50 protein-coding genes and 1 pseudogene are annotated in these 55,398 nt (G+C 44.4%); 17 read left to right on the plus strand and 34 right to left on the minus strand.

Annotated elements, in window-relative coordinates:
• Positions 1–162: 162 nt before the first annotated feature.
• Positions 163–1,572, minus strand: a complete 1,410-nt coding sequence (locus FTU50_RS09895; RefSeq protein ID WP_045795292.1) for an FAD-binding oxidoreductase — start codon at positions 1,570–1,572, stop codon at positions 163–165.
• Between the two features lie 354 nt (positions 1,573–1,926).
• On the opposite strand from FTU50_RS09895, the gene serA reads away from it, so the two are divergent.
• From serA to FTU50_RS09910, 3 genes are all read left to right on the plus strand, one after another.
• Positions 1,927–3,159 carry a phosphoglycerate dehydrogenase gene (gene serA / locus FTU50_RS09900; protein ID WP_005180397.1) on the plus strand — a complete coding sequence of 411 codons (1,233 nt, stop codon included), beginning with the start codon at positions 1,927–1,929 and terminating at the stop codon, positions 3,157–3,159.
• 234 nt (positions 3,160–3,393) lie between these two features.
• Positions 3,394–4,269, plus strand: coding sequence for a DMT family transporter (locus FTU50_RS09905; protein ID WP_104488342.1), 876 nt, complete (start codon positions 3,394–3,396; stop codon positions 4,267–4,269).
• 146 nt (positions 4,270–4,415) lie between these two features.
• Entirely contained in the window at positions 4,416–5,288 is an 873-nt protein-coding gene (locus FTU50_RS09910; protein ID WP_104505691.1) for a DMT family transporter, read from the plus strand.
• A gap of 71 nt (positions 5,289–5,359) precedes the next feature.
• Here the strand turns inward: FTU50_RS09910 and FTU50_RS09915 are convergent, their stop codons facing one another.
• From FTU50_RS09915 to truB, 3 genes are all read right to left on the minus strand, one after another.
• Complete coding sequence (locus FTU50_RS09915) at positions 5,360–5,818, minus strand: hemerythrin domain-containing protein (RefSeq protein WP_075168265.1); 459 nt, start codon at positions 5,816–5,818, stop codon at positions 5,360–5,362.
• A gap of 159 nt (positions 5,819–5,977) precedes the next feature.
• Positions 5,978–6,745, minus strand: coding sequence for a TSUP family transporter (locus FTU50_RS09920; protein ID WP_180069709.1), 768 nt, complete (start codon positions 6,743–6,745; stop codon positions 5,978–5,980).
• Positions 6,746–6,781: 36 nt separating this feature from the next.
• Positions 6,782–7,687 (minus strand): tRNA pseudouridine(55) synthase TruB, encoded by a 906-nt coding sequence (gene truB / locus FTU50_RS09925; RefSeq protein WP_180069712.1) that lies wholly within the window; start codon positions 7,685–7,687, stop codon positions 6,782–6,784.
• Positions 7,688–7,977: 290 nt separating this feature from the next.
• Here truB and FTU50_RS09930 point away from each other — a divergent pair, with 290 nt between their 5' ends.
• The 5 genes and pseudogenes from FTU50_RS09930 to FTU50_RS15670 all read left to right on the plus strand — a co-directional run bounded on the left by FTU50_RS09930 (position 7,978) and on the right by FTU50_RS15670 (position 13,099).
• A complete protein-coding gene (locus FTU50_RS09930; protein ID WP_104505666.1) occupies positions 7,978–9,003 on the plus strand; it encodes a lipase secretion chaperone in 1,026 nt (341 codons plus the stop codon).
• A gap of 313 nt (positions 9,004–9,316) precedes the next feature.
• The gene (locus FTU50_RS09935) at positions 9,317–10,318 is read left to right on the plus strand and encodes a triacylglycerol lipase (protein WP_160240921.1); all 1,002 of its coding nucleotides are present in this window, start codon (positions 9,317–9,319) and stop codon (positions 10,316–10,318) included.
• A gap of 68 nt (positions 10,319–10,386) precedes the next feature.
• Positions 10,387–10,995 (plus strand): hypothetical protein, encoded by a 609-nt coding sequence (locus FTU50_RS09940; protein WP_228289523.1) that lies wholly within the window; start codon positions 10,387–10,389, stop codon positions 10,993–10,995.
• A gap of 137 nt (positions 10,996–11,132) precedes the next feature.
• Positions 11,133–12,059, plus strand: coding sequence for an esterase/lipase family protein (locus tag FTU50_RS09945; RefSeq protein WP_373685474.1), 927 nt, complete (start codon positions 11,133–11,135; stop codon positions 12,057–12,059).
• A 63-nt stretch (positions 12,060–12,122) separates the two neighbouring features.
• Positions 12,123–13,099 (plus strand): annotated as a pseudogene (locus FTU50_RS15670) (esterase/lipase family protein).
• A gap of 60 nt (positions 13,100–13,159) precedes the next feature.
• Here the strand turns inward: FTU50_RS15670 and rplS are convergent.
• From rplS to ispH, 12 genes are all read right to left on the minus strand, one after another.
• Entirely contained in the window at positions 13,160–13,528 is a 369-nt protein-coding gene (rplS, locus tag FTU50_RS09960; RefSeq protein WP_104500703.1) for a 50S ribosomal protein L19, read from the minus strand.
• Positions 13,529–13,701: 173 nt separating this feature from the next.
• Positions 13,702–14,451 (minus strand): tRNA (guanosine(37)-N1)-methyltransferase TrmD, encoded by a 750-nt coding sequence (gene trmD / locus FTU50_RS09965; RefSeq protein WP_180069718.1) that lies wholly within the window; start codon positions 14,449–14,451, stop codon positions 13,702–13,704.
• A gap of 26 nt (positions 14,452–14,477) precedes the next feature.
• On the minus strand, positions 14,478–15,026 hold the full coding sequence (rimM, locus tag FTU50_RS09970) for a ribosome maturation factor RimM (protein ID WP_180069721.1): 549 nt from the start codon (positions 15,024–15,026) through the stop codon (positions 14,478–14,480).
• Positions 15,027–15,054: 28 nt separating this feature from the next.
• Positions 15,055–15,312 carry a 30S ribosomal protein S16 gene (gene rpsP / locus FTU50_RS09975; RefSeq protein WP_004809941.1) on the minus strand — a complete coding sequence of 86 codons (258 nt, stop codon included), beginning with the start codon at positions 15,310–15,312 and terminating at the stop codon, positions 15,055–15,057.
• 138 nt (positions 15,313–15,450) lie between these two features.
• Entirely contained in the window at positions 15,451–15,870 is a 420-nt protein-coding gene (locus FTU50_RS09980) for a type IV pilin protein (RefSeq protein ID WP_104470240.1), read from the minus strand.
• A complete protein-coding gene (locus tag FTU50_RS09985) occupies positions 15,864–16,367 on the minus strand; it encodes a type IV pilin protein (RefSeq protein ID WP_168390241.1) in 504 nt (167 codons plus the stop codon). Before FTU50_RS09985 ends, FTU50_RS09980 begins: the two co-directional genes overlap by 7 nt.
• A complete protein-coding gene (locus FTU50_RS09990) occupies positions 16,367–20,038 on the minus strand; it encodes a hypothetical protein (RefSeq protein ID WP_104495063.1) in 3,672 nt (1,223 codons plus the stop codon). The genes FTU50_RS09985 and FTU50_RS09990 overlap by 1 nt, the downstream gene beginning before the upstream one ends.
• Positions 20,039–20,053: 15 nt before the next feature.
• Entirely contained in the window at positions 20,054–20,797 is a 744-nt protein-coding gene (locus FTU50_RS09995; RefSeq protein ID WP_180069724.1) for a hypothetical protein, read from the minus strand.
• 2 nt (positions 20,798–20,799) lie between these two features.
• Complete coding sequence (locus tag FTU50_RS10000) at positions 20,800–21,711, minus strand: PilW family protein (RefSeq protein WP_104509754.1); 912 nt, start codon at positions 21,709–21,711, stop codon at positions 20,800–20,802.
• Entirely contained in the window at positions 21,708–22,226 is a 519-nt protein-coding gene (gene pilV / locus FTU50_RS10005) for a type IV pilus modification protein PilV (protein WP_074383618.1), read from the minus strand. The genes FTU50_RS10000 and pilV overlap by 4 nt, the downstream gene beginning before the upstream one ends.
• Complete coding sequence (locus FTU50_RS10010) at positions 22,226–22,780, minus strand: Tfp pilus assembly protein FimT/FimU (RefSeq protein ID WP_104509755.1); 555 nt, start codon at positions 22,778–22,780, stop codon at positions 22,226–22,228. The genes pilV and FTU50_RS10010 overlap by 1 nt, the downstream gene beginning before the upstream one ends.
• A gap of 163 nt (positions 22,781–22,943) precedes the next feature.
• On the minus strand, positions 22,944–23,894 hold the full coding sequence (ispH, locus tag FTU50_RS10015) for a 4-hydroxy-3-methylbut-2-enyl diphosphate reductase (protein ID WP_045795274.1): 951 nt from the start codon (positions 23,892–23,894) through the stop codon (positions 22,944–22,946).
• A 135-nt stretch (positions 23,895–24,029) separates the two neighbouring features.
• Here ispH and gmk point away from each other — a divergent pair, with 135 nt between their 5' ends.
• The 6 genes from gmk (at position 24,030) to bfr (ending at position 28,829) form a co-directional block, all read left to right on the plus strand.
• Complete coding sequence (gmk, locus tag FTU50_RS10020; protein WP_045795273.1) at positions 24,030–24,653, plus strand: guanylate kinase; 624 nt, start codon at positions 24,030–24,032, stop codon at positions 24,651–24,653.
• A gap of 76 nt (positions 24,654–24,729) precedes the next feature.
• Entirely contained in the window at positions 24,730–25,011 is a 282-nt protein-coding gene (rpoZ, locus tag FTU50_RS10025; RefSeq protein ID WP_005013174.1) for a DNA-directed RNA polymerase subunit omega, read from the plus strand.
• A gap of 223 nt (positions 25,012–25,234) precedes the next feature.
• On the plus strand, positions 25,235–27,334 hold the full coding sequence (locus FTU50_RS10030) for a bifunctional (p)ppGpp synthetase/guanosine-3',5'-bis(diphosphate) 3'-pyrophosphohydrolase (RefSeq protein WP_168405015.1): 2,100 nt from the start codon (positions 25,235–25,237) through the stop codon (positions 27,332–27,334).
• A 71-nt stretch (positions 27,335–27,405) separates the two neighbouring features.
• Positions 27,406–27,789: a RidA family protein gene (locus FTU50_RS10035; protein ID WP_005180461.1), complete on the plus strand. Its 384-nt coding sequence runs from the start codon at positions 27,406–27,408 to the stop codon at positions 27,787–27,789.
• Between the two features lie 154 nt (positions 27,790–27,943).
• Positions 27,944–28,138, plus strand: a complete 195-nt coding sequence (locus FTU50_RS10040) for a bacterioferritin-associated ferredoxin (protein WP_034597991.1) — start codon at positions 27,944–27,946, stop codon at positions 28,136–28,138.
• A gap of 226 nt (positions 28,139–28,364) precedes the next feature.
• Positions 28,365–28,829, plus strand: coding sequence for a bacterioferritin (gene bfr / locus FTU50_RS10045; protein WP_005180468.1), 465 nt, complete (start codon positions 28,365–28,367; stop codon positions 28,827–28,829).
• 111 nt (positions 28,830–28,940) lie between these two features.
• Here the strand turns inward: bfr and FTU50_RS10050 are convergent, their stop codons facing one another.
• A complete protein-coding gene (locus FTU50_RS10050; protein WP_180069727.1) occupies positions 28,941–30,581 on the minus strand; it encodes a PglL family O-oligosaccharyltransferase in 1,641 nt (546 codons plus the stop codon).
• Between the two features lie 252 nt (positions 30,582–30,833).
• Between FTU50_RS10050 and FTU50_RS10055 the strand changes: the two genes are divergently transcribed.
• Positions 30,834–31,055, plus strand: coding sequence for a hypothetical protein (locus FTU50_RS10055; protein ID WP_004809980.1), 222 nt, complete (start codon positions 30,834–30,836; stop codon positions 31,053–31,055).
• The gene (locus FTU50_RS10060; RefSeq protein WP_180069729.1) at positions 31,052–31,555 is read left to right on the plus strand and encodes a DUF2335 domain-containing protein; all 504 of its coding nucleotides are present in this window, start codon (positions 31,052–31,054) and stop codon (positions 31,553–31,555) included. The genes FTU50_RS10055 and FTU50_RS10060 overlap by 4 nt, the downstream gene beginning before the upstream one ends.
• A gap of 172 nt (positions 31,556–31,727) precedes the next feature.
• Here FTU50_RS10060 and tfpZ read toward each other — a convergent pair whose 3' ends face one another.
• The 17 genes from tfpZ to FTU50_RS10145 form a co-directional block, all read right to left on the minus strand.
• The gene (gene tfpZ / locus FTU50_RS10065) at positions 31,728–32,456 is read right to left on the minus strand and encodes a TfpX/TfpZ family type IV pilin accessory protein (protein ID WP_180069732.1); all 729 of its coding nucleotides are present in this window, start codon (positions 32,454–32,456) and stop codon (positions 31,728–31,730) included.
• Positions 32,453–34,129: a PglL family O-oligosaccharyltransferase gene (locus FTU50_RS10070; RefSeq protein WP_180069734.1), complete on the minus strand. Its 1,677-nt coding sequence runs from the start codon at positions 34,127–34,129 to the stop codon at positions 32,453–32,455. Before FTU50_RS10070 ends, tfpZ begins: the two co-directional genes overlap by 4 nt.
• 54 nt (positions 34,130–34,183) lie before the next feature.
• Positions 34,184–34,669 carry a pilin gene (locus tag FTU50_RS10075; RefSeq protein WP_180069735.1) on the minus strand — a complete coding sequence of 162 codons (486 nt, stop codon included), beginning with the start codon at positions 34,667–34,669 and terminating at the stop codon, positions 34,184–34,186.
• A 196-nt stretch (positions 34,670–34,865) separates the two neighbouring features.
• Complete coding sequence (locus FTU50_RS10080; RefSeq protein ID WP_104498098.1) at positions 34,866–35,426, minus strand: TPM domain-containing protein; 561 nt, start codon at positions 35,424–35,426, stop codon at positions 34,866–34,868.
• Positions 35,420–36,484 (minus strand): YgcG family protein, encoded by a 1,065-nt coding sequence (locus FTU50_RS10085; protein ID WP_180069737.1) that lies wholly within the window; start codon positions 36,482–36,484, stop codon positions 35,420–35,422. Before FTU50_RS10085 ends, FTU50_RS10080 begins: the two co-directional genes overlap by 7 nt.
• 25 nt (positions 36,485–36,509) lie before the next feature.
• On the minus strand, positions 36,510–37,100 hold the full coding sequence (locus FTU50_RS10090; RefSeq protein ID WP_005180484.1) for a LemA family protein: 591 nt from the start codon (positions 37,098–37,100) through the stop codon (positions 36,510–36,512).
• A 164-nt stretch (positions 37,101–37,264) separates the two neighbouring features.
• Complete coding sequence (locus FTU50_RS10095; RefSeq protein ID WP_180069739.1) at positions 37,265–38,149, minus strand: metal-dependent hydrolase; 885 nt, start codon at positions 38,147–38,149, stop codon at positions 37,265–37,267.
• Positions 38,150–38,389: 240 nt separating this feature from the next.
• On the minus strand, positions 38,390–39,811 hold the full coding sequence (locus FTU50_RS10100; RefSeq protein WP_168390784.1) for an FAD-dependent oxidoreductase: 1,422 nt from the start codon (positions 39,809–39,811) through the stop codon (positions 38,390–38,392).
• Positions 39,812–39,884: 73 nt separating this feature from the next.
• Positions 39,885–44,360 carry a glutamate synthase large subunit gene (gltB, locus tag FTU50_RS10105; RefSeq protein WP_180069741.1) on the minus strand — a complete coding sequence of 1,492 codons (4,476 nt, stop codon included), beginning with the start codon at positions 44,358–44,360 and terminating at the stop codon, positions 39,885–39,887.
• 438 nt (positions 44,361–44,798) lie between these two features.
• Complete coding sequence (locus tag FTU50_RS10110; RefSeq protein ID WP_104472445.1) at positions 44,799–45,635, minus strand: hypothetical protein; 837 nt, start codon at positions 45,633–45,635, stop codon at positions 44,799–44,801.
• Between the two features lie 12 nt (positions 45,636–45,647).
• Positions 45,648–46,730, minus strand: a complete 1,083-nt coding sequence (gene aroB, locus FTU50_RS10115; RefSeq protein ID WP_180069742.1) for a 3-dehydroquinate synthase — start codon at positions 46,728–46,730, stop codon at positions 45,648–45,650.
• 22 nt (positions 46,731–46,752) lie between these two features.
• The gene (gene aroK / locus FTU50_RS10120) at positions 46,753–47,295 is read right to left on the minus strand and encodes a shikimate kinase AroK (RefSeq protein ID WP_016658449.1); all 543 of its coding nucleotides are present in this window, start codon (positions 47,293–47,295) and stop codon (positions 46,753–46,755) included.
• Positions 47,296–47,331: 36 nt separating this feature from the next.
• A complete protein-coding gene (locus tag FTU50_RS10125; RefSeq protein WP_180069746.1) occupies positions 47,332–49,470 on the minus strand; it encodes a type IV pilus secretin PilQ in 2,139 nt (712 codons plus the stop codon).
• 60 nt (positions 49,471–49,530) lie between these two features.
• Positions 49,531–50,058: a pilus assembly protein PilP gene (locus FTU50_RS10130; RefSeq protein WP_045795346.1), complete on the minus strand. Its 528-nt coding sequence runs from the start codon at positions 50,056–50,058 to the stop codon at positions 49,531–49,533.
• Positions 50,058–50,777 (minus strand): type 4a pilus biogenesis protein PilO, encoded by a 720-nt coding sequence (locus tag FTU50_RS10135; protein ID WP_005180513.1) that lies wholly within the window; start codon positions 50,775–50,777, stop codon positions 50,058–50,060. The genes FTU50_RS10130 and FTU50_RS10135 overlap by 1 nt, the downstream gene beginning before the upstream one ends.
• A complete protein-coding gene (locus FTU50_RS10140; protein ID WP_180069744.1) occupies positions 50,774–51,409 on the minus strand; it encodes a PilN domain-containing protein in 636 nt (211 codons plus the stop codon). Before FTU50_RS10140 ends, FTU50_RS10135 begins: the two co-directional genes overlap by 4 nt.
• Entirely contained in the window at positions 51,409–52,467 is a 1,059-nt protein-coding gene (locus FTU50_RS10145; RefSeq protein ID WP_005180518.1) for a pilus assembly protein PilM, read from the minus strand. The genes FTU50_RS10140 and FTU50_RS10145 overlap by 1 nt, the downstream gene beginning before the upstream one ends.
• Positions 52,468–52,638: 171 nt before the next feature.
• Here FTU50_RS10145 and ponA point away from each other — a divergent pair, with 171 nt between their 5' ends.
• Positions 52,639–55,215: a penicillin-binding protein PBP1a gene (gene ponA, locus FTU50_RS10150; RefSeq protein ID WP_180046957.1), complete on the plus strand. Its 2,577-nt coding sequence runs from the start codon at positions 52,639–52,641 to the stop codon at positions 55,213–55,215.
• Positions 55,216–55,398 lie beyond the last annotated feature (183 nt).

Below are 55,398 nucleotides of genomic sequence, written 5' to 3' on the forward strand. Positions count from 1 at the left end.
CTCATGAAATACGGTATTCTGATGTGACAAAACCTGAATCCTGGTCGTTAAAGTGTTTGTTTACACTCATATTTTAACTGTTAGGACTCAGGTTTTTTTATTTAAAGCAAACTATGGGACAGCAGTGATCCGGAGATGCGCTTTTTCATACTGTTGGCCTGATTACAGGTCGAATAATTTACCCGGGTTCATAATCCCGTTCGGGTCAAAAACCTGTTTCAAGGCTTTCATATATTCGATTTCTTCAGCAGAACGCGAGTATTCCAGATATGGCTTTTTGGTCATGCCAACACCGTGCTCTGCTGAAATTGAACCATCATATTTTTTCACGGTATCAAACACATACTTGTTCACCACCTGACATTTGGCAAAGAATTCATCTTTGCTTAAATCGGCAGGTTTCAGGATGTTCAGGTGCAGGTTACCGTCACCAATATGACCGAACCAGCAGATTTCAAAGTCCGGATAGTTCTCGGCCACAATCGCATCAATTTCTTTAATAAATGCCGGCACGTGGGTAATCAGCACTGAAATATCGTTTTTGTATGGAATAAACGGCGCAATCGATTCCGAAATATCTTCACGTAAACGCCATAAGCTTTCGACCTGATCCAGGCTTTGGCTGAGTACGCCGTCCAGCACCCAGCCCTGTTCCATACAGTGCTCAAAAATTTCCATCGCCTTGTCCATAATCGGTTCAAACGGCGCTTCAAATTCAAGCAATACATAGAATGGACATTCGGTTTCAAACGGACGCTGTACATGACCATTGGCCAGTACTTTTTGCATTGCCAGTTCACCAAAGAACTCAAATGCAGTTAAATCAATTTTGGCCTGGAAAGCGTGCAGTACAGGCATGACTGCATCAAAATCCGGTACACCCAGCACCATCACTTGCAGGTCTTGCGGTTGACGCTCAAGCTTGATTTCCGCTTCAGTGACGAGGCCTAAAGTCCCTTCACCGCCAATGAATAAGTGTTGCAGTGCATAACCGGTGGCGTTTTTGATCATACCTTTGTTTAAACGCAGCACATCCCCTTTACCGGTCACCACGGTTAAGCCCAGCACCCAGTTACGGGTCATGCCATATTTAATGACTTTAATGCCGCCGGCATTGGTACCGATGTTACCGCCAATTTGTGATGAACCGGCAGACGCGAAATCGACCGGGTAATACATGCCCTGCTCTTCGGCATAGTTTTGCAGCTGTTCAGTCACCACACCGGCCTGTACGCGCACCATGCGGTCTGCCGGGAAGAATTCCAGAATCTGGTTCATCTTGTCCATGCTGACCACGATTTCACCATTGGCCGCTACCGCACCCGCAGAAAGACCGGTACGACCGCCCGATGGCGTGACTGCCACATTGAACTGATTGGCAAGTTTCACAATCGCTTGCACCTGCTCAGTGCTCGATGGAAAAACGATGACGGATGGGTTTGGATCAAAGTGCTTGGTATGATCTCGACCCCAATTCTGGAGGCTGTCCGCATCAGTTTTAATACGGTTTTCACCTACAATTGCAGTCAATTGGGTCAATAACTCTGGGGTTAAAGCGACTGGAGCATTCATCGTTTGCAGACCTGGCAAGAATTAAACAAGAAGAGATTTATCCGGACTGGCGCTGTACATTTTAAAGTCATGCCAAAGCACAGTAAAAGATAAAAAACGGGCAAGAAACCAACAGCCTGAGGCTGGTTTTTGCCGTCTGGGGCTATTATAAGCGATTTTTCTGTAAAACCTGAGAAAAACCATCATTTTGATAATATAGCTTTGAAAATACAGAGTTAATTCAACCAAAAATGAATCCTGCGTTTATATTTTCTACAGAAATAGCAGACCGATCAGCCATAAATGGAATGTATCTCCTGCCCGCTCCTATGATATGATACTGCCACTAAATTTGGCCTTTGTAGCGGAGCCGTAATGAGCCAACATCTTTCACTACCTAAAGATAAAATTCGTTTCCTGTTGTTAGAGGGCGTTCACCAAAATGCCATCGACACGTTAAATGCTGCCGGATATACCAACATCGACTACCGTAAAACTGCACTTGAGGGTGAAGCGCTGAAAGAAGCGGTCAAAGATGCACACTTCATTGGTATTCGTTCACGTACGCAATTAACTGAAGAAATCTTTGAAGCTGCGAACAAGCTGATCGCGGTTGGCTGTTTCTGTATCGGAACCAACCAAGTCGATTTAAATGCAGCCATGGTACGTGGTATTCCAGTATTTAACGCACCATATTCAAATACCCGTTCTGTTGCGGAACTGGTCCTTGCTGAACTGATTCTGCTGCTTCGTGGCGTACCAGCCAAATCGGCATCATGTCACCGCGGTGGCTGGGAAAAATCTGCAGCGGGTTCTTTTGAAACACGCGGTAAGACTTTAGGTATTGTGGGTTACGGTTCAATTGGTTCGCAACTGTCTGTGCTTGCTGAAAGCCTGGGTATGCATGTGATCTATTATGATGCAGTGACCAAACTGCCAATGGGTAATGCACGCCAGGTCGGTTCTTTGGCTGAATTGCTGGCCAATGCAGACGTGGTATCGCTACACGTGCCAGACGTTCCATCGACCCGTAACTTTATGGGCAAAGAACAGTTTGCACAAATGAAAGAAGGCGCGATCTTCCTGAATGCGGCACGTGGTACCTGTGTCATTATTGAAGATCTGGCAGATGCAATTAAATCAGGTCATCTGGCTGGTGCTGCGGTTGACGTATTCCCGAAAGAGCCGAAAGCCAATGGTGAAGAGTTCGTTTCTCCACTGCGCGGTCTGGACAATGTGATCCTGACTCCACACGTGGGCGGTTCAACCATGGAAGCGCAAGCCAACATTGGTCTGGAAGTGGCTGAGAAATTTGTGGCTTATTCTGACAAGGGTATGACCCTGTCTGCAGTGAACTTCCCTGAAATTGCCTTGCCATTGACTGAAGGTAAACACCGTTTACTGCACATTCATAAAAACATTCCAGGCGTATTGTCTAAAATCAACAACCTGTTTGCTGAGCAAGGCATCAATATTTCGGGTCAATCCTTAATGACCAAAGGTGATGTCGGTTATCTGGTGATGGATGTGGATGCAACTGCATCTCAAGAAGCACTGGATATGCTGCATGATGTTGAAGGCACCATCCGTGTACGTGTTCTGTTCTAATTTCAATTAGACAGTAACACCCAAAACCACAGCCCTTGCGCTGTGGTTTTTTTATTTCCCGCTTTGAAAACAATACGCAATCCTTATTTCATGTTCTTTTGAAATCGTGCATGAGCCTTGTTTTACCTGCTGGCCACTTACGCAGTCACGACATGGAAGCGTCATCTGTTCATGCTATGCTAGCGGCTATTGATCTGATGATCGCCCTACTCTCCCAACCAGCCCATTTCAGTTATGTCGATACTTCAAAATGCGCCGCATCTCCGCGCTGTGCTGTTGTTGCTGATTGCCATGCTCAGCCTGCAAAGCAGTGGCTCCATGGCCAAGCTGCTATTTGATCAGTTTCCGATTCTGACCGTTTCAGCCATGCGGCTGCTGCTGAGCGCGCTGGTGCTGATGCTAATTTTTCAGCTCTGGAAAATTCAGCCCAAAGCCATTCGCTGGCCAGCGATTTTCAGTTACGGTGCCGCACTGGCCGGTATGAACATGCTGTTTTATCTGGCAATTGACCGTCTGCCACTGGGCATTGCGGTATCGTTTGAGTTTATCGGGCCGTTAAGCGTGGCGCTGTTTTATGCTCGGCGCAAATTCGATTTTATTTGGGTCGGCCTCGCCATTGTTGGGCTGGTGCTGTTGTTTCCTTTTGATCAGACCGCGCAGCCGCTCGATGGTCTGGGCGTGTTGTTTGCCTTAGGCGCCGGTGCCTGCTGGGCCTTATATATTGTGGCCGGACAGAAACCATCGGGTGTATCCGGGAATCATACGGTCTGTCTGGGTATGCTGGTCGGTACCCTGATTTTATTACCCATTGCCTTATGGGATGGTCTGCCTGTTAGCGTATTTGAACCAGGCAATTTCATCTATTTTATTGCCTTGGCAGTTCTGGCCAGCGCCTTGCCCTTTAGTCTGGAAATGATTGCACTTCGCAACCTGACTGCACTCAGTTTCGGTACACTGATGAGCATGGAACCGGCCATTGCCGCGCTCTCCGGTTTTGTCTTTTTGGGCGAACAGTTGCTCTGGAATCAATGGCTGGCCTTAAGCACCATTATTGCCGCCTCCATTGGTTGTACCTATACCGTGCAGCAGCGCAAACAGCAGTCCAGTTAAACGGTGTGGATCTGGCCAGACTGAGCTTCCTGCTGTGTAATGCTGGAATTTATTTTGACCGGCTACTCATCAAAATTTAAGCAAATTGCTATAATCAGCAGCATCTCCCCAATGTGCTGACACCCTCCGGTGTTGGTGGTGCGCTTATGCAAAATGCTCAACTGCTGTCGGTACTGTTCATGGTGCTGTCCATGACTTCGTACCAGATTAGTGCCTCCTTTGCCAAACAACTGTTTGAGGTGCTCGATCCGCTTACTGTGACCATTTTACGGTTGTGCTTTGCCGCCATTATTATCTGCCTGATGTTCCGTTCCTGGAAGATTATTTCCCGGCTGTCCTTTTTAAAATGGCGTGATCTGCTCTGCTATAGCGCCGCCCTGTGTCTGATGAATGTGCTGTTCTATATGTCGCTGGGCAAATTGCCGCAAGGGATTGCGGTTGGTCTGGAATTTATTGGCCCACTGGGACTGGCCCTGCTCTCGATTAAACAGCGTAGTGATTATATCTGGGTGCTTTTAGCCATTTTGGGAATTGCGCTGATGGTGCCCTGGGGACAGGCCAACAGTGACAATTTCTCAGTCTTTGGTGCCCTCTGTGCGCTGGGCGCCGGCTTTTGCTGGGCCCTCTATATTTATTTCGGGCAGCGCGTGGTACAGCAGAATATTGGCATGCATGCCCTCACCATTGCCATTAGTCTGGCTGCGCTGACCCTGTTACCCATTGGTCTGTATCACAATGCCGCGGCCCTGGTCGATACCCAATACTGGGGCAAAGCCATCGCCATTGCCATTTTGGCCACCGCCATTCCGTATGCACTGGACCTGAAAGCCTTGCAGCATTTAAGCAAGCTCAGCTATGGCACCCTGTCCAGTTTATCGCCGGCACTGGCCGCGCTAACCGGCCTGGTGTTACTCGGTGAACAGATCAGCCTGTTGCAATGGGTCGCGCTGTTCTGTGTGATGCTGGCCTCCGTGGGCGTGACTCTAAGAGCCAGCCGCAAAAAAACCATCAGCCCTTAAGCAAAAAGAAAGATCAAACAAGATGAATAAAAAAAGATGGCCAAGAGAGCCATCTTTTTTAAGTCCTGAATTTAGACCAGACTGTCTTTTTGAATGGCTTTATATTTGCCGTATTCATTTAAATACTGTTTGGCCAGCTCGGTTTTCTGGCGCTCTTCCAAAATTTTCCCGGCCTGCTGGAAAAAGCCATGTTCTTCTTCCTGCAAATGATGATGTACTTTTTCAGACAGCTGCTTGGCAATCGCCAGCCAGCCCGGATTGCTAAATTCGGTTTCGGTCAGTTTTTCCAGCAGCTCATCCATTTCATGATGTTCTGCCAGCGCATGCCGGGTAATGTTCAGCCCGGAATCAGTCATCATCAGCGGAATATAAAAATAACGGTCTTCGGCCACAGCATGGGCGAATAATTCATTTTTCAGTTGATCAAACAGCTCGCGGCGTTCTGGTGTATCCCCCGAGGTCTGGATTAAACGCTCGGCCAGATCACGCTGTATTTCATGGCTTTCACGCAGTGCTTCAAAAATATTCATGTTGTTATTACCCTTTCAAATGCCAAAATTTAAACACCCGACAACGGGTTGCATCATTATTGTTAAGCAGACAGGTCAGGCTAAGCATCCACTATACGCCAAGCCCGTGCGACGGTTCCTGCAGCAATTTGTATGGGAAATTTTAATAATGAGAATGATTTACAACCAGAACATCTGATAGGCCATGCGTACAATCAGCAAACTAACCAGGATCAGAAATACAATCCGGATAAAGCCGCTGCCATATTTAAAGGCCAGACGTACCCCGACCAGAGAACCGGTAATATTAGCCAGTGCCATCATCGCCCCGACCATAAACAGCACATGCCCCGTGGGAATAAAGAAACTCAGCGCTGCCAGATTGGTCATAAAATTGGCAATTTTCGACAAGGCCGAGGCATGTAAAAAATCGACACTTAAATAGCGAATAAAAAAGAAAATAAAGAAGCTGCCCGTACCTGGACCAAAAATTCCATCATAAAAACCAATCAGCACACTGCCCAACGCCGCCAGGAGCAACATTTTGCGGTTTAAAGTCTGCTGCACATGCAGCTGGCCAAACTGCTTTTTCATGAAGGTGTAGATGGCAATCACGATCAGCATCAGCAGCATAAAGGGCCGCAAAATATCGGTCGGAATCATTGACACGCAGGCTGCGCCAACGAAAGAGCTGAGAAAGGCACATAGTCCAATCACGCCCAGCAATTTCCAGGACAGCTGCACTTTGCGTAAAAAAGAAAAGGCCGCCGAAGCAGTGCCACAAATGGAAGCCAGTTTGTTGGTGCCAAACACCGTGGCCGGCGCCAGTTGCGGCATTGCGCCCATAATCGCCGGAATCTGGATCAGGCCGCCACCACCAACCGCGGCATCAATTGCACCGGCACAGAAGGCAAAAATCACGAGGCTGATGACGATTTCAATATCCATATCGGGGCAATCCTGTGGCCTCAGTGCAGATGAAAATTAGAGATTCAAGACCCGTTTTGGTACCAGACGTTTTTTATCGGTAATTTCCGCCAGCCCTAAACATTTCTCGCCCTCAAATACCAATACCTGAGTTGCCGCCGCATGGTCAATATTACTTTCCATGCCGCGACAAAAATATTCGGCCCGGCCTTCTGGCACCTGTACCTGTGGAAAATGCTCAATCGGGGCATAAACCGGCAGCAACAGCGCTTCACGCTCGGCTTCGCTCAGGCTTTCCAGATAGTCCAGGGTGTAGCTTGGGATCAGATCAAAATGCCCGGTCTGAATACGGTGCAAATAGGTCAGATGCCCATAGCTGCCGAGCGCCTTGGCAATATCTTCACCGAGTACACGAATATAGGTACCTTTGGAACAAGTCACATCCAGGGTGATACTATTGTCAGTAAACCCTAGCAGCTCCAGCGCATAAATACTGATGGGACGCGCATCCCGTTCAATTTCAATGCCTTTACGGGCCAGCTCGTATAAGGGACGGCCTTCTTTTTTCAGCGCTGAATACATCGGTGGCACCTGCTGAATATCGCCAGTAAATTGCGTCAGGACGGTTAAAATATTTTCTTCAGTCAATGCCGGTACCGCAGCCTCTAACAGCACTTCACCTTCAACATCACCGGTGGTGGTGCTATGCCCTAAAAATACAGTTGTTTGGTAACGTTTTACTGAGTCTAATAAATAATGTGAAAACTTGGTTGCTTCACCTAAACACACAGGAAGTAAACCAGATGCCAATGGATCTAAAGCCCCTGTATGCCCTGCTTTCTGTGCACGAAATAACCAGCGGACTTTTTGTAATGCCGCATTCGAGCTAATCCCTAAGGGCTTATTTAACAGAAACACACCGCTAATATGACGACGCTGAATTTTAGGAGAAGAGGCTTTCATGATAAAAATCAGACCAAATTTTAAATTGCCGCCATGGTAAAACCCTGTGCAAGTATTTACAACGTTTGTGACAGTGAAATCTATTAATGACGCTTCGCTGTGACCTCATCTTGTACAAAATATCTATTTTATTGTTGAGATTCAGTCGTTACCATGCCCTTTAAAGCAGTATAAAAATGACCTGTTTGGCTATGTTTTTTATACTGAAATTCACGCATGATGCTGCGTTTTTAGAACTAGATATTTTTTCATTATAACGAATAACATCACCCCATTTAGGTGCATAGGATATGCAAAAAAATAAATTATGGATGCTCTTGGCAATCATCATTGTGGTGATTGTCAGTCTAATTCTTTGGTTACGCCCAACACAAAGCACACAGTCCAGCAGCTCCACTGAACAGCAAAACAATGCTACACATCACGGTACAAGCGAGGCTAATTTTCAAGCTGGTTTGCCAAGCTATGCCAGTCATAGCCAACAAGACACTGAAATTAACTGTCAAATGCAGCTCGATGCTAGCAATCGCCTGATCGTCAATGAACAAACCCGCAACTGTTTTGAATATTTTATTACCCAGTTTGGTGAAAAGACCTTAGAACAAATCAAACAAGACTTTAAAGGCTATGTTAGCCAAAACCATCAAGAACCAGCACTATCACAAATTTTAGACTTATGGACACGTTATCTCGACTATCGCCAAGCTTTAGGGGAGCTGACACCACCTACAGGGATTGATCAAGAAGACCCTGCTTACTACCGCAGCATTTACACCAATACGCAAAATCTGCGCAAAAAATACTTTTCTAATTATGAAATTGAAGGATTATTTGGCACAGAAGATACGTACCACGAATACACACTTGATCGCATGCAAGTTCTTGCTGACAAGAAATTGAGCGAAGCTGAAAAAGCACAACGGCTAAAAGATTTATTTGAACAACTACCCGAAGATTGGCAAGAAAATCTAGAACAACTGAATAAATTGGATGATTTGCGTAAACTCACTGCAGACATTAAAGCCCGTGGTGGTTCAAGTGAAGAAATTCGCCAAATGCGTCTGAATCTGGTAGGTCCTGAAGCTACACAACGTTTAGAAAACCTAGATAGCGAACGTGCCAACTGGAAATCTAGCGTTAATAACTACTTAACTGAACGAGATGGTATTATGAAAAGCGGCATGAGTGATGCAGCCAAACAGCAAGCCGTACAAAAGCTACGCCAACAACACTTTAAATCACCAGAAGAACGCTTACGTGCTGAAACGTTTGAGCAAGTACATGATCAAGGAGGCAAACTGCCCTTTGCAGATTAATTCATAACTTTAAAAAAGGGACATAAATTGTCCCTTTTTTGTATGCAAATTTTTCTCAATTAAAGTGCAGTTTTTCAAATTCATTAAAAATCAAAGCGCTAAATATTTATATACATTTGTATATAAAACAATATTTTAGCATTCATCGAAATGCTCGTTACTGTCCCAAAATGACATGGTTTTTAAGCCCTAGCATGAAAAAATAACTGCTCCAAAAACAAGCACTTTTTATTTGTAATAAGTGGCTTAAATAACATGCCCTTGCGGATGAGCATCGGCTAGAAAACAAGAATATAAAACATAGGAATTGTTTATGAAAACCTTCATAAGAACAACACAGGCACTTGCTTTGTCGACTCTAGCGATTGGGCTCAGCATGCATACTCAAGCAGCAGGTAGTGCAAGCCAAGTAACAGCAAAAGTCACTTCAAATTATGCGAAAACCAAATACCCAATTTTAATGGTTCATGGCTGGCTCGGTTGGGAACGCATTGGTACCAATACCATTGGTTTAGATTATTGGTATCAAATTCTGCCAGATATGGCACGCAATGGTTCTACTGTATTTGCAGCTCAGCTTTCACCTGCCAATACTACTGCACATCGTGGTGAAGCCCTCATTGCCCAAGTTGAAGATGTCATGGCAATCACAGGTCAACCAAAAGTGAATCTGATTGGTCACTCGCATGGCGGCCCTACAGTCCTTTATGCAGCACAAGTAAAACCAAATGCAATTGCTTCAATCACTGGGGTTGCAGGAACTTATCATGGCTCTAAAGTTGCAGATGACATCCAAAATAATACGCTGACCCGTACAGCATTTAATATTCTAGGTGATTATATTATTGGACCATTAATTGCCTTAGGTCAGCTCAAACCTGAACTGGAAATTGACTTTGATGCATCGATGAAGTCCCTCACACAAACAGGTTCAAAAACCTTTAATGCAACGGTTGCACAAAATGCCGTGAAAGATGGCGTTTTAGCAGCGACTGAAAACTGTAATAAAAACCTAAAACCACGTGACAGTAAAGGCATCTATTACTATTCATGGACAGGTGTGGCGCAAGCGACCAACGCCTTAGACATTGATACGATTTTAATGCAACTTGGGCCATTGTCGTATGGCAGCAAAGACAATGACGGCATGGTGGCACGTTGCAGCGCCTTCATTGGTAAAGTCATTAAAGATGACTACAAACTTAATCACACCGATCTTGCCAACATGATGTTTGGCTTAAAAGGTCTATTCGCACCAGATCCTGTCGCGATGTATCGCCAACATGCCAACCGCTTAAAACTACAAGGTTTATAAGCAAAATGCCTTTATATTACGCGATATAAAGGCATTGTTTTTTTATTGCGCTCGCCTCAGGATGAACAATGAAAATATTTCCATTCTTGGCATTGGCTTTAGGGGTGGGTGCAATCTCATCCACAAAAGCCAGCACTGCCTTACAAGCCTATCAAGCATCTTTTGTACTCTCTAGCTATGCGAAAACGAAGTATCCCATTGTCTTTGCACATGGCTTTGGTAGTTTGCTCGGGCATAGCATGAATGTTCTTACTCAGAATCAATATCCTGTTGAGATCACCGCGGCTTTAGATGCAATGCATCCAGAAAAAATACAACGCTTTAATGCGCTGTATGGTTCGAGTGCTATTCCGAAAGATTGCAACAGCCAAGGCACTAAAATCACATCAAATGGGATTCATCATTACTCATGGATGGGCAATCGCCAAGTCACCAATGCAGTCGATGTCATTGAATCCACCGTCGTTACCTTGGGTGGTAGTTTCCTGAAAGGCAGCCCCAATGATGGTGCATTGCCTCTTTGCAGCGGACGCTATGGACACATTATCCGTCAAGATTATCAACATAATCATTTTGATGAAGTGAATCAGTTCTTCGGCATTATTGGCACTTTTGCACAAGATCCTGTGGCCTTGTATCGCCAACATGCCAACCGTCTTAAATTACAAGGTTTATAAACAAGCATTACATATATCCAACCATAAACCTACGTGGATTGTTTAGATTGAAATCAGGCTGGGACTGCCTAAAACAACAAGAGGAAACAACAATGAAATATGGATTAATCACTGCTGCTTGTATCGCAGCCATGACCATGACGACGGCTCAAGCCAACAGTACGCAAGCCAAACAATATACTGCCAAAGCATCGACACAGTATGCCAAAACCAAATATCCAATAGTATTTGGTCATGGTATGGCAGGTTTTATTCAAATTGGTAGCGATCCTTTCGGTTTAGATTATTGGTATCAAATTCTGCCAGATTTAGCGCGTAATGGTGCCAATGTTTGGGCAACACGTGTTTCGCCATTTAACTCTTCAGAAGTTCGTGGTGAGCAGTTGAAACAACAAGTGGAAGAAATTTTGGCGATTACCGGCGCACAGAAAGTCAACTTAATCGGCCATTCACATGGTGGACCAACGATTCGCTATGTGGCAGGTGTCATCCCAAATAAAGTTGCATCTTTAACTTCTATCGGTGGACCACATAAAGGCTCACCCGTTGCCGATTTAATTTTAAAAGCTGAAAGCACTGTTGTTGAGGGTCCATTGGTAGGTGGCGTGAACCTTGTATCCAAAGCCATCACATGGGCACAAGGCTTAGATCCAAATAGTTTCCCTCACAATTCACTTGAAGGTGGACGCAGTTTAACTGCTGCGGGTTCCGCAGCCTTTAACCAAAAATTCCCAATTGGTATGCCAACAACGAGTTGTGGTGAAGGTAGCTATCAAGAAAAAGGCATTTATAACTATTCGTTCACAGGCGTAGGTCAAGTGACGAATCTACTAGATCCTGACTCTGCGCTCAAAGTGACTGCACTACTGATTGATGGTGGCAAAAACAATGATGGTTTAGTGTCGCGTTGCAGTGCCAAATTCGGTAAAACCATTCGTGATAACTACAACTGGAACCACCTAGACGAAGTCAATATGGTCTTTGGCTTAAAAGCCATGTTTGCTCCAGACCCTGTGGATGTTTATCGTCAACATGCGAATCGTTTAAAACTACAAGGGCTATAAAGCTCAACTCATTAAAGCCCTGCATTGCAGGGCTTTTCTTTGCGTTCATGATTGGGATATTGCATGAAAATTAAAACAATATACTTCACCATAGCTGCCCTACTCTTTAGCTCATTCGGTACTGCTTCAAATTTACAAAAAGCACAAAGTAAAAACGTGATCCCTAACTATGCCAAAATGCAATACCCCCTCGTATTTGCACATGGCATGATGGGCTTTAATCGCATTGCTATGGATGTTTTGGGCATGGATTATTGGTATCAAATTTTGCCTGATTTAGCACGTAATGGTTCAACCGCTTTTGCTGCCCGCATGTCCCCTTTTAATTCATCAGAAGTTCGTGGCGAACAATATGTCGAACAGCTCTAAGAAGTCATGGCAATTATGGGTGCTAAAAAACTCAATTTAATTGGACATAGCCACGGTGCCCATGCAGTGCGCTATGCAGCAGGAGTCATGCCACAACATGTCACTTCTGTTATGACAGTCGCTGGCGCCAATCAAGGCTCAATCGTGGCATCGGATGTGATGAAATTTGCCAGTCAAACTGGTACCTCTGATTTACTAAATACCCTGATTAGTAGTTTTGGCGCTGTGATTATGTGGGCACAGGGTTTGGATGCACATGCTTTTCCACATAACGCTTTAGCTGCAGGTCATAGCACTTCTATTGAAGGCACCGCTGAATTTAATCAACGTTTTACGCTTGGGCTATCTTTAAAGCATTGTGGTGAAGGCAAATATAACGATCAAGGCATTGCGCTATATTCAATAATGGGCACAAACAAATGACCAATGCATTAGATTTCAGTGATGCCGCGATGAAGGCACTGGATTTGATCTCTGCTTCTAAAGCAAGTGCAAATGATGGCATTGTCTCCGTATGTAGTGCGAAATTTGGTAGAACGATTCGAGATGATTTTCCATGGAATCACTTAGATGAGGTGAATTTATTGTTTGGTATCACGGGTATCTTTGCGCCAAACCCTGTCGATGTCTACCGTCAACATGCCAACCGTCTCAAGTTGCAAGGTTTATAAAATTTAGACATAAAAAAATGCGCCAAAAGGCGCATTTTTTCAATTCGATAAAACGTAAAATTACGCTTTACGAGCTGGTAACTTTTCACGGATACGTGCAGCTTTACCAGAAAGTTCACGTAGGTAGTAAAGTTTAGCACGACGAACGTCACCACGACGTTTCACTTCGATTTTAGCAACGATTGGAGAGTGAGTTTGGAATACACGCTCAACGCCAACACCGCTAGAAATTTTACGTACGGTGAACGCAGAGTTCAGACCACGGTTTTTCTTCGCAATGACAACGCCTTCGAACGCTTGTAGACGCTCACGGTCACCTTCTTTAACTTTTACTTGAACAACTACTGTGTCACCTGGTGCAAAAGCTGGGATGTCTTGTTTAAGCTGAGCATTTTCAACAGCTTGAACTAAAGGATGCTTACCACTCATGGGGTATCTCCAATATGTGTGGGTCAGAAGAGGTCTGAGATCCACTGGGGCTAGAGGCTAAAGCGCATAGACCCGATTAACTTTCCCTTTATGCTTGACCGCTTCAAGACATAAAGAGCCTATTTAAATACTCAGTCTAAAGACCAAGCTTTTTATTGCGCCCGAAGCATAAATTAAGATTTATGTTCTGGCAAATCTTTTAGCCATTTTTTCTGCTGCTTCGTAAGCTCAACTTGTTCAACCAATTCAGGTCGACGTGCAAGTGTACGCTGATAACGCTGCAAAAAACGCCATTTTTCAATATTGGCATGATGACCTGATTTCAGTACCTCAGGCACATCCAAACCTTCAAAATGGTCAGGCTTTGTGTATTGTGGGCAGTCTAACAGACCATCCACAAATGAATCTTGTACATGGGATTGTTCATCAGACATGGCACCCGGAAGTCTCCGGATAATACTGTCCAATAACACCATCGCAGGCAGTTCACCGCCCGATAACACGTAATCCCCAATCGACCATTCCTGATCGACATATTTCTGGATTAAACGTTCATCGACACCTTCATAACGGCCACACAGCACAATTAATCCGTCATATTGGACAAATTCTTGTACAGCGGGTTCATTTAAGGTTTGACCTTGTGGTGACATATACACCACGGGTACGTTGACCGCACCTGCTTCATGAGCAAGTTCTTTGGCACGGCGGATTGCTTTTGCCAGTGGCTCAGCCATCATTACCATACCGGGACCACCACCAAATGGACGTTCATCCACTCGTTTGTAGTTACCCTCAGCATAATCGCGAGGATTGATACAATGAATTTGCATCAACTCACGTTGTGCTGCGCGCCCGCTAATACCGAAACGTGTAATCGCTTCAAACATTTCAGGAAAAAGCGTAATGACTGCAAAAAACATCGCAGACTCCCGTATTTCCAAAAATATTAGTAATCTACGCCCCAATTGACATAAATACGACCTGTTTCGAGATCAACGCGTTGTACCACATCTTTATGCCATGGAATCATACGCTCTTCGCCATCGATACTTTCGGCAGTTGCGCGAACCACCATCACATCGTTAGCACCTGTTTCAAACAGTTCGTGGATTTGACCGAGATTGACTTCCTGTTCCTCATCATCCAGACCTAACACGGTTAGACCCTTTAAATCAGACCAATAATACTCGTCCACGCCCGGTTGAGGCAGTTGCGCTTTTGAAATCCAGATATTTGCGCCAACCAGACCGTCTGCTGCAGTGCGATCGCTCACACCTTTTAAGCTGACAACCAGGCCTTTGCCATGTGGTTTCCAACGTTTTACATCGACAGTTTGCCAACCTGCTTTGGTCTCAATGTACCAAGGCAGGTAGTCAAACATGTTGCTCATAGGTTCTGTATTGGAATAGACCCAGAGCCACCCATTTAATCCATATGCTGAACGTAACTGTCCAATCTGAATACGATCTTCGGGTACATTCTGTGTTGGTGTCATGGGCTACCTACTACTTAATTCTTTAAAATTATGCAGCAGCTGCAGCTTTCTTCGCTTGAGCAGCTAAAGAAGCAACACGTTCAGAAGGTTGAGCACCTTGTGCTACCCAGTGAGCAAAACGGTCAGCATCTAAACGAAGTTTTTCTGCTTTACCTTGCGCTGTAGGGTTGAAGAAACCGATACGTTCGATGAAACGACCGTCACGTGGATTGCGGCTATCAGTTACAACGATTTGATAGAATGGACGCTTTTTAGCACCACCGCGAGTAAGACGAATAACTACCATGATACAACCTTATAGTTTTTACGGATTATCCCTGTACCGACCATCGATACATTTCAAACCCCTTTCATAGAGGGCAGTATTTTACGCGAAGTTTGCCCTGAATGAAAGATCAAAAAGTGTTTATCCGCAGTTTTGAATTTATTTTCCGTTCCATGGTTCACATGCACCCAAAGTTTTTTCCCAGCATTGTTTGCCGGTACTATCCAACGTTAAATTTCCAGAGTTATTCATTTGTCCTTGAGGGGTAGCTGTCAATGTCCAGCTATGTGTTGGATCACTTGTTGTACTGGACAAACTTAACTGATAAGTAGCCTCACCCGATTTATTAATGCTAGTTTGACCATACACTTTTGCTAAAGTCGCACCATAAAAGGAACCATTAGCTAATTTGTAACTAGCCAACCTTTGTGCAATTGCTAACAATTCAGATTGCGCTTCAACTCTTTTGGTTCTCTGTACATAATTTTGATATGACGGATAAGCAATAGCTGCTAAAATTGCAATAATTGCAACCACGATCATTAATTCAATTAAAGTAAAACCCTGTTTTTTTACCATTGTTCTACCTCAATTCCAGTACAAGCAGTATAAGACACATTTGAATTTGCCGTGGTTTTACAACGAAGTCCTGTACTTGTTAACAATAATGTATATAGCTTTCCATCTGATAAATCCAATGGAGTCGCTTTCATTGACCAAACCATTCCATTATCCGTAGTAAGTAAATTTTCAGTAGTCGTCCGGCTAATATCCTTTAACTCAATTTTATATTTGGATGTACCTACATTAAACACCCCACCTGGTACAAACACTTCAGGCATAGCAGCTGTCGCACCCGCATATAAATATTTGGGATCAAATTTTTTATAAGAAAAATTTTTAGCTTTATGTCTCTCTAATTGATCAGCTAATTTCAACATTTCTTGCTGAACTTGGGCCGTTAGATTTTTGCGAATAAAGCTTTGATAGCTTGGTATTGCTATCGCAGCTAAAATCGCAATAATCACCACTACGACCATTAACTCAATTAGAGTGAATCCAGATAATTTACGCATTACCCTCCCCCTTGCGCATATTGCTCATACCAACGGTTCGGAATAAGTTTCAAAGCACCACCATAGTTTTTGATTTGTCCTGATCCACTACCAGTGACACCGTCTTTTTTATCTTCATTTAATACAAAGATAGAGCGTTTATTTGGATCGCCATCACGACCACCACCAATAATAGGCTCACCAATACCTGCACCTAATGGAATATAAATATTGGTTTTACAAATACCGTATGGCAAACAAAAGCGCTGTAATGCTGTTTCTCCTGCTACACCTGCACTACAACTTCCCGTTGTACCAGGTTTAGAAGAATCAAAAACAGGAACATATAAATCACTTTCCATTGCAACTAATGAGCCCAAACTTTTTAAAATTTGCTTATTCTTAGTTGATGTTTCTGCTGTTCCAGTAGCACTAAGTGCCTCTTCCTTATTAAATAAATAGTACCAACCACCATTTCCCGATGAAGAGTCTATTTTCGGACGTTTAATATTAGTTGGTGAATCATTATTATCCACACGCTTATCCAATAATTTTAACTGACTTATGGCTGTTGCACTATTTGCACCTAAGGTACGAGTAACAAAAGCAGACGTTGGATATTTATCTGAATAAACATCATAGTCATAAATTGCAAACACGCCATCAAAATCATCAACTCCGGACACAGGTGTAGCATGTCCATGTAATGGTTGACTCTTATTACCAGAAGCAAAACTAACTACGGCAGTCCCCTCCGAATGAATCGTAAAAGTAGGGGCATTATAAAAACGCTTACGAGTCGCACTTAGATCTAATATTCGATTAACTTGTGATTTGAATCCACTTGTAGAGGGTGAAAAATCAACGCGGAAAGCTTGACCTCTTAAATCACCAAAATATAGATGATCAATTAAGCCATCATTATTACGATCTACAGTTTTTATTTCACTGACAATACTGTAATTCATATTTACGTTGCTGCTATTACCAGCCAATTTCAGATTTTTTGTTCCTGTCGTTGTTGTTGATGCATTATTACCACTGACTGACCAAAGTAAATCACCATTGTCGGCATCAAACATATATACGCCGGCACCAATTTTATTGATTTGGTCGTAATTAGCATTTTCATAACCAGCATAACCGTTACGTTTGACTTTAACTAACTTTCCAGCAACAGTTGTAGTTGTATATTCTCCATCACCATCAGCATCCATCCCGGTAGTACTTCCAGCATCATATCCACCACCAACAATCATGACTAATTTTCGCGTACCAAACCAATTCACATACGCAAGCGTAGGCTTAGACCAGCTCTGGCCCATATATTTCAGCTCATCAATCGTTTTCGATTTAGTTACACTACCATCCAAATAATGTACCTGTTTATTATTTGGATCAATGTGAAATTTAACTTTAGGTGAACTCATGTCTGTTAGGTCTAATGAGTAATAACTTCTCCCACCCATTCGCAACCCACCATAAACCCATTGTTTTCCTTTTAAATTAATGGTTTCATCTTCACCAGCATCATTCTGAATTGTGCGTGAACCACCATCTACTGTAAGTTTCCCATTTGAGTCAGAAACATATACTGTATGTGCAGTCCATTCTCCATCTATACCGTAATACAGTTTATTTTTTCCACCAGTATCAGCACCGCCATTAAGTAAAAAACCTTGATTCTGTAACTCAATCATTTCTTTAGGGATGAAAGCAAATACTTCGTTACCTTTATCATTTTTTGCATCCAGCACATGTAATACACCTTGGGTGCTCCCAAACAAGATATAGTCATCTCGATTTGTTGTATCAATAGTTGCGGATGCACTTGTTCCAGTAACTGTTGGTAATCCAGATTGGGTTAAAAGTACAGGTTTTGAATGTAATATTGCACCAATCTGCGGCAACTTACCTGTTATAGATTTAGTTGTTAAATCTTCACCTGCAACCGCATTCTCATAGCCAAGAAGTCCCATTAGTGCTGCACGATAAGGCGCAGAACTATTCAAATTATAAGCTGTTGTAATTGCATTAAACTTAGTTTTTTTCTCAGAATCATCATACCAACTTAAATTTAAATTTTGAGAGACTATTCCATTTTTATAACTAAAATCTGTAAGTAGGAGTCTTTCTTTTGGCGAACGGTCAGCAACATAGCCTTGGACTAAATTACTTAATGCCCCTCCTTGAAAAGCAGTTTCATTTGAAGTTGGTACATATGCCGAGTTCTTCCACAAGTCTGCTACATTCTTAATTTCGTTGTTTTGCATTACAGGATTTGAACCTGTAATCGTACCTGGATAAGATCCAGAGCGATTCCCATATAGTGACCCAAGAACAGCATGATATTTTTTTAAGTTGCCATACCAAGTCCGTTGTAATTCAGTTGTCGCAACTTTAGGTACAAATTGTGGAAAATAACCGTATGGTTGGATCGTATTACTATTCAGTGCATCGATTGGTAAGGTAGCATTACCAGTACTAATACCAGGAATATTCGTTTTAATTTTCCCTAAAAATGACTCAATACTTTCCACAATATCTTCTGGGTTTTGACCAGAGTACCACCCCCCTTCTCCCAAAGTACCCCAATCCATTGCATCCAATACGTCGTTTGTTGGACTAGAGCCATCAAAATCTTTACCGAACCCGACGACAGCTGTCATGATTTTAATACCCGCAGGATTAAGATCTGGGTCTAATAGTCGTTGGGTAAAACGCCCGACACAGTTCCAACTATGATTTGAATTATAGTATCCTCCACGCAACCCTAATTTGCTGCTTGTAGTTGCTGTACAAGACCAGCCATTGTTATTGCCACTTAACGCACTAGACATCATACTTGATGCGGTACTAGATCCTGTATTCGGTTCTGGACGACCATCTGTTAAGAAATAAATCCCTTGTGCACTACATTCTTTCAAATTTGGATTCAGTTTTTGTGCGCTAATCGAACTAGGTGGGGTGTAATTCGTGGTGCTATTTCCATATGTGCTATTATTGGTACGAGTACCCATTAAATAAGCACCCGCCTCAGCATAAGCAAAAGGAGTAGGGGTTCCACCGTTTGGCGTTAAGCCCGCCACAATATCTACTAAATGTCTACGGTGTGTTTGCGTTACACCATTATGCGTATATACTTCACTCAATTGCCTAGCTGCTAATCGAATTTGTCCTTTGTTACCTGCAAATGTTGCAAGTCCAATATACACTTCATCCGCCAAAGGTTCGATTTTATTATTTAGATCTGAATAATCTCCTAACAACACCTGCAGCAAACCCACCTTGAGCTTACTTAAACGATGCATGGTAACTGGACGAGAACCATATCTACATTCATAAACAGTAATGCTTTTCGTCCCTTTTGAACTCGCACCAGTCAAACCAATCGTAATTGTTTTATCTGATCCACTCCAGCTACTTGGACAAGATCTTGTACTCGAACTTGGTGAATGCGTTGAAAAACTTGTGCCAGCACTATTTGATGCATAGTCCACATAACGCATACTCCCTGAAGTATCTAGCATAAACAACATGGTCGTTGCACCTGCTGCTGTAGACGGTGCTGTATAAATATCAATATCACTTGCACCCACACTGCTACAAATCAGTGCTGTAATAGATGCCGACAATATTGATAATCTTGCCTTAGTTAAGGCAGTATGATTTAAAATTTGCTTCATATTCATTTTATTTCTCCTACCTTAATTCACTTGGCGCAACTGATATTCCATTTCTTGACTACTATATGGAACATTCAATTTTGATAGACAATCAGCAACACTATCTTTGGTTACACCATCTACAACCACATTAAAACTCGGGTAATTCATCACACACTTATTAATTTCATCTGCAGACGCTGTAGATAAATTTGGTATAAAAGAAGTAGCATTTATAATAATGGTTCCGATATCTTTACCACCATAGGTCTCTGAGTCACTTCCTTCATACATATGACCCCAATCTTTACGTCCCTCGAGGATAGAACGAGCCCCGATACGAGTCACCACAGCACCACGATCCGAGGTAAAATCAGTAGCCTTATTCACTTTACAGTAACCATCCTGCCCCATCTCATTTTTTGAAATACTAGCCCCTTGCCAATAAACAAGACTGGCTTTACCTAAATTATATTTATCGTCTTTTTCACTTTTTCTTAAACAATAAACCAACTCTTTGCCCTTATTTTCAGGTTTATTCACATATCCGATCATTCCGTTATCTAATTGAAGCTTTGCAATTTTAACTGCATCATCAGCATAAGATTCGAGCTGAAAGAATACAGCGTCCGAATTTTGTACCAATAAAGCTTGAGCCTGCGCATTCGTTGTAATATTAAGTGATGTTATTGCTCCACGAATAGCCCAAGTACCAATGATTGTGATGAGCAAAAGTATGACCAAAACAAAAATTAATGTATTTCCTGCTTGTTTATTTTTCATCATGTTCACTCCGCCCGATTTTCCACACCAAACCCATTGCGTAAAGCGACTGTTTGGGTAATAACTTGACGTAAATATTTACTTTTATCTGGATCTGTTAATAACTCTTTATTTTGCAAATCTAACACCGTAAATTTAGTCAATTCTGTGCCATTTGCCACGGATTCAGGTGAGCGAACCAAAATACCCAATTGAATAGACACAATTTGTGGTTTATCAATTAACTTTATATATTCAGATGGAGAAACATAAAGAAAATCATCCATCACACCATCTTTGACTGGATTATCCCGAGCAACCCCTAATAACACACGTAAATGATCGACATTTGGGATCAGCATTTCACCATCACCAGATAAATCTAAACTCGTAGCAGAATCACCTGTATATACCGTCGCTTTGCAACGCAATGAAAGTGGTCTATATTGATCAGCAGTTGCCGCTGCCTTTTCTTCCTTTAAAAAATAGCGTTGTACAACGAATTGATTTGGTAAAACTTTCACACCTTCACAATTAAATTGACTACCAATTGTATTTTTATATTGAATTACAATTTGATCACTCTTAAGGTTTTTAAAATTACTAGGACCAATGGAAGATTTAGTTAACAAAGCATTTATGGTTTCAGCATCTGTCATTGTCGCCTTGCTTATATTTTTATTATTAAAAACAATACCACCATGCAATGTATCTATTGTCATTGCTGCACTATTTGAATCTATGTTCGCACGACGTAAATCTCTAACAATGTAATCTATCCCAAACAAACCGCTATTTTGAATATTCGCACTACTTTGTTGAAAGGCTAGACTTTGATTTGCATTAATAAAGACTTGTATTGAGGCCGCCACAATAAGTGATCCTAAAATCAAGGCGATCATTAATTCTATTAAGGTGAATCCTCTTTGAATATTCATGACCCATATGCCTCCATCACTAAGCATTTAGCACCTGCAACATATACACCCGACACCATACAATTTGCCTGACTGGTCGCCGTAATCGCTGTGTCTCCCCAAGCAACATAAACACATTGACGATCCCCTCCGTGGCAATCGCTAATTATGATTGTCATATTCTTTTGTTTCGCTGCTCCTAATAATTGTCTTGCATCAAAAGTTGCCATCTCAGCTCGTGTACACATAGGTGTATTTGTAACAGAAGCACCACTATTATCCGCTCTTATGCAATTTTTAGTAGTCGCATTTCCAGGGGCATTAATTTCAGATTTATATTTACTAAGCTGTGTTCTATTTACGCGAATTTTTTCCGCAAGATCTCGTGCGAGTGTCATTGCTGCTGTCCTATCATTAGCTTCTTGTATCGCGTCGAGTGCTCTAAACTGTAAAGCAGCAAAGCCTAGAACAGCTATAGCTAAAATAACCAGGGAAACAAGGACTTCCATTAACCCAACGCCACGTTGACTTTTCATCACTTACACTCCCCAATTAGTGGTTTATTTTGAATACGATCAATCACTCCACTCTTAAAGATTTTTATAGATTTAATTTCTGTTAATTTTTCATGACAAATCTCGAATACCAGTTCTTCAGTATTATCCCATTCGATAATTGTTTTCGGGTTAGTCAATGGATTTTCAGGAATTTCCTCGTTAAAATCCGGGTTTGGTTTTTCCAATTTACGAATCGATGTTGTGCGTTTTTTCGCCAAACCTGTTGGTGTAAAAGTAATCCCTTCTGGCAATCCTTTAGCAAGCACATGTACAGTTGACCTTGTCGTATCCCAATAGAACTTATCACCAGTATTTTCTTGATTCTTAAATTCTAAAGAAATATCTTTGCGAAGTGAAACGGCTGTTCCTCGAACATTTGACAATGTCATCGCCAAATCTCTCGCCTCCGTCTCCAACTGTTTCTTGTACACCAAAGGCATAAGATTCGGAGCCGCCATCATCGCCACAATCGCCAGCACCGCAATCGTGACCATCAATTCAATTAAGGTGAACCCGTTTTCTTTTTTTCGCATACTCCCCCCAAGACACAGACTTTGCCCTATTAAAAATAGTAACCAACAACTTTACAAAACCCTCACACTTCAGGATAAAAGGCATAAAAAAGCAGATAACCGTCATTTAACGGTTATCTGCCTATTTTTAATCAGTTTTTTAAAGTGTTATATGCTTCGCAGTTTAAGCCTGAGTTACAGGAATACGTAACTCTTTCGGTAAACTAAAGGTAATGTTCTCTTCACGACCAGCAAGCTCGGCAGGTGCGGTTGCCCCCCAGTCCTGCAAACGCTGAATCACCTGTTTAATTAAAATTTCTGGAGCAGACGCACCGGCAGTCACACCAATTTTCGTTTCAGGATTAAACCAGGCCTGATCCAGCTGATCGGCATTATCGACCAGATACGCCTGTTTACCCATGCGTTCGGCCAGTTCACGTAAACGGTTCGAATTCGACGAGTTTGGCGACCCGACCACCAGCACTACATCACACTGACTGGCTAAATCACGCACCGCATCTTGACGGTTTTGGGTGGCATAACAGATATCATCTTTACGCGGCCCCTGAATCTGCGGGAATTTCTGGCGCAAGGCATCAATCACTTTGGCGGTATCATCAATCGACAGCGTGGTTTGCGTAACAAACGCGACTTTTTCAGGATGACGCACGCTTAAAGCCGCAACATCTTCTTCATCTTCCACCAGATAAATTTCACCACCATTTTTCTTGTCATATTGACCCATGGTGCCTTCCACTTCAGGATGGCCTTCATGTCCAATTAAAATCGCCTCGACCCCTTCGCGGGCATATTTGGTCACTTCAATATGTACCTTGGTCACCAGCGGACAGGTGGCATCAAACACTTTCAGGCCACGGCGTTCCGCTTCCTGCTGGACGGCTTTTGACACGCCATGGGCACTAAAAATCACGATATTGTCGTCTGGCACTTCATCCAGCTCATCTACAAAAATCGCACCACGCTGACGTAAATCATCGACCACAAACTTGTTATGCACCACTTCATGACGCACATAAATTGGTGGATTAAAGCATTCAAGGGCACGATTCACAATCGCAATTGCACGGTCCACACCCGCACAAAAACCACGTGGATTAGCCAATACAATTTCCATAGAACCCTCGATATTCATTTCAACTTTTGCAGACAGATGCGAAATTAATGCAAACAAATAGATGCTTAACTATTTTGTTTAAGCCAGCTCTGCTCTAAAATAGAGAAGATATTTTATCATATCAGGAAAAATATCATGTCGGGTCTCTTGTTTGTCGTTTCTGCAGCTTCAGGAACAGGCAAAACATCCCTTGTTAAAGCCCTGCTTGAACGTGTCAACAATCTGCACGTTTCTGTTTCCCACACGACCCGTGGTCAACGTCCTGGCGAACTGGACGGCGTTCATTACCATTTCACCCAGAAACAGGATTTTATCGACCTGGTGCAACAAGGCGGTTTTATTGAATATGCCGAAGTCTTTGGCAATTATTATGGAACAGCCCAAGCCACGGTCAAAGAACAACTGGCCAAAGGTCACGATGTCCTGTTGGAAATTGACTGGCAAGGTGCGCAGCAGGTGCGCAAACTTTTTCCTGAATCGAAACAGATTTTTATTTTACCGCCAAGCCAGTTTGACTTGCGCCAGCGCCTGTCCAATCGCGGCACCGATGCCGTGGATGTGATTGAACATCGCTTAAGCTGTGCGGTGGAAGATATGCAGCAATATGTCAACTTTGACTATGTGATTATCAATGATGACTTCAATAAAGCGCTGCATGATTTAGAAGCCGTGATTATTGCCAACCGTCTGGTGTTAAGCCAGCAGGCCAACCGTCATCAGGAGCTGATCCAGAAGCTGATTACCCCTACAGCACCCTGATTAAAACTTGAGTCTTCAGGCAAAGCACCTTATACTGCACAGTCTGTTTAAATTTACCATTCAAACGAGAACTCTTATGGCACGCGTCACCGTTGAAGATTGTTTAGACCATGTAGACAACCGCTTTGAGCTTGTACTAGTGGCAAGCAAACGCGCGCGTCAATTGGCACGTCAAGGAATTGAACCTACCGTTGAGTGGGACAACGATAAACCTACCGTTGTTGCTTTACGTGAAATTGCAGAAGGCCACGTTTCTAAAGACATTTTGAAACAACGCGATCAGGACTACCAAGCCTCTAGCCTTGACCTCGCACTTTCAGCAAATAACTTGAATTTAGATGGTTTTTCTTTCCAATAAGAAAATACATCCTGAAAAAGCCTAGTTTTTTACTAGGCTTTTTTATTATTTGAACTTTAATATTTGCGCAATAACCGTTATAACATAAGCATCGGAACTCGTAATTACAACGAGCTTTTATTTCGATATTTTCGGTGAAAAAAATTGACAAGTCATGCAATATGTTTTTCATTAGAAGATCAGTTTTTGTGATTGTTACGAGCATTGTAGTTAAAGGTGGTATATGCCAGGCGCAGAGGTCAGCCAAGCCAAACAGCAACTAAATATGATTATCGACGCTTACTTGAGTGAAAGCGATAGCGAGCGCGTGCTTGCGGCCTGTGACTATGCCGATCTGGCGCATGATGGCGTAACCCGTAAAAGCGGCGAGCCTTATATTCTGCATCCGATTGCGGTCAGCTGCATTCTGGCGCATATGCGTCTGGATGCCGAAACCCTAATGGCGGCGCTGCTGCATGATGTGATTGAAGATACCGAATTTAGCAAAGAAGATATTACCGAGAAATTTGGCCGGACCGTGGCCGAACTGGTCGATGGTGTGACTAAACTCAGCCATTCCAGCGATAAAGAATATAATAAAGCCGCGTCCTTCCGTAAAATCCTGCAAGCGACCCTGCAAGACCCGCGTGTGATCATTATTAAACTGGCTGACCGCTATCACAATATGACCACGCTAGATGCCTTGCGCCCAGACAAACGCGCCCGCATTGCCCAGGAAACTTTTGATATTTTTGTGCCGATGGCGCGTATTGTCGGGATGAATGAAATGGCCGACAATCTGGAGCATCTGTGCTACCAGAATCTTGATCTGGATATGTTCAACAATGTTCAGGCTGCCCTGCTAGAAACCAAGCCGAAACGCTGTGAATATCAGGCCAAATGGGAAAAGAACCTGGCCGAGCTGCTGCAATATCATCAAATTAGTGGCCGGATTAAAAAGAAAAATAACAATATCGAACTGCTCCGTTATTTCGTCAAAAACGACATCGACCTGCAAGAGCTGACTCACAGCCACGCCTTTGAAATTATTCTGCAAAGCATTGCCGACTGTGACCGCTTAGCCGATATTTTACGTGAACATTTTCAGGTGCTGCATTTTGCCGATCATATTCGCCGTCCGTTACCGGGTGGTAACCAGTCACTGATGCTGCGTCTGAAAGGTGAAGAAACCACCTTATCCTTAACTATTCAAACCGAGCTGATGCGTAAAGCGGCCCGTTTTGGCGTGGTTCTCGGTGAAAATGCACCACAAGCCTGCCGCTCGGCGATTCAGGCGTCCATGCAAAACCTGAACGTGCTGATTGATGGCGCCTGTGCCAAAACCACCTTTAGCGAACTGCTGGATTATCTGCATCAGGAAAAAATCTGGGTTTATACCCCGCATGGCCATCTGCATGAATTACCGCAAGGTGCCACCGCGGTGGATTTTGCCTATTCAGCCAGCCTGTTCCTCGGCAACCATGCGGTCGGTGCGAAAATTAATGGAGAAATCAAACCGCTCTCTACCCCGCTGACCAGCGGTCAGGTGGTGGAAGTGATTACCGATGTTTTAGCGACGCCAAACCCGGACTGGCTCAGCTTTATTAATACCCAGAAAGCGCGCCGTGCCCTGCAAAACATTCTGCGTGATCAGGATATTGACGAGCAGCGTCTGGTCGGTGAACAGGCCCTTAACCGTGCCTTAAAACTGTTTAACTGTTCGATTAAAGATTTAAGCGAAGACGACTGGATTAACCTGCTGCAATGGCGTCATATCGACAGCAAAGAACGCCTGTTCGAACAGATTGCAGTCGGTGACCTGTTACCACAACTGGTGGCCAACCATCTTTATTCACAGGACAGCAGCTCGGAAGTTTCGGATCGTCTGATTCAGGGCACCGAAGGCATTGATGTTAAATATGCGCATTGCTGTAATCCGGTACTTGGTGATCCGATTCAGGGCCATTTATCCCGCCGGGGTTTAATTGTGCATCGTGCGCGTTGCCATAACCTGCTGCATGAACAGCATCTGCATCCGGAAAATATCATGCCGCTACAGTGGAACTCGGATGATATCGATGACGTCAGCTTCACCGCCTATTTATGCATTGATATTGAAATGAATGATGAACAGATTTCTGACCTGATCTATCAATGCCGTAAAGCCAAAACCGGGGTAGAAATGGTCCGTAGCCACGATGCCAAGACCTATGTCAATATTGTGGTAAATAACCGTAAACAGATTGCCCAGATTATTCGCGACCTGCGTATGCATTTCGGTTTCCCGCGGATTATCCGTCTGGAACTGCCGCCCAATATTGCCGAAACATCCAAAGCCTGTTAATCATGATACGATAGGCCTGAGCCTGCCCGGCTAATCGTTTATGCTGTCCATACTTATAAAAGGAGAAATCGATGTCCCGCCAAGTGATCCATACTGAAAATGCGCCTGCTGCCATTGGTACATATTCTCAAGCCATTTTAGTTGGCAATACCGTGTACCTGTCAGGACAGATTGGCCTTGATCCTTACAGCATGGAACTGGTTGAAGGCATTGAAGCGCAAATCCGCCGTGTTTTTGACAACCTGAAAGCCGTTTGTGAAGCCGCAGGTGGCACGCTGGCTGATATTGCCAAACTCAATATCTACCTGACCGATTTATCTAATTTCCAGTTGGTGAACCAGATTATGGGTGAATATTTTGCCCAGCCATATCCAGCACGTGCCGCTTTAGGTGTGGCCAGCCTGCCAAAAGGTGCACTGGTTGAAATGGATGGCGTGGTAATTATTAATCAATAACTTAGCTGTACAAAAAAGATACCATCGATAAGATGGTATTTTTTTATTCAAAAACCCAATCACAACAAATGAATTTTCAAATGATTTTTATTGACAAACGATAATAATTATCAATAATATCACTTATCTTATTTAATTCTTCATGGTTGTATCAATGTACGTTTGCTTGTGCCGTGGTATTACAGATCAAGACATTAAAGACGCCGTAGCGAACGGTGCTGAAAGCTATCGCGAAATTCGTGACCTGCTCGATCTGGGAACCTGCTGTGGCCGCTGTGCCCCTGAAGCACGTGCCATTATTAGCGATGAAGTGGCCGAACTTGCTGGCCGTCTCGCAGTTGCTGCCTAACTCCAATAAGAATAAATCCTTCGGTCCGTGGGCCGACTCTCCTCCCCCGCTTCTGACTCAAGCGGGTTTTTATTGCCCGACTGGGCCTTGCTGCCGAATCGCATTGATGACGATTTTCATTTGCTGTTCAATAAATTACTCGCCATCCTGCATCATCTTGTTTAAGATAAAGCTCTAGATTGCCTTAAAACTGTTTAGGGCAGAAATTGTGAGATGGAGTAGTGCAATGAAAGGCAATCGTGAGGTGATTAATCAGCTGAATCAGGTGCTGTATCATCATTTAACCGCTATTAACCAGTATTTTTTACATTCACGCATGTTTAATGACTGGGGCATTGAGCAACTCGGTTCGGCGGAATATAAAGAATCAATTCGTCAGATGAAACATGCCGATAAAATTATCGAGCGGATTTTATTTCTAGAAGGTCTGCCGAATCTGCAACATCTGGGCAAACTGTATATTGGTCAACACACCGTTGAAGTGCTGAACTGTGATGTCCGTAAAGTCAAAGAAAATATTGAAGCCATTCAGAAAGCCGTCGTTTTGGCTGAACAGGAAATGGATTATGTGACCCGTGATCTGGTTCAGGAAATTCTGGAAAAAGAAGAAGAATATCTGGACTGGGCAACCACGCAACTGGATTTAACTGAATCTGTCGGTATTGAAAACTATATTCAGAGCCAGCTCTAAGTTCAATTAAAAAGATGAAGCGTACAAAAAAGACCGGAGTTCCGGTCTTTTTTATGGATTGAGCAATGTGTTTCAAATCCCAAACAGCAGCCTTAAAAATCAGCAGATGATTTATGGTTCTGGTCTGATTTCTGCCCCATCCAGCAAGCTGTCATAATCCACCTCGACCTTGCGCAAGACCTTTAACAGCTCCAGCTGCTGTTTGGCTTCTGCTTCATAACCATTAAATGCCAGCACCCGGGCATATTTAAGCAGGTCATACTGGGTTGGATAGTTCAATACAATCTCATGAATCTGCTGTAATTGCTCTGGGCTTTGCTGGCTATACGGATTCAGACGAATCCAGGCAATGCGGCGGTTAAATTCCTCGAGCAGATAAATCTGATCCTGGTTGGTGATTTTTTCCGGTGTCTTTTCATAACGCACCGATTGATTTAGCTTCGGTACCATCAGCTCATAATCACGATAAATTAGCAGCAACAGGACTAATCCCACGCCAAAGCCAACTCGCATGAATATTGGCGATAACTGCACACTAGCATTTGGACGTTGCGACTGCACAATCCCCAAGATAAAGCCGGCGGGGAGCAGGAAATAGGCATAGTTCTGCGGGAATTCCAGCATGGCATGAATCAGGAAGGCACCGAGCATCAACAGACCAATCACCGAAATGGTCGAATTCACCTGCCGATGCAGCTGATAACCCCAATAGGCCAGATAAGCCAACAAAGGCAGGCCAATCAGCAGACCATTCCAGAGCAGAAGATCGAGCACCACATTGTGGGCGCTACGAATCCATACCGGTCCCTGGAAAAATTCACTAATCGTCGTGTAAGCGACACTGGTCTGATGCCAGCCATAGCCAAACCAAGGCTGATGGCCAATTGCGTGTAGCATCTGCTCCCAGATTGCCAATCGTGACATATCCCCTGTGGCACGCTGTACCACATCACGAGACTGGACCGCTATATCTGCGCTTTGTGAGAGTAGTTGACTTACGGAAGGTGCAATAAAGATCAAACCAACGAAAGTTGCAAACCAGAGCGCACTATAGAACCATTTCAGGCGGATATAGCCTTGGTATTGCTGGTAGCAAAGATAAGCCAGAATACACAGCGAGGCAACCCAAGAGGTACGCGATTGACTTAGCACCACCCCGCTTAAGATGACCAAACCAGTTACAACCAAAAGTGCTGTTTTCAGTTTCTGTTTTTCATACAGATATAAACAGGCCATGAAGGACATGACCAGAAAGGTCGCCATATTGTTCGGTTGGGCAAAGTTGGCATAAGGACGCTGGCCAGTGCGGATGTCTACCATAAACGGGAAATACTGGTCGATGGTCAGCCATTGGCAAATGGCCATAAGACCAGTGATCGTGCCGACACCTAAAAAGACGAAACTCAAACCTGTAAATATTTTTTCTCGCTGCGCGGTATCTAAAGTCAGGTTATAACCCAGTACAATCGCCAGCCAAAAACCAAAGATATACAGGCTGCTAAATAGCGCTTTGTCAAAAAAGAATAGCAAACCATAAGCCCATTGGATGAATGGGATAGCGCTTAAGGCCAGCAAAGGCAGGCTGATTTTAGGGAGAATTAGTTTTTCTTTTAGGAAAATAGCCGCCAAAGCGAATAGTGTAAAAAAGGCATATAGCTCACCGGTATAAGTGACCCAGGGGCGGTAATGAATGGGAAGAAGCCAGGCAAGGGAGATTAGAATAGCAGCCAAAAATAGCAATGCAGATTTCATAGGAAAAACAGAGTAAAAAACTGACTCTATCTTATATTTTTTTTGTTGGTTTGACGTCATTGTTGGTGAAGTTGATTTAAATAAAGTAGATTTAAAATTAGATTCGCTATAGGATGAAAAATTCGTAAAATAAAAAGCTTACATGGTTTGCATTGACAATTTTGGGTACACTGTTAATAATTAAAAGAAATATCTTCTAAGATGTTGACTCTTTCGCTATAGCGACACTTCATGGTTTTTAGGAGTTTAAATATGAAAAAATATAATAATTTCCGATCTAAACAACGAAGTTTCTTAATTGGAATGAGTTCTTCTTTTGATTTTACTGCAACTCTGAATACTCGAAATTTCCAGATTGAGCATCAGCCTAAGTATGGGCAAGTGCATGATGCGCGTGCAATCCGTCAAGACATGCAGCAAGTGGGTAAAGATTTTCAAAAAGCGATTTCATCTTTTGAGTATTCCTTACCATGATGCAGGAACATGAGCCACCTAAAGAAAAAGAAACCGCACCTTCGCATATCACTGAAAGTGAGGTTCTAGCACCTGAAGAACAGAGTTTATTACAAGAAGTCGAAAGACATCCTAAAGTAATTTCTATACTTGCAAGTCGCCATCATCAAGGCCCCTTACCCGCTCCTGAAGATCTTGCCCATTACAATACAATTATACCCAATGGTGCTGAACGTATTATGAGAATGGCAGAAAAAGAACAAGCCCATCGAATCGAATTAAATAAAAATGAACAAACAGGCAAGTTTGAATATTTAAAGGCAGAAACTGCGTTAAAGTCTAATGGGCAATGGTTTGCTGTTGGTACGATACTTTTGTTTGCCATTCTTTCAGGTATGTTTGTGTATCATGCACAATATGTCTATGCTTTTTGGATTATGACCGGATCTTTGGTCGCCATCGTTGCTATTTTTGTGACGGGTAAATATATTGAGCGTAATCAGTCAGATGATAATGAATAAAATAGTACCGCAGATTTCATAGGAAAAAATAGACTAAAAACTGGCTCTATCTTATATTTTTTTAGGCAAGATGATAGTGCTTTGTGTGGCAAGTTTGATTGGAATTCCGCCAGTTTTAAAATGGGAGGATCCCATGGGGAATACTTAAATTCCCCATTTTTAACTCAAGAAATTATTCCCACGGTCTTAAGTCTACAATTTTGATCACTTCGGCTGTTTCTTTCTTCATTAAAACCACCATATCGACTGTATTGGCTTTTAAAGGTAACCATGCATCCGCATTTGGATATTTTTTCAAGATTTCTTCAACCCTAGCCTCATTATTGAAATGTACTAAGTTATTCAGATTTTGAGTTTTTAGCTTTATCTGATTCTGCATATTCTCCAAAGATTGATAGTATTCAGGTCTTTGGCTCAAAGACACACCTCCAAAGACTTCATCAAACATCACTTTTTCTCTTAGCTTAATATCTTCAGGGTATTTAACAGCGACATAGTTTGGCGACAACCCAATATTCCCTATTTGTAGGCTCTCATTGCTAACAATCTCATTTTTTCGGACAAGTTCAAAACGATCAATATTATAAACAATATATACTGGTCGGCCTTTTTCAATGCTATATAAGCCATATACCAAGGCAGCTACTTGAATCAGAATAATGATTGTTAAATCTATTTTGAGAGTTTTCTTACTTTCTTTATAGACAATAAAACCAAGGATTGGGCCAACGATAACATCGATGATCAGCATCATTAAAAAGATTTTTGTTACACCAACAGCCTCTGCTAAAGGTGCTGGATACCATAATTTAAATACAACAAGTAAAACTAAACTTGCAATAAATGCCGATATTAATAAATGCCCAAGAAAAAATTTAGCCCTTTTATAATTTAATTTCATTTAGAAGCCCCTTGATTCATCCATTCAAACGCTAGATTTGGTTGTACAATATATAATGAATTCCATGAATACCGATGTTCATGAAGTTTTTCTATAATGATGAGTTGCTCCTTGGCTTTTTCTATGTGACCATTCAATGCCAACACTTGAGCATAACGATATAAGGCTGCAGCAGATGAAAAACGATAAGCTGCTTTTCTCACCTCCTCTATCTCCTCTAGACTCATGTTTGAACGAGGTTCAGTTCTAATTAAAGCAATATGCGCACTAAGCTGGGTTAACATCTGGATATCTGGTGTTCTATGCTTCGCTGCAATAAGACCAATATTTAAAGACTCATAGCGTGCTGATTCTATATCTTTTTCAATTACTCGATATTCACTCAATATTTTTACAAACATTAACAAGCACAAAAGACTGATACTCAATCCTGAAAAAAATGAAATAGGAATATATCTTGTATTTATATTATCTGTATCGGATTGAATCAAACCTAAGATCAAACCTGTCGGCAATAGAAAAAATGCGTAGTGCAATGGAAATTCAAACATCGCATGTACGATCACTCCCCCCACCATTGCAAGCATAAGGAAATTTTCTTTACAAAATGCTTTGTCTATATATTTAACTAACCAAAATATCAAAAATAAGCTAATTAATCCCCCTAACGGAATACCAGTCCATACGAATATATCTAATATTAAATTGTGAGTATGCTCCATCCAAACTAATGATGAAAATTCCAAAGTCGTTTCGACTTGAGCGACACTCACTTGATTCCAACCATAACCAGACCATGGTGCATTACCAATGGCAATGAGCATTTCTTTCCACATCTCTAAGCGATGAAATCCAGATACTGCTCTATTGAGAGGATTAATAGCAAAGCCTAAGCCTAAGATTTTAGAGAGAAAAGGAATAATGATTACACTACAGACAACTAAGTAAAGTACTCCACTAAATACCCACCAAGATTTAATATTTAATCTCGCTGATGAAGCTTTCCACCACCACCAAATACAGAAAAAAATCAGATAAACCCAAGGAGTTCTGGACTGAGTTAAGGCGATTGCAAATAAAAAAACAGCACTGAGCAAAGCTAAAACAGAAGCATTAAATACCTTGGCTTCATACAAATAACAAGTAGAAATGACAGCCATAACCAAGAAAGTGGCAAAATTGTTTGCCTGCGCAAAATTCGCATAAGGTCTACCACCCGGAGTTAGATCTACGACAAAAATCCCATGCCGTTCAATCATCAACCACTGCAATAACTGAATGTAAACAGAAATAAGTGCGACCAGCAAAATAAGCCAACAGACAATCTTAAAACTATATTTTTTGTTTTTATCATCCTGACCGATAGTATTTCCAATCATTAATGCAATAAAAAAACCAAAGATATAAATTGATGCAACCAGCGCATCCCCTAAAAAATATATTTTTTGAAAGAAAAATTGTAATAATGGAACACTTGCAATAATCAAGAAAGGTAAATTGATAGATGAGATGAACAATTTCTTATAATGGGCAACTGCATAAACCAATAGCAATAATAAGCTCAGAAATATGGAAAAATCACCATGCGAACTTGCCCATGGAAAAATATGATTTGGGCTCAGCCAAGCAAAAGATGCACACAGCACCGCAAAAAGTATCAATATTTTTTTCATCAATATCATCTATAAAAAAAGAGGCTATACAGCCTCTTTTATACAATTCTTAAATTAGAACTGACCACGGCATGAACCTGGTAAGTATTTTTGTGGAATTGTTGTACCTGCAGCTGAGTCACCACATTTCCAACCGTAAACAGTTACACCCACATCAGTATTTGCTAATGCAGTAGTTGAATTTACATAAGGAATTAATGTTAACTCATCTGCTGAACCAGCAGTTAATTGATCAATACCTTGAGCTGTAACTGTAATAACACCCTTGTTATCAGTCTCTACAGATTTTACATATTTAGTTGTTTGAGAAGCAGACTCACACCCCCAGTCATTAGCTCCTGGTAATGTAGTACCTACCGCACTTTGTACTGTTTCAGTTACTGTTGTACGGCATTGTGAAGCAGCTAATACAACTTCAGAGACTTTTGCACGTACTGTATAATCCTGATATGCAGGAAGTGCTACTGCAGCCAAAATACCAATGATCGCTACAACGATCATTAATTCGATAAGGGTAAAACCTTTTTGCATAGTGTTCATAAACATTCTCCACAAATGTTTTGTTAATTTTTTATAAGCTTTATAAGCTATTTTGTATATAGCACTATATGTGCCAACTTTTATTATAAATATATTTAAAGAAAAAACAGCTATTTACGGATAAAAATTTTTCACTTTATTTTTTTAGTGTATTTTTATGTAAAAAAGTGACACTTATTGTCACATATTTACAACATTAACCAAGAATAATCGGCTTATTCCCCAGCTCATTGGCTTCATCCTGAATTTTCCGGTCATAGAAAGCATCCAGAATCATGCCAATTTCTTTCACACCCAAAATCACTGCCTGCTGATATTCTCTTTGAGCCAAGCCATAGACCATTTTCTGGCAAATCTCATCCCAGACCTGCTGCTCAGTGGCATGCTTAATACCACGGTCAATCACAATCTCGACTTTACGCTCACACAGGTTTAAATAAAGCAGTACGCCACTGTTATATTCCGTATCCCAGACACCCAGTTCAGCAAACAGTTGTCGTGCGCGGGTACGCGTATCCTGATAATAAGCCAAACGCGAAGGCAGACAACCTTCAATCACCACCTGAATCTCGCCAATATGGCCATGCTCAGCTTCTGTAACTGCTTGCGCAATTGCATACTGGTCCTGCTGGTTAAAAAAGCGCTTGGTGGCTGGCATGTAGAAAAAGTGCTTAAACCAGCGCTTTAAACTGGGTTGGCTTAGCTCCTGAGTTTTTGGCTGGGTAATTATTTCGGTTGTATCTGTTGTGGTTACCATGATCCTGATGCTCCTCCCCCGCCGAAGCCGCCGCCTCCGCCGCTATATCCACCGCCACCACCAAAGCCGCCACCTCCACCGCCACGACCGGCCGAGGCCAGAAAAATATGAAAAATCGCTTGTGCAAGTGCGGTAATGAGTAAAAAGAAAATCCCAAGTCCCATTAATAAACTGGTGAATATGCCCACACCATTGACCAGCCCCGCCACCGTAGCCGCCACCGCAGCGGTTGAAGCGCTGAGACGTTTACCAACAATATAGGAGCCAATCACCCCGGCAATTAAAATAAAAATTACTGTATTAAAAGTTTTTTCCCGTGCCTGCTGCTCACGCAGTGCCTGTTGCTGACGTTCCTGCAGTTCTTTAGCCGCATTGGCCGCCACGTCCGGGTCCAGATTCAAAATACGTTCAATTTCGACCAGACCGGCTTCAATGCCGCTGGCATATTGCGCCTGCTTAAAATATGGCGTGATCTGGTTGTTGATAATCCGGCCCAGCACAATATCCGGTAATACCCCTTCCAGACCATAACCGGTCAGAATCTGAATACGGCGATCATTCACTGCAATCGCCATTAACAAGCCATTGTCATATTTGGCCGAGCCTAATTGCCAGCGCTCGGCAACGCGCATGGCAAAATCAAAAATATCCTCCTGACCGGTGGTCGGGACAATCACCACCCCAATTTGTGCTTTGCCCTGCTGATGCAGCGCTAAAATCCGCCGGCTAATCGCCTGTTTCTGCGCTGCACTCAGCAAATTGGCCTGATCAACTACCGGTTCATTTAAAGTCGGCAAGCCGCGGATGGACTCGCCTTCTGCCATATCATTGGCAATCACCGGTTGTTCAACACTTGCCTCAGATGCAGCGGCTGTCTGACTCTGATGACGAGCATTGGCCGCACGTTGCTGTTCCTGAATGATGCGCGCTGCCGCCAGGTCATCTGCTGAGCCGGTGGCAGCGGTATCTGCCAGGCTGAGCGAACTGAGCAATAGTGCACAGCACACTAACAGGCTGTGCAGTATCCACCGGATGAGAGCAGTAATTGAATCAGGCATGATCCGCGGCTCCTTGGGCGTGGGATTATTCAAACGACACGGTCGGTGCAGTTTGCGCGTTTTGATCGGCACTAAAGTTTGGCTTGGTGTCCATACCAATCACTTTTGCAGTCATCACCTGCGGGAACTGGCGTGAATAGGCATTAAAGTCCTGCACCGTGGTGATATAACGGTTACGCGCCACAGCAATACGGTTTTCGGTGCCTTCAAGCTGTACCTGCAAATCCCGGAACTGCTGATTGGCTTTTAAGTCCGGATAATTTTCTGATACCGCAATTAAACGCGACAACGCGCCAGTCATTTGCGCTTGCGCTTCCTGATAGCGCTGGAACAGGGCTGGGTCTTCCAGCACCGCCTGATCGACTTTTAAGCCGGCCACATTGGCACGTGCCTGAGTCACTTCAGTCAGTACCTGCTCTTCATGTGCAGCGTAGCCTTTCACTACATTGACCAGGTTCGGTACCAGATCGGCACGGCGCTGATACTGGTTTTGTACTTCTGACCAGGCCGCCGTTACGGCTTCATCTTTGACCTGTAAGGTGTTATAGCCACAGCCACTCAGGGTCAAGCTGCTGCTGAGCGCCAGCATCAGCAGTGTTTTTTTCATCAAGTTCATGCCTTATCCTCTAATTATTTATTTGTATTTGTTCAATAATTTGATTCTAACGGTATTTTAGCCCAGTTTTGTTAATTTTATTTATCACTTGGAAAACACATGCGCATGAAAAACCGGACGTGTAATCGGCCCGGTTTTGATTAGTTATCTAACATCTGTTTGAATTAACTGAGTAATTGTGGTGGCTGTTCCTGCTGGAAACCTTCAACCTGATACTGCGTTGCCATGCGCTGCTTCCAGTATCTAAGACTGCGACTGTAATTGATTTTGGCCGGATGAAAATCTTTCCGGTAATAGGACAGATATTCCGGCAATAACTGCAGCAGCATTTTCGCCAGCAAATACAAACCAAACAGATTACCGCCGATTTTCGGCATACTGTTTTTCTTGTCCTGCAAAAACAGCTGTGAGGTGCTATAAAAGGTCAGACTGGCAAAACCGGCAGTAACACTGCGCATAATCATACGGCGCAGACGATGATCGGCATACACATGCTGATATACCTCAAATGCCACCGCCCGATGTTCAATTTCTTCAATCGCATGCCAGATCCACAGCTTGGCTGCATCATCATCCAGCGTACTCAACACTTCCGGATGACGCAGAATATAGCCGCCCAGTAGCGCAGTAAAATGTTCAAAGGCACAGGTAATTGCCAACTGTACTTTGGGTGGCAGACTTTTGACATGATGATCTTTGCGCGCCAGCCAGGCCTGAAAACGATCCAGCTGATAATCATCACGGCGCCAGGCGTCGTTAAATTCACGATGCGCCTTGGAATGCATTGCCTCTTGCCCGATAAATGCAGCAATTTGTGCCTGCAACTGCGGATCCTGAACCTGATCGCGTACATTGCGCACGCTATGCACAAAAAACTGCTCACCAATGGGAAAAGTGGAAGATAAGGCGGTAAGCAGATGCGACATCACCGGAGAATTGGCAAAATAATGCCGGCGGATGGCATGAGGATTAAATTTGAGCCGGCGAACCGTGATCCCAATGGCTTTCGGACGATGAAGATAGGATTTTTCTGCCGTCACTTGCGTCATGGTTACTGACCTTTCTTGTTTTGGAGACGCTCAGTATGTGAACAAAATCACTTTTCCCCTATGGCAAAAAGACCGATTCAATTTGCAAAAAACTTCAAAATCACCGGTTGCATAAAGTGCATTTCAATAAAATTTGCTAGCAGCCCTTGTCTCTTTTTCATCTTCACCTACCGATTCTAAAACCAAAGTGATTAAAAAACCCGCTCTAAAAGCGGGCTTCTTGAATGAATTCAGCGTGAATCAGACATCCAGATAATCCAGAATGCCTTCTGCTGCCTGACGACCTTCCCAGATTGCAGTCACGACTAAATCAGAACCACGTACCATATCACCACCGGCGAAAATTTTCGGGTTTGAAGTCTGGAACTTGAATTGCTGCTGTTCTGCAGCCACGACACGACCTGAACCATCAAGATTAATGTTCACATCGGCAAACCAGTTGGCTGGGCTGGTACGGAAACCAAAGGCCAACAGCACCGCATCTGCCGGCAGAATTTCTTCTGAACCCGGAATTGGCTCTGGACTACGACGGCCACGGCTGTCTGGTTCACCCAGTTGCGTGGTCACCACTTTTACCCCCGTAACTTTGCCATTTTCACCCACAATTTCAATTGGCTGACGGTTAAACTTGAATTCCACACCCTCTTCACGCGCATTAGTCACTTCACGACGTGAACCCGGCATGTTGGCTTCATCACGGCGATAGGCACAGGTCACCGACTCTGCACCCTGACGGATTGAAGTACGGTTACAGTCCATCGCGGTATCACCACCACCCAGGACAATCACTTTTTTGCCTTCGACTGAGATGTATTCCGATGGATCTTTTTCCCAGCCCTGACAACGGTTGACGTTGGCAATCAGGAAGTCCAGCGCATCATACACACCATCTAAGTCTTCACCGGCAAAACCACCTTTCATGTAGGTATAAGTACCCATGCCCATGAAGACAGCATCATAATCAGCCAGTAACTGGTCAATGGTGACATCTGTACCAATTTCGGTATTTAAACGGAATTCTACGCCCATACCGGTGAAAATTTCACGGCGGCGTTTCATCACATCTTTTTCCATCTTGAATTCTGGAATACCAAAAGTCAGCAGACCACCAATTTCCGGACGCTTGTCAAATACGACTGGTTTTACACCATTACGCACCAGAATATCGGCACAACCCAGACCTGCCGGGCCCGCACCAATAATCGCGACTTTTTTATCGGTCCATTTGACATGCGACATGTCTGGACGCCAGCCCAGCGCAAAAGCGGTGTCATTGATGTATTTTTCTGCATTACCGATGGTCACGGCACCAAAGCCATCATTTAAGGTACAGGCACCTTCACAGAGACGGTCTTGCGGACAAACGCGGCCACAGACTTCTGGCAAGGTATTGGTCTGATGGCACAGTTCTGCTGCCTGGAAAATACGGCCTTCTGAAACCAGTTTTAACCAGTTTGGAATGTAGTTATGTACCGGACACTTCCATTCACAATACGGGTTACCACAGCCTAAACAGCGATGGGTCTGGTTGGTCGCCACTTCTGCGGTAAATGGCTTATAAATTTCCACAAACTCAGATTTGCGGACGTCAATCTCTTTTTTCTCTGGGTCTTGGCGTGCAACATCCAGGAATTGAAAGTCATTACTTAGGCGTTCTGCCATGTCTTTACTCCGTGGCTAGATGCAAGGGATTCACAGTTGCCTTGCATCTGGCTTCATTTCTGCAGTCGTGGAATTATTGAGGATCAGCTTGAGTTGTCTTTAACAAAGTCAGCAAGTTGGCTGCTTTTGGTTTTACCAGCCAGAACTTGCGGCTGTAGTAATCAAACTCATGGCGGATCTTGTACGCCCAGGCACTACCCGTTTCTTGAATATGCTCATCTAAGATACGTGACAAGAACTCTTTGTGTTCTTCCATCGACTCTGTAGAAATACGGTTTAACTCGATCAGCTCATGGTTGTAATGGTCAACGAAGTCGTTGTCCAAATCAAGTACATAAGCAAAACCACCTGTCATCCCGGCACCAAAGTTGTGTCCGACTTTACCCAGTACCGTTACGATACCACCGGTCATATATTCACAGCAGTGATCGCCTGCGCCTTCAATCACAGCAAAGGCACCCGAGTTACGCACCGCGAAACGCTCACCTGCAGTTCCGGCTGCAAACAGTTTACCGCCAGTGGCACCGTACAGACAGGTGTTCCCAATAATCGCGGTATTCTGGGTCTGGAACGGTGAACCTTTTGGCGGGAAGATCGACAGACGACCACCGGCCATACCTTTACCGACGTAATCGTTAGCATCGCCTTCCAGCTTGATGTGTAAACCACCAGCATTCCAGACACCCAGCGATTGACCTGCGGTACCGGTCAGGTTCATTTTCACCGGATGGGCTTCCATACCGAGGTTGCCATAACGGCGGGCAATTTCACCGGAAATACGCGCACCGATTGAACGGTCACAGTTGCCAATGGTGTAATTAAATTCACCACCTGTACCGGCTTCAATGGCTGGCAGCATCTCGCTAACCATCTGCTCGGCCAATACGCCTTTATCGAACGGCTCATTGCCTTGTACTTCACAGTACTGCGCCTTCCCTTCCGCCGCAGGATGTGATTCCAGCAAGGCACTTAAATCCAGATGTGCATGCTTGTCGGTTTCACCCGGCAGGATTTCCAGCAAGTCGGTACGACCAATCAGATCTTTCAGACTGGATACACCCAGTGCCGCCAGCCATTCACGGGTTTCTTCAGCAATAAAGGTGAAGAAGTTGATCAGCATTTGCGGCTCACCGATATAGTGTTCCTGACGCAAGTGATCCTGCTGCGTTGCTACACCTGTTGCACAGTTGTTCAGGTGACAAATGCGCAGGTATTTACAACCTAAAGCAATCATTGGGGTAGAACCAAAACCGAAGCTTTCTGCACCGAGGATAGCCGCTTTCACCACGTCCAGACCGGTTTTTAAACCACCATCGGTTTGCACGCGAACTTTACCACGCAGGTCATTTATGCGCAGTGCCTGATGCGCTTCAGACAGACCGAGCTCCCACGGAGAACCGGCATGGTGAATAGAAGAAAGTGGCGAAGCCGCTGTACCGCCATCATAACCAGAAATGGTAATGAAATCGGCATACGCTTTCGCAACACCGGCCGCAATCGTACCGACACCTGGCTCAGAAACAAGTTTCACCGACACCATCGCCTGTGGGTTCACCTGTTTTAAATCGAAGATCAACTGTGATAAATCTTCAATTGAGTAAATGTCGTGATGCGGCGGCGGCGAAATTAAGGTTACGCCCGGTACAGAGTAACGTAAACGCGCAATGAGTCCGTTGACTTTACCGCCCGGCAACTGGCCACCTTCACCTGGTTTTGCACCTTGCGCGACTTTAATCTGGAGGACTTCTGCAGAGGTTAAATACGCAGGCGTCACACCAAAACGGCCCGATGCAATTTGTTTGATTTTCGAGTTACGAATCGTACCGTAACGCGCTGGATCTTCACCGCCCTCACCCGAGTTTGAACGACCACCAATCGTGTTCATGGCAATTGCAATCGCTTCGTGCGCTTCAGGTGATAAGGCACCTAAAGACATCCCGGCTGAGTCGAAGCGCGGTAAAATCTCTTCAACTGATTCCACCTGTTCCAGTGCAATCGAATTGTCTGTTTTCAGTTTGAATAAATCACGAATGGTCGCGATTGGACGCTTATTCACAATCTCGGCGTATTCTTTGAAATCGGCATAATTGCCTGAACGTACCGCCTTGTGTAAGGAGTTGATCACATCCGGGTTAAAGGCATGATATTCCTTGCCAAATACGAATTTCAGCAAACCGCCCTGATCAATTGGCTTACGCGCTTTCCACGCGGTATCGGCCAGTTTTTTCTGGTCATTTTCCAGATCAACAAAAGTCGCGCCCTGAATACGGCTTGGTACACCGCTAAAGCAGGTATTCACCACTTCGGCAGATAAACCAACCGCTTCAAACAGCTGACCACCACGATACGAAGCAACAGTTGAAATACCCATTTTTGACAGGACTTTCAGCAGGCCTTTTTCAATCCCTTTACGGAAGTTCGATTGTGCATAGACCGGATCACCGAGCAATTCACCTTTAGCCACCAGATCATTGATCACATCATAAGCCAGATATGGATAGATCGCGGTGGCACCAAAACCAAGCAACACTGCAAATTGATGCGGATCGCGGGCAAAACCGGTTTCCACAATCAGGTTGGCATCGGTACGTAAACCAGTATTAATCAGGTGGTGATGCACCGCACCCGTCACCATCACCGCATTGGCCGGCAGATAGCCTTCACGGATTTTCTTGTCGGAAAGTACCAGCAAGGTTTTGCCATCACGAATCGCTTGCGCAGACTGCTCGCAAATACGCGTGATTGCTGCCTCCAGACCTTCTGTTTCAGCATAGTTCAGGTCGATATCGGCAATTTCATAGCCTTTACGTCCTAAAGTACGAATCTGGTGCATTTTCGAGTTTGACAGCACCGGGCTGGAAATGATCAGACGATCAGCATGTTCCGGCCCCTGTTCAAATACGTTTTGCTCACGGCCCAGACAGGTTTCCAGTGACATCACAATCGATTCACGTAACGGGTCGATTGGTGGGTTGGTGACCTGCGCAAACTGCTGACGGAAATAATCCGATACATGGCGCACCTGACGTGACAAGACGGCCATTGGGGTATCATCGCCCATCGAGCCGACCGCTTCCTGACCGCTTTCTGCAATTGGACGCAGCAACTGGTCACGCTCTTCAAAAGTGACCATAAACATTTTCTGTGCCGCTTTCAGGCCATCGCCTTTTAAGCCCTGATCACATAAATATTCTTCTAATTCCGGGCTGCCTTGAACGCGAATTGAATTTTCACGTAACCATTCACGATAAGGACGCATTTTTTTCAGGTGCTGGTTTACATCACTGGTATCCAGCACTTTGCCGGTCATGGTATCCACCACCAGAATCTGGCCCGGACCAACACGGCCTTTTGACACCACATCTTCCGGCTCATAACCCCAGACGCCAATTTCAGAAGCCAGGGTGATGTAACCATTTTTGGTGATGACCCAGCGTGCCGGACGTAAACCGTTACGGTCTAACATACAGATGGCATGACGGCCATCCTGAATCACCAGACCTGCCGGACCATCCCAGGCTTCCATGTGTTTCGAGTTAAATTCATAGAAGGCACGCAGGTCTGCATCCAGGGTTTCCACGTTTTGCCAGGCTGGTGGTACCAGCATACGTAGCGCACGGAACAGGTCCATACCACCACCCACCAGAATTTCCAGCATATTGTCCAGGCTGGATGAATCCGAACCGGTACGGTTCACAATTGGATTCAGCTCGGTTAAGCCCGGCAATAACGGGTTTTCAAATTTAGGGGTACGTGCCAGCGCCCAGTTACGGTTTGCAGTAATGGTGTTGATTTCACCATTGTGTGCCAGATAACGGAACGGCTGCGCCAGCGGCCAGCGTGGCAAGGTATTGGTCGAGAAACGCTGGTGGAACACCACAATATGGGACGCTAAACGCTCATCAGCCAGGTCGGTATAGAAGTCAGCAATCGCAGCTGGCATCATCAGACCTTTATAGCTGATCACAGTTGAACATAACGTGGTCACATAGAAATACGGATCATTGCTGAGTTGCTGTTCGGCACGGCGACGCGCCAAAAATAATTTACGGTTAAATTCAACTTCAGTCACGCCAATCGGGCAGTTCACGATGACCTGTTCAAATGCAGGCAAAGACTGCATGGCAATTGAACCTAAAGCATCGTTATTGGTTGGCACTACACGCCAGGCAATGACTTTACAGCCTTCTGCTTCAATTTCTTTGGTTAACGTCTGTTTGGCATGCGCAGCTAAGGCCGGATCGAGGCTCAGGAAAATGGTGCCCACAGCAAACACTTCACTTAAGGTAATGTCACTTAAGCGTTTGGCTTCTTCACGGAAGAACTGCTTTGGCATGGCAAGCAATAGACCGCAACCATCGCCCGTCTTGCCATCTGCGGCAATACCACCACGGTGGGTCATACAACTCAAACTATGAATGGCGGTCTTGACGAGATCATGGCTTGCATCACCCTGCATATGGGCGATTAAACCGAAACCACAGTTATCTTTAAACTCATCCGGTTGGTATAAACCTTGAGCGGGAGCTACAGTATTAGGCGATGGCATGTGCATAGCGTACCCTTCTTTCAACGCGCCCTTGCTGGGCATTAACAATCTACTTTCTTTTGCGACCTGGTCCGACTGACTTAGCTTAAGATCCATGTTGAGCAAGTTCATTTCTCCTGGCTTTGATCTTGAGTGATCAAGATGACAAGCTGAGGAAAACCGTGACTGCCTTTACGCACTTAAATCAAGCATAAACATTTGACGATTTCGCACAATCATTGAATCTTTCTTGCTCCAAAATAGGGACATTAACTCAATTGATGCCCCAATAATGCAAAAATGATGCCAACTTTATTGTGCTATTTTTAAATGACTTAATTTGGGCAAGTTTCAGTGAGAGCGGTGCGCTTTCAGGGAAGTTTCGCTTATTTTATACGCACTGTTTTTGTGCATATCTTTATTTTTATACACCAGCCTGCGCTATTTTAGAACGGCAGTTTAATTGAAAGGATCGCTAATTTCTTGTTCTGTGGTGGTGTTATTCGATGCTGGTGCAGGTGGAGCAACACCACTTTGTGATTTTTGCACATCCACCACGTTTCCGTCCTGATCACGGCGGGTTACGGTGGTGGTTGTAGTGGAGCGTTGCGGACTGGTTGCGCTCTGTTTTGGTGCAGCCAGCAGACTTTCATCAATTTTCGGCAGCGCAGCTGGCTTTAAAGCCACTTCATAAAGTTTATTGTTTAGGCTCACTTCCTCTGCACCCAGGTCATTCACAAACGGTAGATAGTCCATAAAGCTGGTTACCACCGGTTTGACCGATGCAGGCAATTGCAGCGCCAGCTGTTCTAAAGCGCTTCGCGCCTGACTGGTATTTTTATAATTGCCATACAGCAACACATATTGCTCGGCGCGGTTTTCACCACTCAAGCGAATATAAAGAAAATTCTGGCGATCAGCCTGTTTTTTCAGAAAGCCCTTGATAATATCCTCTTCGCTCACGCGAAACAGCTCAATGGTCTGGTTTTTACGCTGCTCGGAGATAAATTTGGTGCCGCGAAATTCAGGCTCATGCAAACCGGAAGCGGTTAAACGCTTGGTTTGTTCCAGCGGTTTGACTTCGTCGATCAGGGCACCCAAATGCGCGGTTGCCGCGACTTTTGCCGGCTGAATCTGTAATTCAACTTCTGATTCCGGGGCTTTTTCGACTTCAACCAGCTCATCACGATCGGTAATGGCCCAGAAGATAATCGCCAGCAGCAGACACAGCGCACCACACACCAACCAGATGGAATTCTGAACACGTTGTTTGACGCTTTGTGATGCTGCTGCCATGGGATCCCTTATTTATGCTGCCTGATGCGCAAGAATAGACTGTTTCATTAATTCCGGATCAAATTTCCGGGTAATGATGGCCTGTCCCAGACGCTGCATTAATACCAGTCGCAACTGGCCATTCAGCACTTTTTTGTCATGGGCCATAAAACCGAGAAAATCATCCAACGGAATTTTAGGACATACTATCGGCAATTGGGCACGAGAAATGATTCTTTTTGTACGCTCAACATCGTCTGCAGAAATCCAGCCCATCCGATGCGATAAATCGGCAGCCATCACCATGCCGGTCGCAACCGCTTCACCATGCAGCCATTCGCCATAACCGAGATAAGACTCGATGGCATGACCAAAGGTATGACCCAAATTCAGCAATGCGCGTTCGCCCTGCTCTTTTTCATCATTGGCGACAATACGGGCTTTGTGCGCGCAAGAACGGTACACCGCTTCTGCCAGTAAAACCGGATCACGCGCCACCAAGGCATCCATATGCTGTTCTAGCCAGTCCAGAAACTCAATATCACCCAGCAGTGCATATTTAATCACTTCGGCCAGACCGGCAGACAGTTCACGATCGGGCAAGGTTTTTAGCTGTGACATATCGGCCAGCACCACTTGCGGTTGCTGGAAGGCACCAATCATGTTTTTACCTAGCGGATGGTTAATCCCGGTTTTCCCACCCACACTGGAGTCGACCTGAGACAGCAAGGTGGTCGGTACCTGAATAAAATACACGCCGCGCTGGAAACAGGCTGAGGCAAAACCGGCCATATCACCAATCACACCGCCGCCGAGTGCCAGCACGGTACAATCGCGGTTAAAACCGGCCTCTAGCAGGGCATCAAAAATCAGATTGAGATGCTGAATATCCTTGTATTTTTCACCATCGGGCAAAATACATGTTGCCACCTGTTTACCCAGTGCTTCTATGGCAGTTTGATAGTGCTTTAAATACAAAGGCGCTACGGTACTGTTGCTCACAATCATGACCTGCTTGCCTTGAATATAAGGCTCCAGTAAGGTCTGAGGATTTAAATCACTGCCAATAAAAATCGGGTAACGGCGATCGCCGAGTTCAACATATAAGGTTTGCATGGTTTTAAAACACTGTACTCAATTAAATTGATTTTTTCGCCACGATCACATTCAGGATTTTTTGTGCCAGATCACGGGCTGCACCCTGATTGGTTTCAATAATATGATGCGCCACCTCACGATATAATGGATCGCGTACTGCAAGCAAATCTTTCAGTTTCTGTTCAGGATTTTCAACTTGAAGGAGAGGACGGTTTTTATCGCGGTAGGTACGTTGCAGCTGGATTTCCACCGGGGTATACAGATACACCACAATACCACGCTGTTTGAGGAATTCACGATTCGGGGCCTGGGTGACTGCACCGCCGCCGGTGGCAAGAACCAGTTGAGTACGAGAGGTCAGCTCGTCAATGACGGTGGTTTCACGGTTACGGAAACCGCTTTCCCCTTCTTTTTCAAAAATCCAGGGAATGGTGGCCCCGGTACGACGCTCGATTTCATGATCGCTGTCTAGGAACTCACGTCCGAGCAGCTCTGCCAAATGTCGCCCTACCGTGGTTTTTCCGGCCCCCATCGGCCCCACCAAATAGATATTTGGCAGGGCGTTAAACTCTTTGCTTGGCAAGGAGTCACCTATTTATTTTGTTAAATTGAAAATATATTAATGATTTCTTGAAACACTGTCATTAACAATTCGTGGTGTCACAAAAATCAGCAACTCACGTTTATTGTCCGATTTAATATCTTTACGGAATAAACGGCCTAAATACGGAATATCCCCCAGGAATGGCACTTTGGTTTGCTGATTGGCTGTCTGCTGCTCAAAAATACCACCGAGTACGACGGTTTCACCATTATCGACCAGTACATTGGTATTGATCGAGTTTTTGTTAATGGTCAGCTGACCGGTCGGCGTTGGTGCTCCCGGACTATCACTGGTGATATTCAGGTTCATCTGCACTTTACCATCCGGGGTAATGCTTGGCGTAACATCCAGACTTAAAGTTGCATCAATAAACTCTGTGGTGGATACCGCATTGACACCGCCTCCTTCAGCAGACTGATACGGAATCTGCGTACCTGAAGCCACTTTGGCCTGTTGCTTATCAGCAGTCAGTACTTTCGGTGTCGAAATCACTTCACCATAACCATCAGCTTGTAGGGCAGACAGTTCTAAATCCAGCATAAAGTCAGACAGGCTGATGAGACCAAAAGCAATCCGGCTCGCACCTGGGCTGGTGACCCCCAAATCGACATTCAAGTTTTGTGGACGTTCAATTTCATAGGTATAACCACCACGCTCGTCATCAAATTCCGGCTCACGTAAATTCCACAGTGTGGTATCACTACCACCGACCAGAAGATGGTTATTATTCATGATCCCTTGTGACAGGATGCCCCACTTGACCCCCATCTCTTTAGTAAAGTCGGTGGTGGCACGCACAATACGCGCTTCAATCATCACCTGTTTCACCGACACATCCAGCAAGTCAATCATGCCGCGGATCTGGTCAATTTTTTGTGCAGTATCATTAATAATCAGGGTGTTGGTTCGTGGATCGACTGACACCGTACCACGTGGACTGAGCAGACTACCGACACTATCACCGAGTGGATCTGCCCCTGAACCCGAATTTGTGCCACCTCGAGAATTGGATGCGTTTTTACCATCAGTAATCAGTTTCTCGATATCAGCAGCCTTGGCATAATTTAACTGAATATATTCGGTTTGCAACGGCGCCAGCTTGACGCTTTGTGCAATCGCTTTGGCTTCTTCTTCTTCAGCCTTGATTAGTTCTGCGACGGGTGCAATCCAGATCACATTGCCATTACGGCGTTTATCCAGATTTTTGGTTTTTAAAATAATATCTAGTGCCTGATCCCACGGCACATCTTTGAGACGTAAGGTGATATTGCCTTGTACCGTATCGGCGGCAACCATGTTAATTCCGGTAAAATCAGCCAGTAACTGCAGCACACGACGCACTTCAATATCCTGGAAATCTAAAGAAATCTTTTTACCGGTATAGCTTTGTGCTGCACGCGGTTTGAACGGGTTCTTATCTACAGGACGTTTCAGGCTAATGGTCAGTTTATTTTCTGCCTGATACGCCATATATTCATAGCTTCCGGCAGACTGAATAGTAATTACCCCATTGCCACCATCATTTTGCGCATCAATGGTAGATACCGGCGTGGCAAAATCATTGACATTTAAACGGCGTGCCAGATGCGCAGGAATTTTATTGCCCAAAGTACGGACAATAATTTTACTGCCTTGCTGTTGCACATCGACCGGGGTATTGCTGCCTGCCAGGTCAATTACTACCTGACCTTCCCCTTCTGCACCACGCTGAAAGCCGATATTCGATACACCTTGAGCCGTCTGCTGTACCGTCACTGGCGTTACGGCTGCCTGAGTGCTGTTAACTTTAAGAATAAAAGTATTGCCTTCAACACGGGTAGTAAAAGCACCCGCTTCAGCCAGATTAACCGTTAAACGTGCACGCTGGGCATCGGAACTGACATCAACCGAGCTGGCTTCCCGAGTCGCAACCGGAATGCTGGCCTGTTTTAAGGTCTGCTGGGCTTTATCAAAATCCAGCACCAAACGTGATGGCTGCTCAAGCTGATAGGCTGCAGGCTGAGGTGGCAAGCCATTGAACATGACACGAATTTCAGTACCTTGTCCTGGAATTTGCATTGGTACAATATTGGTAATGCTGACCTGCGCATTGGCCACTTGCATGACGGCCATCGCAACAGCGCCCATTGAAAACTGACGGAACAAATTGTTCATTGTAATGCCATCCCCAAAAATAAAATCTTTCACAGTATTATTCATTTTTATTCCTTTAATTTATGGCGCCGGCCCAATCAGTACTAGACTTCTTGGACGTTCAACATACCCTTCGCGACCATCTGGAATAATCTCAATTAAGTCAATTTGTGTCGGTGTGATATTGATGACCCGACCATGATTCAAGCCCATATAGCTGCCGCGCTGAATCCGTTCAATTTCACCATCTGGAGTTTGAATCAGGGCCAGAATCTCGCCGCGTTGCCCGCGCATACTGCCTTTCATACTTAAGGTTTCCAGTGCATAGCTTTCTAAAGGCTGCAACTGGCGCGACAGGTTTGGATAAACCCGTTTACCCGCCATAATCTTTAGCTCGGCCGCCAGAGAACTTGGCATAAACGGGCTTTTCAGCTGATGTGCTGCATAGTTAAATACAGGTGCTGGCTCAAAAGTCGGTGCCGGCTCAATCGGCAACGGCGGCTGATTACGGATTTCTGCCATTTGTGCATTCACGGCATCAATACGTGAATCACAGCCTGCAGCCAGTAGGCCCAACACCAGAACCAACGAAAGTTTTTCAAATTTCATCATTGTGCTGCTCCTGTGGCTGGAGTCGTGCTATTCCCGGCCTGTGCATCGGTATTCCCGACATAGCGATAGGTCTTGGCTTTCGCGACATAGGTAATTTGTGGAATATCGGTTTTCTTTTCCTTGTTTTCACCGGCAGTAATAGTGAAATCATGCATGGTCACAATTCGCGGTAAAGCGGCTGTACCGCTCACAAAAGAACCAAACGCATGATAATCACCGGTGGCTTCAATCGAAATTGGCTGCTCGATAAAGAACTCTTGCTTGATTTCATTTTCCAGACGGATATTTTTAAATCTTAAGCCTGAGTTCACGCCCGTAACGTTGACATCTTCAACCAGACCTGGAATTTCGGTTTCTTTTGGCAACTGTTGTAGCTGCTGGTTAAAGTTGGCTTCCATTTCCTGTAACTGCGCCTGATATTGCTGCAAATTACGCAGTTTGGAATCTTTTTCACGAAACTCATTCAGCAGGTTCTGCTCTTGTGCACGCGCATTGGAAATTGCATCCAGCTTCGGCTTGATGGCCAGGAAATAGCCCAGGAAGGCAATTAAAATAATGATAAAGATCCAGATGGTCAGCTTGACGGAAAACGGCCAGCTGCCATAGTTATTCGGATCTAAGGTATTCCATTGCTGCAGGAATTTATCCAGCGTCATTTTTTTCTTTGGCGCAGCAACAGGATCCTGATTCATTTCTTCATATTGATCGAGACTCATTGTACTGCCCCCGCTGTTGCTTGAGTACCAGACGCAGGTGCTGTGCCTGGAAGTGCAATTTCATCCAAATCTGCCGTTACCACGAAGCTGCCATAGCTTTCTTCTACCCGTGGAACAACCGAACTTGGTGCCTTGTTTTTATTTTCTTCAACGGCCAAGAAAGAATTCATGAAGGCGTTACGATACCATGGCGATGCTTCCAGATTACGCAGGAACTCTGCTACCGTGTTTGGACTTTCGGCCTTGCCTTCAAAGGTAAATTTATTGCCAATACGGGCCACTTTGGTCAAATACATGCTACTTGGGGTAATGCGGACCAGCTCATCGACCAAACGTACCGCGACCGGACGCTGACTTTGCAGACCCTGAATCAGCTTCATGCGCTCGACAATGGCATTACGCTGCTCTTGCAGACCTTCCAGCGACTTTAACTGTACATCCAGATTTTGGTTGGTACTGATCACCAGCTGATTGGCCTGTTCCTGATCCTGCAGTTTATGGTTGTAATAGAACCATGCCAGCGTGACGGCCAGCACCCCAATTAATGCAGCCCCAATACAAACCGCAATAAATTCTTTTTTTCGTTTTTCTCTTAGCTCATCACGCCAAGGGAGTAAGTTAATTTTTGCCATTAATCAAAACTCCTCAATGCCAAGCCACATGCCACCATCAATGAAGAGGCATCGCTTTCAATTCTTTTAATATCAATTTTGGAGGAGAAACCCATCTGTAAAAACGGATTGGCAATGGTGACGCGGTAACCCAGTTTTTGCTGTAGTAGCTTGGCCAGGCCTGGAATATTGGCATTCCCACCGGCCAGCAGAATATGGTCAATTTCATTAAACTGCGATGAAGAGAAGAAGAACTGCAGCGAACGTGCCGCCTGCTGTACCACCGCCTCAAGGAATGGCTCCAACACTTCAACATCATAATCATCTGGCAAGGTACGGCTTTTCTTGGCGCGGCCGGCTTCTTCAAAGGACAGACCATAACGGTTCTGGATTTCCTGGGTCAGCTGCTTGCCACCAAAGACCTGCTCGCGGGTATAGATAATTTTATTGTCTTTGAGTACCGACAGCGTGGTCATAGTATGACCAATGTCTAACACACCAATGGTATTTACCCCCATCGGCAAGGTATCGGCGAAGACTTTAAAGGCATTTTCAATGGCAAAGCTTTCAACATCTGCCACTTTTGGGGTTAAACCGGCCAGTTCAATCGCTTCACAACGGCTCTCGACATTTTCCAGTCGTGTCGCCACCAGCAAGACATTGACCCGGTTTGGATTGGCCAGACGATCAGGCAGTACCTCAAAGTCCAGGCTAACTTCATCTAATGGGAAAGGAATATATTGCTCTGCATCCATCCGGATTTGAACTTCACGTTCATCATCCGTCATATCGGCATCCATCTCAATGGTCTTGCTAATTACCATTGAGGTTGGAATCGCTAAAGCGGCAGCTGTTGTCGGTGTATTGGCCAAATTAAAGGCACGCTCGAGCGCATCCCCTACAGCTTCAGGATTCAGAATATTTTTCTCAACCACACTGCCCTCTGGGAGCGGTACCAAGGCGTAACTTTCCACCCAGTAACGATCATTCTTTACAGAGAGCTCCAATAACTTAACAGAAGTAGAACTAATATCTACACCTATTAACCCCTTACTCGGTTTACGATATAACCTGCGCACAATAAGTTTTTCCTATTATTTTTTTATCCCCAAAAAAAATGCCATTCACTAAGTTGCTTTGTGGTCTATATTTTTGTACGGATACAATAACTCATCTAACAATCCGTATGGGTAAAGGCTATACTGACCAGCAATTAGTTTGCCATTAGCTCTTATTAAAACTTACTTGTTATGAAAAAGCTATCTTGTTCGGGCCGTGTTCATCCATTTTTTTTGCTCATAATTATTGTGTTAGTTTCCATTCCGATGGGTTTTTATGGCATGTATCTCTATATTGCCCCATCTTTGCCGGAAATGACCACTCTAAAAAAAGCGCCTCTTTTGAAGCCTTTACAAGTTTATAGCACGGATAATCAGTTAATTGCAGAGTATGGTGGCAAACTTTCTGTACCTGTCGAGTACAACCAGATTCCCGAAAAGTTTATCTATGCCTTTTTAGCGGCTGAAGATTCGGCCTTTTTCGAACATAGCGGCATCAGCTTTAAAGGCCTAGGCCGTGCGGTGAGTGAAGCGGTGACCGGTTCTAATGTGCAAACCGGTGGCTCGACCATTACCATGCAGGTGGCCAAGAACTATTATTTAAGCCCGGAACGCACTTTAAGACGCAAACTGACTGAAATTTTTCTAGCCCGAAAAATTGAACAGAACCTGTCCAAAGAAGAAATTCTGACCCTGTATGTCAATAAAATCTTTCTCGGTAAAAATGCTTACGGGATCGCGGCAGCAGCCAAAATTTACTATAACAAAAGCTTGGAAGAACTGAGTATTGCGCAAATGGCGATGATTGCTGGTCTGCCAAAAGCGCCATCACGTTACAATCCAGTGGTCAATCCGGAACGTGCCTTAGAACGTCGCAACTGGATTCTGGGCCGGATGCTGCAACTCGGTTATATCAACCAGAATGAATATCAGGGTGGGATTGCCGAGCCAATTAACCTGGATATGCCGGATCGCAGTATCAGTAATATTCACCCCTATGTTGGGGAAATGGTCCGAGCTGAACTGGTCAAAAAATTCGGCAAGCAGGCGGTTGATTCTGGTTATAAGGTTTACACCACCATTGACAGTAAACGTCAGGCTTATGCCGAGCAGGCGGTGCAAAATGGTCTAGAAGCATATGACCGCCGTCATGGCTGGCGCGGTGCCGAAGCGCATGACCAGCCACTGAGTGACTTTCGTGCCTTTGCCAACACCTATCCCGCACAAGTCACCAAAGTCCTGAACAATTCTTTTGAAGCCCTGATGCAGGATGGTTCTACCGTCACTGTCCCGTGGTCTGGCATGTCCTGGGCGCGTCCCTATCGCAATGCCAATAGTGTTGGCGCAGCACCAAACCGGGCAGCTCAAATTGTCAAAGTTAACGATATTGTCCGTTTACGCCCCAACCAGAACAAAAGTTCCTGGTCACTGGTGCAAGTTCCCAAAGTTCAGGGGCAGCTGATTGCAATTAACCCAAACAATGGCGCGATTGAAGCCATTGTCGGCGGTTATAACTTTTATCAATCGACCTTTAACCGTGCCTTGCAAGGCTGGCGTCAACCGGGTTCAACCATTAAACCCTTTGTCTATGCGCTGGCACTGGAACGCGGCATGACTCCGCATACCATGCTCAATGACAGCCCAATTACCATTGGCAAATGGTCGCCGCGTAACTCGGATGGCCGCTATCTGGGCATGATTCCTTTACGCCGTGCGCTGTATTTATCTCGAAATACCGTTTCAGTCCGCTTACTTCAAACCGTCGGTCTGGACCGTACCCGCCAACTATTTATGGATTTTGGCTTGCAGGAAGACCAGATTCCGCGTAACTACACCATCGCCTTAGGTACGCCACAGGTGCTGCCGGTGCAAATGGCCACCGGCTATGCCACCTTTGCCAATGGCGGTTATCGGGTACAACCGCATTTTATTCAGCGTATTGAAGATGCGTATGGCAAAACCATCTATCAGGCCAATCCTGAATATGCCTGCATTGCCTGTATCAGTGAAGATGAAAAAAATCCTGAAACAGCTGAAGTAAAAACGCCAGATGATGAAGTGATTAAAGTCACCAATCAGTCGATTCAGACCGCAGATGCAGCGCCAGCCAACAAGATTGAACGCAGCCAGTATCGTCAGGCACAGCGTATTTTAAAATCCAGCTCGGCCTATGATATGGCCAATATTCTACGTGATGTGATTCAGTATGGTACCGGACGCGCTGCCCTGCGTATTGGCCGTAATGATATTGGTGGAAAAACCGGAACCACCAACGATGCCAAAGATGCCTGGTTCGCTGGCTTTAATGGTAAACTGGTGACCATTTCCTGGGTCGGTTTTGACCAGCCAACGACTTTGGGTCGTCGTGAATATGGCGGTGTCGCAGCCCTGCCGATCTGGACCGAGTTTATGGGTAAAGCCCTGCAAGGTACACCGGAAGCCTGGGTCAGTCTGGACCGTAAAGGCAACCAGCTAAGCCGCGATAGTGCCAGCAATGACAGCATGGACCAGGAGTTGCAGCAGCGCTATCGTTCATCACCGCCATTGGCCCGTCCGCTGTATCGTCCTGCGCCGGCACCGGTCGTGCCTGCACCGCAGCATGATTTTGATGATTTGCCGGGTGAGGAAATCCTGATTCCGGATGAGGCGACTCCACCACCAATGCAGCCTCAGCCACAGCAACCGGCACAGCCGCAACAACCAGCGCAAAATCAGCAGCAGAATTCTCGCCCTGATGCGATTGAAAACCTGATTGATGAAGTCTTATAAACGCACAACAAAAAGCCCTCAGTTGAGTAATGCCAGTCAGTTAAGCAAATATTAGAAAAATGTAGTAAAAATGAGTGTATGTAAATACGCTCATTTTTTTATGTCTTTATCTGAACATTTAGAATCCACTCTTGAACATGCTCTCCCATCACTTAGCCATTTTTGTGAACTTATTGACTTAAA

The sequence above is a fragment of the Acinetobacter sp. YH12112 genome, from assembly GCF_013418945.1.
In the GTDB taxonomy this organism is placed as follows: domain Bacteria; phylum Pseudomonadota; class Gammaproteobacteria; order Pseudomonadales; family Moraxellaceae; genus Acinetobacter; species Acinetobacter indicus.

Excerpts from the sequence above, each read along its gene's own strand:
- FTU50_RS09895 (WP_045795292.1), bottom strand. The coding sequence starts at position 1,572 with ATGAATGCTCCAGTCGCTTTAACCCCAGAGTTATTGACCCAATTGACT.
- serA (WP_005180397.1), top strand. The coding sequence starts at position 1,927 with ATGAGCCAACATCTTTCACTACCTAAAGATAAAATTCGTTTCCTGTTG.
- FTU50_RS09905 (WP_104488342.1), top strand. The coding sequence starts at position 3,394 with ATGTCGATACTTCAAAATGCGCCGCATCTCCGCGCTGTGCTGTTGTTG.
- FTU50_RS09910 (WP_104505691.1), top strand. The coding sequence starts at position 4,416 with ATGCAAAATGCTCAACTGCTGTCGGTACTGTTCATGGTGCTGTCCATG.
- FTU50_RS09915 (WP_075168265.1), bottom strand. The coding sequence starts at position 5,818 with ATGAATATTTTTGAAGCACTGCGTGAAAGCCATGAAATACAGCGTGAT.
- FTU50_RS09920 (WP_180069709.1), bottom strand. The coding sequence starts at position 6,745 with ATGGATATTGAAATCGTCATCAGCCTCGTGATTTTTGCCTTCTGTGCC.
- truB (WP_180069712.1), bottom strand. The coding sequence starts at position 7,687 with ATGAAAGCCTCTTCTCCTAAAATTCAGCGTCGTCATATTAGCGGTGTG.
- FTU50_RS09930 (WP_104505666.1), top strand. The coding sequence starts at position 7,978 with ATGCAAAAAAATAAATTATGGATGCTCTTGGCAATCATCATTGTGGTG.
- FTU50_RS09935 (WP_160240921.1), top strand. The coding sequence starts at position 9,317 with ATGAAAACCTTCATAAGAACAACACAGGCACTTGCTTTGTCGACTCTA.
- FTU50_RS09940 (WP_228289523.1), top strand. The coding sequence starts at position 10,387 with ATGAAAATATTTCCATTCTTGGCATTGGCTTTAGGGGTGGGTGCAATC.
- FTU50_RS09945 (WP_373685474.1), top strand. The coding sequence starts at position 11,133 with ATGACGACGGCTCAAGCCAACAGTACGCAAGCCAAACAATATACTGCC.
- rplS (WP_104500703.1), bottom strand. The coding sequence starts at position 13,528 with ATGAGTGGTAAGCATCCTTTAGTTCAAGCTGTTGAAAATGCTCAGCTT.
- trmD (WP_180069718.1), bottom strand. The coding sequence starts at position 14,451 with ATGTTTTTTGCAGTCATTACGCTTTTTCCTGAAATGTTTGAAGCGATT.
- rimM (WP_180069721.1), bottom strand. The coding sequence starts at position 15,026 with ATGACACCAACACAGAATGTACCCGAAGATCGTATTCAGATTGGACAG.
- rpsP (WP_004809941.1), bottom strand. The coding sequence starts at position 15,312 with ATGGTAGTTATTCGTCTTACTCGCGGTGGTGCTAAAAAGCGTCCATTC.
- FTU50_RS09980 (WP_104470240.1), bottom strand. The coding sequence starts at position 15,870 with ATGGTAAAAAAACAGGGTTTTACTTTAATTGAATTAATGATCGTGGTT.
- FTU50_RS09985 (WP_168390241.1), bottom strand. The coding sequence starts at position 16,367 with ATGCGTAAATTATCTGGATTCACTCTAATTGAGTTAATGGTCGTAGTG.
- FTU50_RS09990 (WP_104495063.1), bottom strand. The coding sequence starts at position 20,038 with ATGAATATGAAGCAAATTTTAAATCATACTGCCTTAACTAAGGCAAGA.
- FTU50_RS09995 (WP_180069724.1), bottom strand. The coding sequence starts at position 20,797 with ATGATGAAAAATAAACAAGCAGGAAATACATTAATTTTTGTTTTGGTC.
- FTU50_RS10000 (WP_104509754.1), bottom strand. The coding sequence starts at position 21,711 with ATGAATATTCAAAGAGGATTCACCTTAATAGAATTAATGATCGCCTTG.
- pilV (WP_074383618.1), bottom strand. The coding sequence starts at position 22,226 with ATGAAAAGTCAACGTGGCGTTGGGTTAATGGAAGTCCTTGTTTCCCTG.
- FTU50_RS10010 (WP_104509755.1), bottom strand. The coding sequence starts at position 22,780 with ATGCGAAAAAAAGAAAACGGGTTCACCTTAATTGAATTGATGGTCACG.
- ispH (WP_045795274.1), bottom strand. The coding sequence starts at position 23,894 with ATGGAAATTGTATTGGCTAATCCACGTGGTTTTTGTGCGGGTGTGGAC.
- gmk (WP_045795273.1), top strand. The coding sequence starts at position 24,030 with ATGTCGGGTCTCTTGTTTGTCGTTTCTGCAGCTTCAGGAACAGGCAAA.
- rpoZ (WP_005013174.1), top strand. The coding sequence starts at position 24,730 with ATGGCACGCGTCACCGTTGAAGATTGTTTAGACCATGTAGACAACCGC.
- FTU50_RS10030 (WP_168405015.1), top strand. The coding sequence starts at position 25,235 with ATGCCAGGCGCAGAGGTCAGCCAAGCCAAACAGCAACTAAATATGATT.
- FTU50_RS10035 (WP_005180461.1), top strand. The coding sequence starts at position 27,406 with ATGTCCCGCCAAGTGATCCATACTGAAAATGCGCCTGCTGCCATTGGT.
- FTU50_RS10040 (WP_034597991.1), top strand. The coding sequence starts at position 27,944 with ATGTACGTTTGCTTGTGCCGTGGTATTACAGATCAAGACATTAAAGAC.
- bfr (WP_005180468.1), top strand. The coding sequence starts at position 28,365 with ATGAAAGGCAATCGTGAGGTGATTAATCAGCTGAATCAGGTGCTGTAT.
- FTU50_RS10050 (WP_180069727.1), bottom strand. The coding sequence starts at position 30,581 with ATGAAATCTGCATTGCTATTTTTGGCTGCTATTCTAATCTCCCTTGCC.
- FTU50_RS10055 (WP_004809980.1), top strand. The coding sequence starts at position 30,834 with ATGAAAAAATATAATAATTTCCGATCTAAACAACGAAGTTTCTTAATT.
- FTU50_RS10060 (WP_180069729.1), top strand. The coding sequence starts at position 31,052 with ATGATGCAGGAACATGAGCCACCTAAAGAAAAAGAAACCGCACCTTCG.
- tfpZ (WP_180069732.1), bottom strand. The coding sequence starts at position 32,456 with ATGAAATTAAATTATAAAAGGGCTAAATTTTTTCTTGGGCATTTATTA.
- FTU50_RS10070 (WP_180069734.1), bottom strand. The coding sequence starts at position 34,129 with ATGAAAAAAATATTGATACTTTTTGCGGTGCTGTGTGCATCTTTTGCT.
- FTU50_RS10075 (WP_180069735.1), bottom strand. The coding sequence starts at position 34,669 with ATGAACACTATGCAAAAAGGTTTTACCCTTATCGAATTAATGATCGTT.
- FTU50_RS10080 (WP_104498098.1), bottom strand. The coding sequence starts at position 35,426 with ATGGTAACCACAACAGATACAACCGAAATAATTACCCAGCCAAAAACT.
- FTU50_RS10085 (WP_180069737.1), bottom strand. The coding sequence starts at position 36,484 with ATGCCTGATTCAATTACTGCTCTCATCCGGTGGATACTGCACAGCCTG.
- FTU50_RS10090 (WP_005180484.1), bottom strand. The coding sequence starts at position 37,100 with ATGAACTTGATGAAAAAAACACTGCTGATGCTGGCGCTCAGCAGCAGC.
- FTU50_RS10095 (WP_180069739.1), bottom strand. The coding sequence starts at position 38,149 with ATGACGCAAGTGACGGCAGAAAAATCCTATCTTCATCGTCCGAAAGCC.
- FTU50_RS10100 (WP_168390784.1), bottom strand. The coding sequence starts at position 39,811 with ATGGCAGAACGCCTAAGTAATGACTTTCAATTCCTGGATGTTGCACGC.
- gltB (WP_180069741.1), bottom strand. The coding sequence starts at position 44,360 with ATGCCATCGCCTAATACTGTAGCTCCCGCTCAAGGTTTATACCAACCG.
- FTU50_RS10110 (WP_104472445.1), bottom strand. The coding sequence starts at position 45,635 with ATGGCAGCAGCATCACAAAGCGTCAAACAACGTGTTCAGAATTCCATC.
- aroB (WP_180069742.1), bottom strand. The coding sequence starts at position 46,730 with ATGCAAACCTTATATGTTGAACTCGGCGATCGCCGTTACCCGATTTTT.
- FTU50_RS10125 (WP_180069746.1), bottom strand. The coding sequence starts at position 49,470 with ATGAACAATTTGTTCCGTCAGTTTTCAATGGGCGCTGTTGCGATGGCC.
- FTU50_RS10130 (WP_045795346.1), bottom strand. The coding sequence starts at position 50,058 with ATGAAATTTGAAAAACTTTCGTTGGTTCTGGTGTTGGGCCTACTGGCT.
- FTU50_RS10135 (WP_005180513.1), bottom strand. The coding sequence starts at position 50,777 with ATGAGTCTCGATCAATATGAAGAAATGAATCAGGATCCTGTTGCTGCG.
- FTU50_RS10140 (WP_180069744.1), bottom strand. The coding sequence starts at position 51,409 with ATGGCAAAAATTAACTTACTCCCTTGGCGTGATGAGCTAAGAGAAAAA.
- ponA (WP_180046957.1), top strand. The coding sequence starts at position 52,639 with ATGAAAAAGCTATCTTGTTCGGGCCGTGTTCATCCATTTTTTTTGCTC.